Consider the following 57,671-nt stretch of genomic DNA (forward strand, 5'->3'; position numbering starts at 1 on the left):
GTTTGTAGTTTTTAGTTGTTAGTTTTTAATACTAATAACGAGTAACAAATAACGAGCAACGAATTGAAAAAAAAGAAACAGTCTCGTAGCTCAGCTGGTTAGAGCGCTACACTGATAATGTAGAGGTCGGCAGTTCGAGTCTGCCCGAGACTACAAGTCGAAGGGAGATTGCCCGCCTGCCTACCGAAGCGTAAGCGTAGGAAGGAGACTACTAAATGAGTCTGGGGAGGTAACAAGAGTTATCAAACGAGTATAAGTTCATTAGATATTGAAGGAAATTCTAGAAGTTGAAGATTTGAATTATAAATTTTGAATTTTAAATTTTAAATTAATTAATTCAACATTCATAATTCAACATTCAAACAAAAAGAATGGGGGATTAGCTCAGCTGGCTAGAGCGCCTGCCTTGCACGCAGGAGGTCATCGGTTCGACTCCGATATTCTCCACTTGGAAAGCTTTAGGCTGTAAGCATTATGCTATAGGCTGAGTTTTCAAAAAAAAAGTTTAAAGCTTAACGCATATAGCCTAAAGCCTATAGCTTTTTTAAAACGTTCATTGACATATTGAGATAAAGAGATACGAGAAAGTATTACGTAAAGTAATACCTTTTAAGTAGACTATAGAGAAAAGAATCTTATTATATAATTGATTGCACGATTGATTATATAAAAAAAAATAGAATAGAATAAAAGAGCAAAAAGTACAATAAGCTATGTAAGGGCGTATGGGGAATGCCTAGGCTCTCAGAGGCGATGAAGGACGTGATAAGCTGCGAAAAGCTATGGGGAGTGGCACACACACAATGATCCATAGATATCCGAATGGGGCAACCCACTATACTGAAGGTATAGTACTCCGTAAGGAGGGTAAACCCGCTGAACTGAAACATCTAAGTAGGCGGAGGAGAAGAAAACAACAGTGATTCCGATAGTAGCGGCGAGCGAACTCGGATTAGCCCAAACCAAACTTGTTACGGCAATTTTGGGGTTGTAGGACTGCGATATTTGATGCGTTATGAATTAGAATTGTTTGGAAAGACAAACCATAGAGGGTGATAGTCCCGTATAAGTAAAGACCGTTATTGATAGCAGTATCCTGAGTAGTGCGGGGCACGTGAAACCCTGTATGAATCTGGCGGGACCATCCGCCAAGGCTAAATACTCCTGAGAGACCGATAGTGAACCAGTACCGTGAGGGAAAGGTGAAAAGTACCCTGAATAAGGGAGTGAAAAAGATCCTGAAACCATACGCTTACAAGCGGTCGGAGCCCTTTTTGGGTGACGGCGTGCCTTTTGCATAATGAGCCTACGAGTTACTTTTACTAGCGAGGTTAAGTGATTCAGTCACGCAGCCGTAGCGAAAGCGAGTCTGAATAGGGCGTTTTAGTTAGTAGTAGTAGACGCGAAACCGTGTGATCTACCCATGGGCAGGGTGAAGCTGTGGTAACACATAGTGGAGGCCCGAACCCGTTGACGTTGAAAAGTCTTGGGATGACCTGTGGGTAGGGGTGAAAGGCCAATCAAACTCGGAAATAGCTCGTACTCCCCGAAATGCATTTAGGTGCAGCGTTGGTTTATAGTTTTATAGAGGTAGAGCTACTGATTGGATGCGGGGGCTTCACCGCCTACCAATTCCTGACAAACTCCGAATGCTATAAAATGTTTACTGGCAGTGAGGGCATGGGTGCTAAGGTCCATGTCCGAAAGGGAAAGAACCCGGACCATCAGCTAAGGTCCCCAAGTGTATACTAAGTTGAAAAAACGCGGTTTGATTGCTTAGACAGCTAGGATGTTGGCTTGGAAGCAGCCATTCATTTAAAGAGTGCGTAACAGCTCACTAGTCGAGCGATCGAGCATGGATAATAATCGGGCATAAGTATACCACCGAAGCTATGGATTTGTACTTGGTACAAGTGGTAGGGGAGCATTCTAAACTGGGTAGAAGGTGATCTGTGAGGATTGCTGGACTGTTTAGAAAAGAAAATGTAGGCATAAGTAACGATAATGCGGGCGAGAAACCCGCACGCCGAAAAACCAAGGTTTCCTCAGCTATGCTAATCAGCTGAGGGTTAGTCAGGGCCTAACGCGAACCCGAAGGGGGTAGTGGATGGACAACAGGTTAATATTCCTGTACTTGCATATAGATAAAAGTGACGGAGGCGAATAGTTGGTGCGTGCTGACGGAATAGCACGTTGAAGGAGCTGGTAACACTCCGATAGTACACTAAGGCTTCGGCTGCGGTGATAATCCAGCGAATCGACTTCCAAGAAAAGCGATATATGCAACCTGTACCGTAAACCGACACAGGTGGTTGGGATGAGTATTCTAAGGCGCTCGAGAGATTCATGGCTAAGGAACTAGGCAAAATAGACCCGTAACTTCGGGAGAAGGGTCGCCCTTAATTTATTAAGGGCCGCAGTGAAAAGGTCCAGGCGACTGTTTATCAAAAACACAGGGCTCTGCTAAATCGAAAGATGATGTATAGGGCCTGACACCTGCCCGGTGCTGGAAGGTTAAGGGGAGATGTTAGCTTCGGCGACGCATTGAACTGAAGCCCCAGTAAACGGCGGCCGTAACTATAACGGTCCTAAGGTAGCGAAATTCCTTGTCGGGTAAGTTCCGACCTGCACGAATGGTGTAACGATCTGGACACTGTCTCGGCCATGAGCTCGGTGAAATTGTAGTATCGGTGAAGATGCCGATTACCCGCTGTGGGACGAAAAGACCCCGTGCACCTTTACTATAGCTTCGTATTGACTTTGGATAAGTGATGTGTAGGATAGGTGGGAGACTTTGATCATGTATCGCCAGGTATGTGTGAGTCATTGTTGAAATACCACCCTTTACTTATTTGAAGCCTAACTTCTTTCTAAGAAGGACAATGCGTGGTGGGTAGTTTGACTGGGGTGGTCGCCTCCAAAAGAGTAACGGAGGCTTCTAAAGGTTCCCTCAGCACGCTTGGTAACCGTGCGTAGAGTGCAATGGCACAAGGGAGCTTGACTGAGAGACCTACAAGTCGATCAGGTACGAAAGTAGAGCATAGTGATCCGGTGGTTCCGCATGGAAGGGCCATCGCTCAAAGGATAAAAGGTACGCCGGGGATAACAGGCTGATCTCCCCCAAGAGCTCACATCGACGGGGGGGTTTGGCACCTCGATGTCGGCTCGTCACATCCTGGGGCTGGAGAAGGTCCCAAGGGTTGGGCTGTTCGCCCATTAAAGTGGCACGCGAGCTGGGTTCAGAACGTCGTGAGACAGTTCGGTCTCTATCTACAGTGGGCGTTAGAAATTTGAGTGGATCTGACTCTAGTACGAGAGGACCGAGTTGGACTAACCGCTGGTGTAGCTGTTGTTCCGCCAGGAGCACTGCAGCGTAGCTATGTTGGGAAGGGATAAGCGCTGAAAGCATATAAGCGCGAAACCCGCCACAAGATGAGATTTCTTTAAAGGGTCGTGAGAGACGATCACGTTGATAGGCTATAGGTGTAAAGGCAGTAATGTCATAGCCGAGTAGTACTAATAACCCGTAAGCTTATGTACAGTAGTCCTCTTGCTTTTGCAAAGAGCAAGAGGGCGCAAACTCTTTTTACTTCTATCTTTCTTTTTTTTAGAATCTATGATCTAGTATTTTTTTATCTCCATATGTTAACTTATTAAAAGCCCCACCTAACCTCCTCTTTTGGGAGGGACAATGGGCAATATTAACCTAGCCCCCTCTTTGGGAGGGGGTTGGGGGAGGCTTTAAGATTTAAGGTGGTTATAGCGACGGGGCTCACCTCTTCCCATTCCGAACAGAGCAGTTAAGCCCGCCAGCGCCGATGGTACTACGTTTTCGTGGGAGAGTAGGTCGCCGCCTTCTTTAGAATCCTCATCATTTATTTGATGAGGATTTTTTTTGCCTTTTTTTTAAGGAAGTACATTGAAAATTGAAAGATTGAAAGATTGAAGAATTGAAGGATTGAAAGATTGAAGGATTGAAGGATTGAAAGATTGAAGGATTGAAGGATTTTATCACTTTGCCACTTTGAAAAAAACCGTCTACCGTCTACCGCCTAATGCTTACTGCATATAGCTTCTTTGAACCTTTGAACCTTTTGAGTTAAAAAGTTATGCTGTTATGGAGTTACGATGTTACAAAGAAAAAATCGCCTACTGCCTACCGCATAATGCTTACTGCCCTTTGCCACTTTGATGGATTGAAGAATTCGGAAGTCGGAAGACATAATGCAATGTTCAGTAAGCGTACATTTTCAATCAAGAGTCAGGAATCAAGAGTCAAGAATGCAAAAAAAAAAAGTATTCTTATTCTTTTGAAAATCTTGTAAACTACAAACCATAAACCATAAACAATAAACCAAAAACCTACTGCTTATTGAAAGATTGAAGAAAAAAACTGCCTACCGCCTACTGCATAATGCTTACTGCCCTTTGCTTCTTTGCCACTTTGAACCTTTGATGGATTAAAGAAGTCGGAAATTGGAAGACAGAATTCAGTGTTCAATGTTCAGTAAGCGTACATTTTCAATCAAGAGTCAGGAGTCAAGAGTCAAGAATGCAAAAAAAAAGTATTCTTATTCTTTTGAAAATCTTGTAAACTACAAACCATAAACCATAAACCATAAACCAAAAACCTACTGCTTATTGAAAGATTGAAGAATTGAAAGATTGAAGAAAAAAACCGCCTACCGCCTATAGCCTAATGCTTACTGCCCTTTGCCACTTTGCCTCTTTACCTCTTTGTATTAAAAAGTTATGCTGTTATGGAGTTACGATGTTACAAAGAAAAAACCGCCTACCGCCTAATGCTTACTGCATATAGCTTAAAGCATATAGCCGCTCTGACTTCTGACTCTTCTATAAATATTAAAGCACAAACCCTACTGCGTTAGGGATAGCAGTGGCATCCTTTGCAAGGAAACTTCCTTGTAAAGATATAACGGATAGCCCGGCCCGAAAGGGAACGCCATGGTAATGTGGGTGTTAATTAGGTATAGATTGACTTAGAATACTTTTTAGTAATATTTAAATAAAAAGAAATCCTCCACATCGTAAAATGCTTTATGTTGATTGGAAAATATTCCTTCAATGAGGTCGGATGTTTGTGAATTGTTTAAATTTTCTTTTAGTGATTTATTAAGGTATTCATCGTAGTTTTCTATAGAATGATATTTCCTTATGTCTACCTGTTGAATGTTTAAATTTTGATTTTGAAAATCATCATTAATATTCCAAGTATTTAGTTCGTTTGGTAATTCTGGTAAAATTATTTTTTCATTTTTTTGACTATTAAAAATTATTTTCCATTTATATACTTCTTGAGATTGATTATTGTTTTCGATATAAATGTTTCCAACAGCGTGCCCTGCTCCAGTTTTATTAATATTTATTTGATTATTGGTGAAAGTATAATCTAGTGTCCATGCGGGGATGTTGTAGAATTCTTTTGGTTCTCCCACACTTTTAGTGAAGTAATTTCCGATAGACAGATCATAGCGGTATTTATAAAAATTGGAATTAAAATCATAATTAAATCCATTGTAGTTATCGAAATTCCCGCCAAAATTCCATAACATGTTAAATTTATTATTTATAAAGTCATTTTCATCAAGATATCCATTAATTACTAGCGTCATACTATTTTGTTCTCCAGAGGTGTTAGAAACAGCTGCATTTATTGTTCTTCTTTCTATACCTTCTGTTTTAAATTGGTTATAATCTAATTTGAAATCATCAGTAATACTATCCCTATCTAGGAGTAAATATTTATAATTATAGTTATTATGGTTTCTATATGAAAAATAAATTTTTGAGGATACTGGTTGTTGTGTATTTTCATATAGTTCTATCCACATCTCGTTCGTGTTGTTTGAATATTGGCCGTTATAATCACTTCCGTATGCATTTACGTTAATAACTGACCCTAAGGTAGATTCAAAATTTACTCCCGTTGATTGTATTCTTTTTCTCGCTTCTTGAATTTCTCTCTTAGGAGTTTTTATATTTACTTCGGATGGGTTATTAATGGTTAAATCTTGAAAAGTTGTTAAATAGCTTGAGTCAATATAGCCAGAAGATAATGCAGCAAAAGTAAGCATGAAAGACTCTTCTTTGTTTATATTCTTTTCTGTAGTTAATGTAATAGATCTGGTATTATTTAAGACCTCTTTTATGTCAAGAATTTTTCCTTCATAATTTGATGAAAAAATATAAAATCTCGAAAATGTACTGCTTAATGCTTCTTCAGGAATATTTATAGTAATAAGTTTTCTGTGGATTTTAAAGTTTGTTGTGCTAACGGATGTGTTTCCTAGTTTATCTTTTGCAGTAATACGAATCTGTTTTTCTCCTGTGGAATAATCATCTGGGTTGAGTTCAAATGAGATTTCTGATGCAACGCTGTTTAGAAGGATACTATCATTCAATTTTATTTGAACACTGTCTATTTCTGAATATAGGTCTTTTAAAGCAGGCTTTATGACAGTGTTTTCAATGACAATATCTTCTTCTTTTATATCTTCAAAAGTTATTTCGGGCCCTGTGTTGTCGGTTATAAATTTGACTTCATAAATTGTGGTATTCTCCGCTGCGTCTTCAGCAATTATTTTTAAAGTTTTTTCACCATCTTCAAATTTAGTAGAATCAAAGTTAAGACTATAGTTATTGTCTTCCAGCGTTTCAAATTCTACAGTTTCGTTATTAAGGAATACTTCTAAATTTGTAATATCTTGGTCGTCTTCAGCAATAAAAGAGATTGTATTTTCTGTTCCATTTAAAATAGTGCCTTCTTCAAGAGATACTTTAGAGATTGTTGGTAAAGTATTGTCAATATATATTTCTTGCTCAGAAACAGCTGTATTTCCACTATTGTCTTGGGCTACTATTTTTAAAGAGAAGACTTCCCCTTTGTTGGCTGTACTTTTCTTAATGGAATTGAATGAATTTAAGTCGATACTTAATTTAAATGGAGCTGTTTTATCTTCGGCAACTTTTGTATCATTAATATAAGCTTCGACTTTACTGATTCCTTTTTCGTCATCAGCATTTATATTTATTTCCATTTTATTTCCTACAATAGGAATCTCATTAGGAGTTTCAGCTTTTTTTACTCCTTCAATTTCAAAACTAAGAACGGGTGGAATTGTGTCTATTTCTTCTTCAAGATCTTTATCACATGAAAATATAATCAAACAGATTATTAGTAGTAGGTTAACGTTTTTTATTATTAGGTTAGGTTGATTTGATTGCAATATAGAATTTTTATCGAATTGGAGTGATTTTTTTCTTTAATAAGAATCTTTTCTAATTGTAAATTCTTTAAAAATTGACAAAAAAAAGTCCGGTATACTATTAATACCGGACTTTTTTACCACACTTTAAAATTAAATAAATATTTAATCTCTTCGAGGTTTTCTATCGCCTCTATTGTCTTTAGATCTATTATCGCGGTTTCCATCTCTTTCACGAGGTGGTCTTTCTGCGTAGCCTTCTGGTTTTGGAAGAATGGCTTTTCTAGATACTTTTTCTTTTCTTGTTTTTGGATCTACTCCAAAATATTTAACTTCAAAAACATCTCCTAAATTAACAACATCGGTAACATTGTCTGTACGTTCCCAAGCTAATTCGGAAATATGTAAAAGTACTTCGTTTCCTGGAGCTGCTGTATATTCTACTACAGCACCAAAATCTAACATTTTAATTACTTTTACTTCGTATACTTCACCTTTTGTAGGCTTGAATAATAAAGAATCTATTTTTGCATTTACGGCATCAATTCCTTCACTTCCAACGCCTAAAATTTCAACGATACCTTCTTCTGTAACTGGGTCTTCATTGATAACAATAGTAGTATCTGTTTCTTTTTGAAGTTCTTGGATTACTTTTCCTCCTGGACCAATTAAAGCTCCAATGAATTCATTAGGAATACGTCTAGTTACCATTTTCGGAGCATGTCCTTTAACATCTGCATTTGGAGTTGCAATTGTGTCGGTTAGTTTCTCTAAAATATGTAAACGTCCATTACGAGCTTGTTTCAATGCTTTTACTAAAATCTCGTAGCTTAAACCTTTTACTTTAATATCCATTTGGCAAGCAGTAATACCATCTGCAGTACCTGTTACTTTAAAGTCCATATCTCCTAAATGATCTTCATCTCCTAGGATATCCGATAATACAGCATATTTTCCAGATTCAGCATCAGAAATTAATCCCATAGCAATTCCAGAAACAGGTTTTATTAATTGCACTCCAGCATCCATTAATGCCATTGTTCCAGAACAAACGGTAGCCATAGAAGAAGAACCGTTAGATTCTAAAACTTCTGATACTACACGTACTGTGTAAGGGCAATCTTCAGGAACCATTCCTTTTAAAGCACGTTGTGCTAAATTTCCATGACCAACTTCACGACGAGAAGTTCCACGAATAGGGCGTGCTTCTCCAGTTGAAAAAGGAGGGAAGTTATAGTGTAAATAGAAACGCTCTTCTCCTTCATAAGATGGCATATCTATTTGATTTGCTTCTCTACTTGTTCCTAAAGTAACAGTTGCTAATGCTTGTGTTTCTCCACGAGTAAAGATTGCAGAACCATGTGTTGATGGTAAGTAATCTACTTCACACCAAATTGGTCTTATCTCGTCTGTTTTACGTCCATCTAAACGTAAACCTTCGTTTAATGTTAAGTCTCTTACAGCCGCTTTTTCTGCTTTGCTGTAATATTTAGAAATTAAATCTCCAAACTCTTCTTGCTCTTCTTCAGAATAAGATGCTACAATTTCTTCTTTAATTTCAGCAAATGCTGCTCCTCTTTCATGCTTAGAAGATCCTGCTTTTGCTACTGCATAAACTTTTTCGTAAGCTAATTCATGAATTTTTTTAGCCAATTCTTCATCTTCTCTTTCTGGCTCATATTCACGAGTTTCTTTTTTACCAAATGCTTCCGCTAATTTTACTTGAGCTTCACATTGAACTTTAATAGCTTCGTGTGCAAATTTAATTGCGTCTGCCATTTCTTCTTCAGAAATCTCATCCATTTCACCTTCAACCATCATTACAGAGTCTGCAGAAGCTCCAATCATCATATCGATATCAGATTCTAATAACTGTGCTCTTGTTGGGTTGATAACAAATTCACCATTTACACGGCCAACTCTAACTTCAGAAATTGGACATTCGAATGGTAAATCTGACAATTGAATAGCGGCAGAAGCGGCTAAACCTGCCATTGCATCTGGCATAACATCTTCGTCATGCGACATTAATTGTACCATCACCTGAGTTTCAGCGTGGTAATCTTTTGGGAACAAAGGACGTAATACACGGTCTACTAAACGCATTGTTAATACTTCTCCGTCACTTGGTCTTGCTTCTCTTTTGAAGAATCCACCAGGATAACGACCAGCAGCAGCAAATTTTTCTCTGTAATCTACTGTTAATGGTAAAAAGTCTACATCCGATTGTTTGTAATTGGAAACAACTGTACATAATAACATACATTTTCCAGATTGTACTACAACACTTCCGTGTGCTTGTTTTGCTAATTTTCCCGTTTCTAGAGAGATAGTTCTACCATCTCCTAAATCAATAATTTCTCTTTTTACTTCAGGAATCATATAATTTTTAATTTACCTACATATGTAGGAGTTAAACATAGGGTTTCCACAGTTATTGCGGAAGTAGTTGTGTTGTTGTAGTTGTTGTTACCCAATGAAAAACTATTAATTTTAAGCTTTTTTATCCCTTAAAAGGGGATTGTTTTTGGTTTTCACCCAAATAGAATCTATTTAGATACTATTTGCTTATAAATGCTAAAGGTAATAATTATAGTTCGATTATCTGTAAGAAATTATAATTCAGATAATTTACGCTAGTTACCTCGTCTTTTTTTTATTCGTTTAAATAAAAAAAGGGAGCAAATTTGCTCCCTTATATCTTACTTTCTTAATCCTAATTCTTTGATGATAGCACGATATCTTGTAATATCTTTCTTCTTCAAATAATCTAGTAAGCTTCTTCTTTTACCTACTAGCATAACTAATGAACGCTCTGTATTGAAATCTTTACGATTGTTTTTTAAGTGTCCAGTTAAATGATTAATTCTGTGTGTGAACAAAGCAATTTGTCCTTCTGCAGATCCGGTGTTTTTAGCATCACCACCATATTGTTTAAATATGTCTGCTTTTACTTCTTTAGCTAAATACATGCCAATATTATTTAAATGATTCTTATGTATTTGATAGATTTTCTATCAGTGGGCGCAAAGATAACAATAAATTTTATTATCTAGCGTTTTTTATGGTAGATTATTTAACGGCTAAAATATAGCTAATTTATTAATTATAAACATATTATATTATGAAACTAATCTCAAGAAATTTATTAATGATGCTGATCCCTACTACTATCTTAATTGTTTCTTGTAATGATGATGATTCTAATGAATCAATAGATGGTTCTCCAACCGAAGCGTTAACTGTTCAAGAGGTTAAAACAAGTATGGAAGCTACACAAGTTTCTGATGAAGTTGATGATATTGTTGATTATATGGTAGTTTCCGATTTAGGAAGCTCTTCTAACAAACAAACTTCAATAAGTTCTAAAGGATGGCTACCAGATTGTTACACTATTTCTACGGAAGCTAGTGGTGATAATTTTATGATTACACTAGATTTTGGACAAGGTTGTGAAATGCCAGACGGGAGAAATATTGCGGGAATGTTGACCATGACAAAATCCAATGTTTCAGATTCTACTTCTTTTACGCGTAATTCTGAAGTTAAGTTTGAAAGTTTTACTATAGATAGTGTTACTGTAAATGGTAGTAAAACATATCAACATACTTTTGCGGATGATGAAAATCCAAAGACTATGGTGGCTTCAGAAATAACACTTCTTTGGGAAGATGAATCTACTATGCAAGTAAATTCTGAAAAAACAAGAGAGTGGATTGAAGGTTTTGATGATGGCGAATGGGGTAATAGTGCTTTTTTAGTTACAGGAACTACCACTGTTATTAATAAAGATGGAGTTACTTATACAAGTGAAATTACTACGCCTCTAAGAGCAGAACTGTCTTGTAACTATATTGTGAGTGGAGTACTTACACTTTCTAAAGATGAAGCAAGTGCCGAAGTAGATTTTGGAGATGGCACCTGTGATGATAAAGCAATGTATAGCGATCCTGAAGGAAATACAACAGAGATTACATTAAAAAAATAGGAGTATAGAAATTTCTAAAAATAAAAATCCGTAGCATTTAAAATGTTACGGATTTTTTATGCGATATAAATAAGTTTTTACGCTCTCATCGGTTGGTTTAAAATAAGATCGATATATTGATTGATCTTACTTTTTAGATCTCTACGGTGTGTAATAAAATCTAAAAAACCATGTTCTAATAAGAATTCTGAAGTTTGAAAGTTTTCTGGTAAATCTTTTCCAGTAGCTTCTTTAACAACTCGTGGTCCAGCAAAACCAATTAAGGCACCTGGTTCTGCAATGTTAATGTCTCCAAGCATTGCGTATGATGCTGTTGTACCTCCTGTAGTTGGGTCTGTACAAAGCGAAATATATGGAATACCGAGGTCTGAAAGTTGCGCTAATTTAGCCGATGTCTTTGCCAACTGCATTAACGAAAGTGCAGCTTCCATCATACGGGCACCACCAGATTTAGATATCATTACAAAAGGAACTTTCTTTTTGATAGCATCATCTATAGCTCGTGCTATTTTTTCTCCTACTACACTTCCCATAGAACCACCAATAAAGGCAAAATCCATACAAGCAATTACTAATTCTTTTCCTTTAGATTTTCCAACCGCAGTTCGAACGGCATCTTTTAATGCTGTTTTTTCTTGCGCTTGTTTTAATCTATCTGAATATTTTTTGGTGTCAACAAAACTTAAAGGGTCTTTAGATTCTAAATTAGGATCTAATTCTTTAAACTTATTGTCATCAAATAAAATTGAAAAATACTCTTTACTACCAATCCGAACATGGTAATCGTCTTCTGGACTAACGTAGAAGTTCTTAGCAAGCTCATCTGCTTCTACAATTTTTCCTGTTGGCGATTTATACCACAGTCCTTTGGGGGTATCTTTTTTTTCTTGGGTAGTGGTTTGTATACCTTTTTCTTTTCTTTTGAACCAAGCCATATTCTTAGTATAATTTAATCCCTTATCGAGTTTAATTTCTCGATACTTTACATCGGAATGAGTTAAATAGTTTTTCCTATCAGTATCTCGTAAATGCCGAGATATATAAGAAAGCCTCCAGAGAAAAAAAAAATTCGCTGGAGGCAATCAGTTTATTATAACGTATTAACGTTGTTTAAATCTTCAAAAGCTTTTTTAAGTCTGGTAATGAAAGTTTTTTCACCTTCACGAATCCAAACTCTTGGGTCGTAATGCTTTTTATTTGGAGCATCATCACCATCAGGATTACCAATTTGAGCTGCTAAATAATCTGCTTTAGCACCCATGTAATCTCTAATTCCTTCTAAATATGCATATTGAAGGTCGGTGTCAATATTCATTTTAATAACTCCGTAACCTATTGCTTCTCTAATTTCTTCTACAGTAGATCCAGATCCTCCATGGAATACAAAATCAATGGTATTTGCTGGTACGTTGTACTCTTTAGAAATGTATTCTTGAGAATTTTTTAAGATTTTTGGTGTAAGTTTTACGTTTCCTGGTTTGTAAACTCCATGTACATTTCCAAAAGCAGCTGCAATAGTAAATCTAGAAGATACTTTTGATAGTTCTTCATAAGCAAATGCTACTTCTTCTGGTTGTGTATATAATTTAGAATCGTCTACATCTGTATTATCAACACCATCTTCTTCACCACCAGTTATACCTAGTTCAATTTCTAATGTCATTCCCATTTTCTCCATTCTTTGAAGATATCCACAACATGTTTCGATGTTGTCTTTGATGTCTTCTTCAGAAAGGTCAATCATATGTGAGCTAAAAAGAGGTTTTCCAGTTTCAGCAAAGTGTTTTTCACTTGCATCTAGCATTCCATCAACCCATGGCAACAATTTTTTAGCACAATGGTCGGTATGAAGAATTACAGGAACTCCATATTTTACAGCTAGTTCATGTACATGTTTTGCTCCAGCAACAGCTCCGGCAACAGCAGCTTGTTGACCGTCGTTAGAAAGTCCTTTTCCAGCATTAAACTGTGCGCCACCATTTGAAAATTGAATAATAACAGGAGCATTTAAATCTGCTGCTGTTTCTAATACAGCGTTGATAGTGCTACTACCTATTACGTTAACTGCAGGAAGTGCGAATCCTTTTTCTTTGGCATAGTTAAAGATTTTTTGTACTTCATCTCCTGTGGCTACACCTGGTTTAATGTTATGACTCATAAAATTTTAGTTTCAAATTTATATTTAGTTGTTTTATGTAATGCGTTTGCAAAAATAATAAATTTAGCGCTCTTAGAAAGGATAATTAATACCAATATTATATACTGCATTACCAAAGTTGTAATCTGTAAACCATCTCTTACCTTGATTATATGATGGATCGTATGTTTTAAATCCAATATCAAAACGCAAAACAAAGAAATTAAAATCGTACCGAAGTCCAAATCCTGTTCCTAATGCAATTTCTTTTAGAGATTTAAAATCTTCAAAAACAGCTTCTTCTTCATCTACGTTATCTAAAAAGTTCCAAATATTTCCTGCATCGGCAAAAAGAGCTCCTTTAAAATCGCCTATTAAATTAAATCGATATTCTAGATTAAAGGCTATTTTTAAGTTTGCTTCATTAAAATCGTTTACGTTATCTGTGCGCCCTGGCCCTAAAGAATATGGTTGCCAAGCTCTATTGTCGTTAGATCCTCCTGCAAAATAACTTCGGATAAAAGGGATGTTATCTGCATTTCCATATGGAATAGCAATTCCTAAAAAGCTTCTAAAAGCAAGAACATTACTTCTAGATAAACGCCAGTATTTAATATAATCTAATTCTGTTTTTACATATTGTGAATATTGGACTCCAAAAATTAAATTTTTACCATCTTCATTTTGTTCAAAATCTACTATTGGTGCGAGGGCAGAAAGTAGGTTTCCAGCAAATTCTATTTTTCCTCTAAACTGAAAGAAATTATTGTCATTTACATTTCTTCGATTGTTTTTGAAATAGGTATAATTACTAGAAAAAATTAAATTATTTGCGGTAAGTCTATCACGTCTGTCTTCTAATCTAGAAACTTCGTTATAATCACTTTGAGAAGTAGTAATTGATCCATCGAGCACATCGTTTGTAAATCCAGAAGTTCCATCTGGAATTACTAAATTTCCGTTGGAATTGTAATAACTAGTGTCGGCTACTTGTGTGTAATTATCTGCAACATCATTTAGATCTCCATAACTATTATCATACACATCATAATATCTATCTGTATTTAGGTTTTTTACATATTGAATGTTCAATAGTTCAACAATATTTTGACGCTGATTAGTAGGTTTCCACTTGTAACGTAAAATTCCGTTAAAGGTTTGTTTGTCTAAACCGATATTTTTTTGAAGTGTGGTTCCAAGAGAAAATCTAGTTTCAGGAGACATAGATTTCGGAATGATACCATCCGTATTAAAAGGGAAAAATATACGAGGAAAGTTTAGTCCTATGTCGGCTCCAAATTCTGCTAAGTTGAAAAAACTACTACTTGTATTTTTAAAATCTGATGAAGAACCTACAGTTCCCCTTAAAGCAATGTCTAAAGTTTCGGCTCCTCTAAAAATATTTCTACTAATGAGCGAAGTACTAAAAGAGATTCCAATATCTTGAATGTTTGAATGTAATAAATCGGTGCTAAAACCTAAAGAAAATCTAGGTCTAGGCGCAAGGTAAATGTCTGTATTTAGTTTGTTATCGGTACTATCTGCATAAGAGTAATTAATATTTGGGTATTTAAAAACCTTTAAGTTGTTTATCTGTTTGGAGGTTAATGCGCGGTCAGATTCTTTATAAACATTTCCTGGGAGTATTGCAATAACATCGGTTAGTGCATTTGGTCGGTATTTTAATTTGTTTTTGAAATAGATGGTGTATCCATCATTTTCAATAGTTTGTAAAGAATCTTGATTGTCGCCAAAAGTGTAATCGGCATATATATTAACTTTCTTTATATGGTGGATTTTATATTCAAAACCATTTATAGAATCTCCTTCTGTTTTATTATCAATATCAACTTCAACAGGCATTTTATAATCTTGGCCTGTTGTTGTATCTCTTTCAATATCAAAACTAATGGCATTTGGCTGAAACTTATAGATACCGTTATTAGCAAAAATAGATGTTAAACGTTCTTTTTCAGCTTGAAAATTATCAAGGTCAAATCTTTGTCCGGTTCTAATTCTTGAGAAACGTTTGTATCTTTTGTAAAGAGAATCTAAATCTTTAGAAGCTATGGCAGTAGTAATAGTATCTAAATAATAGGTGGGACCTGTAGTAACGTTGTAATTTACCTCTGCTCTTTTTTCTTTTTGACCTGCGGTATCTATTTCAAAACGGACATCGTTATTAAAATAACCTTTTGTTTCGTAATATTTATTAAGACGTTCGGCAGATTTAGCAGTTTTTAGAGGATCTACTATTACGGGTGCTTCTCCAGTTTTTTTTAGCCAGTTATTAAAATTTATTTTATAATCGGCTACCTGTACTAATTGCTTTTTTGAGATAATTTTTTCGAAAAAATTGATGTCGTTTAAATTGCTATCAAGTCTGGCTGTATAAAAAGAGTCGGCATTTTCTCGTGCTAAATTATAAAGCGCTAATCGCCCTAAATTATTTGGTCTTTGGGAGATTAAACCTTGAACTTCGTCATTCTTAATCTTCTCATTATTTACAGAAATACTATTCTTGGTAAGTAATAATTGACCATCTTTTACCCTTTTTATGGCATTACAAGAACTTATAAATAGTATTACAAAGAATAATACTGTTATTTTTACAAAAAAATGTCTCAATCGGGTATTTATTAATTTAACGTCAAAAATACATTATTTGGATGGTTAGCAAAAGCGAAATAAAACTTATAACGAGCTTACATCAAAAAAAGTACAGAAATAAAGAAGGACTTTTTATTGCTGAAGGCGTAAAAGTAATTAATGAATTGTTGAAATCTGATTTTAAACTTCATAAAATTTATGCTTCCGAAGAAAATATAGTAAATATAGCTTCCGAAAAAGTTACTTTGGTTTCTGAAGGAATCTTAAAAAAAATGAGTGCATTAAGAACTCCAAGTCCTGCTTTAGCAACTTTTTATACCAAAAAGACAACTGAGATTATTGAAGATGGCTTAACGCTTGTTTTAGATGATGTCCGCGACCCTGGTAATTTAGGAACAATTATTAGAATGTGCGATTGGTTTGGGATCTCTGCGTTGGTATGCAGTGCTAACACAGTAGATTGTTACAATCCAAAAGTTATTCAAGCAACGATGGGGTCTTTAACCCGAGTAAATGTGGTCTACACCGATTTAGAGAAATATCTTACTAAGGAAACTCGCGCTGTATTTTGCGCCACTATGGAGGGAGCTAATATATATAAAACTGAAGTGCCTCAAAATGCAGTTCTCGTAATGGGGAATGAGGCAAATGGTATTTCTGAGGCTATTTTATCACTGATTAAAAATAGAATTAGTATTCCTCGTTTTGGAGACATTCAAGCTACAGAAAGTTTAAATGTAGCTACAGCTACTGCTATTTTGTTGAGTGAGTTTAAACGACGATTTTAGTGATTGAAGGATTGAGAAATTAAAAGATTGAACAATTTAAGGATTGAAAAATTGAATTGTTTAAGAATAAAAACCTGTTATAAGTATTCGGTTAGCTGTAAGTTTTAAATTTGTGAATGTTCTAATTTGAAAATAAAAAAGAAGACTGAAGTCGGGAGTCCGAAGTTAGAAGAAAATCTTTGTTCTTGATTCTTTAATTCTTGTTTCCTTTAACTTTTTTACTTTTAACTCAAATTGGCAAAGATTTAAAGAGGCAAAGTAATATAAGTAATAATTTTTTTTAATCCTTCAATCTTTCAATCTTTTAATAAAGAAGACAGAAGACAGAAGTCCGAAGTTAGAAGAAAAATCTTTGTTCTTGATTCTTGATTTCTTTAACTTTTTTACTTTTAACTCAAAGAAGCAAAGTAATAAAATTTTTCAATCCTTCAATCCTTCAATAAAGAAGAAGTGTTCAGTAGGCAGAGCTCAGTAAGCAGTTTTTTCTTCTAAAACTCGGTAACAACGTGTAATTTATAATCAAGAGCCAAGAGACAAAAAAAGTCTTGATTCTTTATTCTTGTTTCTTTTAACTCATTAACTTTTTTACTTTACAAACTTTAAACTATTCAAAAGTAAAATTAATAAAAACACCCCTTGAGTACATATGGTTTATGTTTGAAGTCCAATTTGGATCGACAGCATTTGTACTCGGATTGTCTTGAATTAATTCATCAGTTAAAGCAAAAACACCACGAATAGAAGGAGAGAATTTAAAATAACGTAAGTAGAAATCGATACCGAAACCTAGTTCATAATAATACGTAGTCTTTTTCATTCTAAAAGTTCCAGTACTATTGTCTTCAGCGCTATCTTCACTGCTGCTTAAATTTAAAGAAGTAGAAACTCCACCAACCACAAAAGGTTTAAAATTTCCTAATCTTTTAGTACTTGCTTTAATCAATAAAGGCACGTGTATATAAGTAGATTTTACTTCTCGGATGGCGTCATTTTCATCTGCAAACCCTGGAAAAAGCAAATCTCTTTGAGTGTAATAAAGACCAGGTTCTAAACGGATATCGAAATAATCATTAATTCTTAATTCTCCAATAAGTCCTACGTTAAAACCGATGCTTTTACCAACTAAAACGTCTGTTTTGTATTGAGATTCATCATATTCTTTATAATCAAACTTAAAATCGTATTGATTAAAGCCTAAAAAATACCCCCAATTGAGTCGCTTTTTGTCTTCGTTTTCTAAATTAAGAATGGGGTCTTCATTAAATTGAGCGAAGATTGGCTGGTAGCAACACAGTAAAACTGTTATAAAAAATAAGGTGTTTTTCATTTTACAGGTTAAGTTAGTCAAGGTTAAGGTCTCTTATTTATAAGCTTCATAAATGGTTGCAACTCCAAAGGTTTGCGGTTTATCATCTACATTAATAAACCCAATTTTGCGTAAAATATTGTTGAACTTTTCTCCAAAAGGAAAAACAGAGGCCGATTCCGATAAATATGCATAGGCAGAACGGTCTTTAGAAAACAATCTTCCAATAGTAGGTAAGATGGTTCTGGTGTAAATATTGTATCCTTGTTTGTAAGGTGGTTTTGTAGGGTTTGAAGTTTCTAATACAACAAAAATCCCTCCCTTTTTTAATACCCTATAAATCTCTGAAAGTCCTTTTTCAAGGTCTTCAAAATTTCTTACACCAAAAGCAACAGTTATTGCATCAAAAGAATTATCGTCAAAAGGTAAAGACTCGCTATCTCCAATTACCATATCTATTTTATTAGACAGCTTTTTGTTGGCAATTTTTTGTTTGCCTACCTCAAGCATTCCAGGAGAAATATCTAATCCAGTAATTTTTTCAGCAGCTGTTTTTAAAGCCATATTTATGGCAAGATCTCCAGTTCCTGTGGCTATGTCGAGAATATTTTTTGGCTTAGTGTTGTTTACTAAACTCACTACTTTTTCTCTCCATTTTATATCAATACCAAAAGAGATTACTCTATTCAATCCATCATACTTTCCAGAAATGGTATCAAACATTTGGGTAACCTGTTGTTTTTTTCCTAATTCAGAATCCTTATAAGGCGTTACTTTCTTCTCCATCTACAAAATTTTGGTAAATATAATACTTAGATTTTATCTGGTCGATTTAAATTGAATTTACTCGCTAAGCGAGATTTAAAATCCCTTTTTTGCTTTTTGAAAGTAAGGTATTCTTACACAAAAAAGTCTATCAATATTGAGGTATTTATCTGAGGTTAATAATCTTCGTGAGTAATTATATTTAATATATATTTGTATTTTAAGAGTTTGCGTAAATCTATGAAATACTCACTAAAAGTATCTAATCCAGCCATTATTATGAAAAGGGTATTTTATCTGAAGATTGAGAAATTAATAAATATAAACAGATGAAAATAATAATTGCAGGTGCTGGCGAAGTAGGATTTCACTTAGCAAAACTTCTTTCTTATGAATCTCAAGATATAACCTTAATAGATAATGATAAGGAGAGTCTGAATTATGCAGACACGCATTTAGATATTAAGGTATTGAGGGGAGACGCAACTTCTGTTAGTGTTTTAAAAGAAGCAAGAGTAGATTCTTCAGATTTAATGATTGGAGTTACCGCTTCTGAAACTACAAATATTACACTTTGTTTGTTGGCAAAGCAATTGGGATGTAAACGAACAATTGCCAGAATTTCTAACACTGAATTTATCCGCTATAAGGAGGAGATAAAATTTAATACGCTTGGAATTGATGAAGTAATTTCTCCTGAAAAATTGGCTTCCGAAGAGATACAATTATTATTAGACCAATCTGCATTTAACGATAGTTATGAGTTTGAAGATGGCGCGTTAATTATGGTTGGAACTTCTTTGCAGCGTACCGCTCCTTTTGTAGGTAAATCTGTGCAAGAAGCGGCAGGGATTTTTCCAGAATTACATTTTGTTCCAATTGCTATACAGCGTTTTGGAACCCAATACACATTAATTCCTCGTGGAGATACTGTTTTTAAAGAGGGAGATCAAGCATATTTTGTTACCTTAAAAGAGGGGGTGGATGAGCTTTATAAACTTACTGGAAAAACGAGGGAAGAAATAAAGAATGTAATGATTCTTGGGGGAAGTAAAATTGGATTTAAAACTGCTCGAGACCTTTGTAGTAGTAAATTTAGAGTGAAGTTAATAGAGAAAGATAAAAGTAAAGCCTTCGATTTAGCCGATGATCTTCCGAATGCATTAATAATTAACGGAGATGGAAGGAATGTAGATCTTTTGGAGGAAGAAGATATTAGCGAAATGGATGCTTTTATTGCAGTTACAGGAAATTCTGAAACAAATATAATGTCTTGCTTAATGGCAAAATCAAAAAACATTAAGAAGACAATTGCTTTGGTTGAAAACATGGATTATTTCCAGCTTTCTCAATCCATTGGAATAGATACCCTTATTAATAAAAAATTACTAGCAGCAAATAATATATTTCGCCATATTAGAAAAGGAGAAGTAGTAGCTTTAACCAAATTGAATAATCTAAATGCAGAAATGCTAGAGTTTATTGTAAAGCCAACTTCTAATGTAACTGGTAAAGTAATAAAAGATGTCGATTTCCCACGTTCTGCAATTATAGGTGGTGTTATTAGAGATGGGGAAGGTATTATTGCTCTCGGAGACTTTGAAATCAAAGCTGGAGATAGAGTAGTAGTATGTTGCTTGCCAAGATCGATTTCTAGAGTTGAAAAACTTTTTCTTTAAAATTCATGAAAAGACTAAATTCTAAAATAATCTTTCACTTCATGGGGTTGCTATTACTTTGTAATGGTGGTTTTATGATACTTTCAGCTATTGTTAGTGGTCTTTATAATGATGGCGCTACTCTGGAGATTAGTTTTGCAGGAATCACTACAATTTTTGTAGGGATTTTATTGATGTACGGTACTAAAAATCATAAGAAAGAAATAAAAAAACGTGAAGGATACATGATTGTTTCTTTTGGATGGGTTTTTATGACAATTTCTGGAATGTTGCCTTACTTGTTTACAGGCTCAATTCCGTCTGTTACAAATGCTTTTTTTGAAACAATGAGTGGTTACACTACCACAGGAGCCTCCATATTAAATGATATTGAAGTGCTTCCGGAAGGTATTCTTTTTTGGCGAAGTACAACACATTGGATTGGTGGAATGGGAATTATTGTACTTGCCATTGCAATATTACCATTATTAGGAATTGGAGGGATGCAGTTATTCGCAGCCGAAGCTCCTGGGCCTAGTGCCGATAAGTTGCATCCTAGGATTACAGATACAGCCAAACGTTTGTGGTTTATTTATGTAGGATATACATTGGCAGAAACTTTACTTTTAAAACTGGCTGGGATGAGTTTTTTTGATGCTATAAATCATGCTATGGCTACGTTGTCTACAGGAGGTTTTTCAACAAAAAATGCAAGTTTAGCTTATTGGAATGATAATCCGCTTATTCAATATATTGTTATCTTTTTTATGTTTGTGGCAGGTGCAAATTTTGTACTGAGCTATTTTGCGTTTAAAGGAAAGGTTCAAAAAGTAATTAACGATTACGAATTTAGATTTTATGGTCTATTGGTGTTCTGTGTGAGTGTTGTGGCTGCACTTGTAATTTATTTTAAGGCAAATGTGCCAGTAAGCGAATACCATCCAATGGTTTTAGGGGCTGCTGAGAGTTCTTTGAGGCATGCTCTTTTTCAGGTTATTTCTGTAATTACAACTACAGGTTTTGTTACTGCAGACTATACTAGTTGGACTCCATTTCTGACAATCGTTTTTTTCGGATTGATGTTTGTAGGTGGGTCCGCTGGATCAACTGCTGGGGGAGTGAAAGTAGTACGACATTTATTAATGATTAAAAATGGATTGCTGGAGTTTAAACGAACCTTGCACCCTAACGCAATAATTCCTGTTCGATATAATGGGAAAACTGTTTCAGAAAATATCATTTATAATATCCTTGGGTTTTTTATAATCTATATGTTGTTATTTATTACTGGAGCAGTAGTATTAGGAGCTCTAGGGTTGGATTTTGAATCGGCTATTGGAGGTGCAGCTTCTTCTTTAGGAAACATTGGTCCTGCATTAGGTTCATTGCATCCGTTAACAAATTACGATTCCCTACCCATGCTTGGTAAATGGTGGTGTTCTTTTTTAATGCTTTTAGGAAGACTCGAGTTATTTACCGTACTTATTTTATTTTCTCCTTTTTTCTGGAAACGTACTTAAGTAACGGTGTTTTTATATAGTTTCAATAGTGCTATTGAGTTGTATCTGTTTATGAATGCAGTTTTATAGCGCTACTTTTTTGTATATCAAAGATCCTGTTGAAAGTGTCTCATTGTTAATTTCAAAATCTCTTGTAAAAACTCCTAAATTACATAGGTATCCACCTTCTTCTTTTCTGTAAATTTTCCCACTTAGGATTCCCCACTTAAATAAGTAGTAATTGTCTTTTTTATCAATAGAAATGGTTGGCCAATTTTCTGTGTTTTTATAGATTCCTACTATTTTATTTATGGTGTCGTTTTCTGTTAAGAGTTGCGAATTTTTGGGGTATGTAATTTCATTCTCTTTTTTGAAACTTTGATCAAACTTTAGCTTTTCACTTAAAAAAATACTGTCTGCTGGTAATTCATTTAACAAGTTATAAGCGTAATTTGCCATTAGGTGCGGTAATAAGTAGGCTCTGTTGTCATTTGAAAACGCAATAACACCTATTTTTTTCTTTTGCATAAATGACATATGGAAGCTTATTCCTGCCAAATTTCCAAAACGGGTTAGTATTTTTTCTTTCTGATATTCTGCTATATCCCATCCTAGGCTATAGTCAGTTCGATGGTATGTAAAATATTTTTTATTCTGACTGGTAGTCGGATTATGGAGGTCTAGCCAAGAATTTTTATTCAGTATAATAGTGTCTTCTCTAATGTTTGCGCTTAACCATTTTGATAGATCATTTATAGTAGAAATTATGCCCCCTGCAGCATGCATTGTAATGTCTTCTTTATAAAAACCTTTTTTAATGAGACCTCTTTCTTTGGAGACGGTAAGAGATGGATAGATGTTTTTTAAGTGGTAGTTACTTACATAAGCACTTGTATTTTTCATTTTTAAGGGATCGAAAACATAATTTTTCATCTCAGATTTCCATGTTTTCCCAGTTACTTTTTCTAGTACTATCCCTGCTATGATTGGGCCAACATTAGAATATCTAAATTCCCTAGACTTGTCATAAAGAAAGTCGGTGTTTAAATCGTGTATTAATTCTTCGTTCTTTCCGCTGTAGCCTAAAAAAGCTGTTTTCCAAGCCATACTTGTGCTAAATGTGCCGTGTGTGTGATTTAAAAGACTTTTAATGGAGATTTTCTTTGTATCTACACTGTCCTTATAATTTAACTCCGGAAGGTAATTATTAAGAGATTTGTTTAAACTGAGGATCTTTTTCTGTTCTAATATTTTGAGTAGTGTTCCTGTAAAGGCTTTCGTGCTAGAGGCAATATAGATTGGAGAATCGTTGTTAAAAGATGATTTTTTATCGCTTAAAACAGTGTCATTTATAGTGAATGAATATGCCAATCCATTTTCATCAACTATTGCAAAAATAAAATCTCCAAGTAATCTTTTTTCTTTATAAATGTTTTTTACTTGCGCTTCAAGTTTTGATGATAAATCAGGATGTTCTCTGTGGAACTTCCTTAAATTTTTATTTGTAGAATTATTACTTGTCTTGCAAGAAGATAAAAACAGTAAGAATAGGATTATAAAATATGTTTTAATAATTTGATATAGTCTTTCCATAATTAATAAGTTATTTAATGGATGGACGATTAGATATATAAATTGGTTACAGTTTTTTTAGTCCCTCGTAGCTGATTTAATTCCTCAATAGTCTATAATATGTGCTTTTTGAAGAGTTTTACATTAAAATGAGTTGAATTTATGGTATTTGAGGTTTGCTTTGAGATAATTTTAGAGAACTTATATACCCTGTTTTTAGTGTATTAGAAAGGGCTAAATTCCCCTTATTTAGATGTCTTTATTTTGTCATATTTGCTTTAAAATAGTCTTCAAAGCGCAATGATGAAATTTTGAGGGAATTAAGTTAAAAAAGAGGCTGCCTGAAAAGGCAGCCTCTTTTATTTTTTACAAAAACCTCTAATTTCAAAATTTACATTTCGATTTATTGTTGTCCGATAAAGGTTAACGAAATTTATAAAACTCCACTTATATCAAGGTTTAAATGATGTTTCTAAAATAGACGCTTACTATTAATAGAAATGCATAAAAAGAGGGTTTTTGAAATATTGTATTTTTAAGCTACTTATTTTGTGATAGTTAATATTTATTCTTTGTTCTTTTTTCTTATAGCGAAGCGGTCTTGTATTTTTACTCGGACATTATTGATTAAATCTATGGATCAATAAATTTAATTAGTCTTTTATTCAAACTTCATTCGTTTCATAGCCTTAAAAACTCCATAAATTTTTTAATTATAGAATTTTTATTTCCTTTAAAAATTTATTTTCTCATTCTATCAAATAGATTTTATTCTAAAAATAATGATTTTTCAGTTATTCTTAGAATAAATATCATGTAGATGTAAAAAATATTTATTGATTTTAATTCACTATTTGTTTGTTTTTAGTGTATTTTTAATGGTTATATTTAATATAATAATAAAAAAAGCATCTTTTTATGTGAAAAATTTATTAATAGTCAAATATTTTTTTACTTAACTTTTTTTTAAGAAGTTTATGTTTTATAAACTTATAAATATTCAATGGAAACAAATTGTAATAGAATTTTAGTACTGTCACTATTTTTATTTACTCAATTTATGTTTGCTCAAACTCAAAAGGTAAAGGGAGTTGTTACAGATCAAGACAATATGCCATTACCAGGAGCTAGTATTGTTGTAAAGGGAACTGCTGTAGGAACACAAACAGATTTCGATGGAAACTATGATATAGAGGTTTCTATAGGAGATGTTTTAGTTTTTTCTTTTGTTGGTCAACGATCAGAGGAAAGAAAAGTATCAGCTTTTGGAGTTATGAATGTTACTCTTCAAGAAGATGCGCAAGCCTTGGATGAAGTAATTATTACAGCTCAAGGGATTAAAAGAGAGAAGCAAGCTTTAGGGTATTCAGTAGCTGAGGTTGGGAGTGAACAACTGGAGCAGCGAGCAGAAGGCGATATAGGTCGTGTTCTATCAGGAAAAGCATCTGGATTAAATATTACGCAACAAAGTGGTTTGTCTGGTTCTGGAACTAGTGTAGTAATTAGAGGATATAGCTCTTTTAGCGGGAGTAATCAACCTCTTTTTGTGGTGGATGGAGTTCCGTTTGCTAGTGAAACAAATTCTTCTGGAGCTGCTACCGGCAATGCAGATGATGATTTTGTAAATGGGAATACTGGGTCTAGTAGGTTTTTAGATTTAGATCCTAACAATATAGAAAGTGTAAATGTTTTAAAAGGGTTGGCTGCATCTACCTTGTATGGTACAGCAGGACGAAATGGGGTAGTATTAATTACTACTAAAAATGGAGCCACTACAAAAACTGCTAATAAGAATGAAATTACAGTAACATCATCTATATTTTTTAATAAAATAGCTTCTCTGCCAGATTATACCAATAAATTTGGAAATGGTTTTGATCAGGCTTTTGGGTGGTTTTTTAGTAACTGGGGACCTTCTTTTGAAAAAGATGGTATAGCTGGTTGGGCTAATGGAGTTAATGCAAACCCAAATGTAGGGTTTGATGAAAACGGAACTCTAGCGCATCCATATTCTACTGCAAGCTCTTCATCGGGAATTCCGCAGGCTTTTCCAGAATATCAAGGAGCACGATACGAATGGAGACCTTATAATAGTGTTGAAAACTTTTTCAAGACAGGAACAGCAAAAAACAATTCTATTAATTTTAGAGGAAACTCAAGTGATGGAAAGGTTTCTTATAATGCAAATTTTGGACTCTTGGACGACGAAGGATTTACTCCAGGAAATAGCCTGAAAAGATACACTTTAGGGGTTGGGGGAAGAGCCGAATTATCCAATAAATTTACTGTATCTGGAACTATTAATTTTACAAATACTAATTATACAACACCTCCAGTAGCAGCATCAGATGGAAACGGTGCTTTTGGTACAGGGTCATCGGTTTTTGGAGCATTGTTTTTTACGCCTAGAAGTGTTGACTTAATAGGGCTTCCTTATCAAAATCCCTTAGATGGATCGAGTGTTTATTATCGTCAAAATAATAGTATTCAGCATCCGCTATGGACAGTTCACAACGCGCAGGCAAGTCAGATAACAAATAGGGTGTTCGGGCAATCGTCTGTTATTTATAATATTAACGATCGTCTAAATGTACTGTATCGTTTTGGTCTTGATGTGTATAGCGAAAACAACGTGAATCAGCAAAACAAAGGAGGTAGAGGACAGAGTGATGCGGCATTGGCAAGTGGAATTTATCAAACATGGAATAACACCAATACAATTCATAACCACGATGTTATAGTAAACGGAGATTATGACCTTTCAGAAAAAATAGGAATGCAGTTTAACTTGGGAGCAACTTCTAAAAGAGAGGAATTAAATAGAGTTGGTGTAGCAAGCTCTGGACAAGAGGTTTTTGATGTCTATAGACATTCTAATTTTTCTAAACAGGATGAAATAGAATATTATCAAGAACGAAATATAACAGGGGTGTATGGTCAGTTTAGTTTTGATTATGATCGTTGGGCTTATTTAACGCTCGCAGGAAGAAACGATTGGGTGTCTAATCTTTCTTCAGAAAATAGATCTATTTTTTATCCTAGTGTAAGTGTATCGTTTGTTCCTACTACAATTCTTAAAGGGATAAAAAGTGAGAAGGGATTAAATTATTTGAAATTTAGAGCAGGGTATGGTACTTCAGCAAACTTTCCTGTAGGGTATCCTACAGTGTCAACCTTAAATATTAATACGCAATTTTTTAATGATCAAGGATTGGATATTGTAACAAATTCGGTATCAAATAGATTGGGGAATCCCGATTTAAAACCTGAGCTTTTAAGAGAATTAGAGTTTGGTTTGGAATCGAAATTTTTTAATAACCGAGTGTCTTTGGAAGCGTCTTATTATACGAGAACTACTACAGATTTAATTATTGACAGACCTTTAGATCCAACCACTGGATATACCACTCAATTAACTAATGTAGGTGAAATAAGAGGAGATGGTGTTGAAGTGGATTTAGGAGTGTCAATTTTAAGAGGTTATGACGATGGATTTAATTGGGATGTAAATGCCAATTTTACAGTCAATAAATCGGAAGTAGTAGATCTAGGTTCTGATACAGATATTATTGTGTACGCTGGTTTTAGCGATTTAGGAAATGCAGCTATTACAGGGGAGCCTTTAGGGGTAATTGTAGGGAGTCGAATAAAACGTAATGATGCTGGAGAATTTTTAGTAAATAGTGCCGGAGATTATATAGTTGAAAACGGTCAGTTTATTATTGGAGACCCTAATCCAGATTGGGTTTTGAATATTGGAAATAACCTGTCGTTTAAAAACTTTAATTTTTCATTTTTGGTGAATTATACAAAAGGAGGCGACATTTATGCAACAACAGCCTCTACTTTATTAGGAAGAGGATTAACAACAGATACGGACGACAGGTTGAATACTTTTATTTTACCAGGAGTGCAAGAAGTTAGAAACGCTCAAGGTGAAGTAACCGATTATGAAACCAATACGAAGCAGATAAACAACTCTACTTATTATTTTAATAATGTGTTGTTTGGGCCTAATGAGCTAGGAGTTTTTGATGCAACGGTGGTGCGCTTACAGGAAGTTTCTTTTGGGTATTCTTTACCAAAGAGGTTTTTGGAAAAAACACCTTTGGGTTCGTTGAGCTTTAATGTGTCTGGTTACAATCTATATTACAAAGCGCTTAATGTACCAGAAGGAACTAATTACGATCCTAATCAAGCAGGTTTGGGAGTAGGAAACGGTCGTGGATTCGACTTTCTTACAGGGCCTAGTTCCAAAAGATATGGGTTTAGCATAAAAGCATCATTTTAATACTAAAAAAATAGCATAATGAAACGCGTAAGAAAATATATATTTCAGTTGTTTTTAATAGGTCTTCTTCCTTTAAATTCATGTGAGACTACAGAACTGGATTTATCAGATAATCCAAACGAATTAGAACTGTCTCAGTCTAGCACCGATTTCTTTTTAAATAGTGTTCAGGTCGATTTTGCAACCTTTACACATTTAATGGGGGCAAATGGAGCACGATTGGTTAGGATTGAAAGTATGTCGGGAAGAAGTTATCAGAATGTTTCTGAGTTTTCACCAGCATTTCTGGAGACAGAATGGAATACAGCATATCAGGCAGATGGGGGAGAAGAATTACCCACTGGACTAAAAATAAATGGAATTTTGTCGAATATAAGGGCTATGAAGTCAGAAGCTGAAGCGCTTGAGTTGTATCATCATATAGCAATGACGCAGGTAATAGAGGCTAGTACTATGGTAACTTTGGTGGATTATTTTGGTGATGTACCTTATTCTGAAGCTTTACAGGCCAATGCAGAAACACCTATATTAAATCCTAAAGTAGATGAGGGGGCAGCTATTTATGCTGCAGCATTAGAATTGCTAGATAAGGCAATTGCAAATTTCAAAAAAGAAGTGGTTCTTGAGCCAGAAAACGATTTTTATTACAATGGAAATTGGGGAAATTGGATAAAAGCTGCTAATACTCTTAAAATGAAGATATATCTTCAAAAAAGATTGGTAGATGGAGCGGCTCTTCTAAAATTTAATACTATTGTATCTTCAGGAAATTACATAAAAGAAAATGATGAAGATTTTGCTTTTAATTGGGGGGTGAATGACGTTCAGCCAGATTCAAGACATCCTTTTTATGCTAGTAATTACCTCAATACAGGGTCGGGAGCATATATGTCTAATTGGTTTATGAATTTGATGAATTCTTCTCAAGACCCTCGAGTTCGCTACTATTTTTACAGACAAACAAATGCCGTTCCAGGGCAAGAGATTTCACCTAATGAAGAAGCGCTTTCTTGTTCTTTAGAGCCTGTGCCACAGCATTATATAGATGGCGGATTTACCTTTTGTAATTTACCAAATGGCTATTGGGGGAGAGATCATGGTCAGGATGCAGGAGTGCCACCAGATGGCTTTTTAAAAACTACTTACGGAGTTTATCCAGCAGGTGGAAAATTTGACGATAATAGTTTTGAAGGAGTGTTGCCCGGAGATGGGGGTGCAGGCGCAGGAATTACTCCTATTTTATTGGCGTCTTGGGTGGATTTTATGCAGGCGGAAATAGCTATGGTTAATGGAGATGGCAATGGAGCTAAAGCATTTATGCTTTCAGGGATTGATAAATCCATGCAAAAAGTAATGTCTTTTGGGGAGCTAGATCCAAGCGCATCGACAAGCTTTATCCCAACGCTGCCAGATGTTGTTAATTTTGAAGAAAATATTAAATCTAATTTTGAAAATGCTACCACAGAAACTGAAATGTGGAATGTTTTAGCAGAACAATACTGGGTGGCCTTGTTTGGGAATGGAACCGATGCCTATAATTTTTACAGAAGAACGGGCTATCCAACTACTTTACAACCAAACCTTGAAAAGGATCCTGGAGGTTTTATTCTGTCGCTCTATTATCCGTCAAATTTTGTAAATAATAATTCTTCAACAAGTCAAAAAGCGGATGTAAGAACAAGAGTGTTCTGGGATAATCATAAAGATGTAAACTTTCCTATTGCCAATTAAAATATAGCAAAACAATGAAAAAAATAAGATATATAGTAGTAGGTGTTTTAGGACTCATTTTTGGAGTGAGTTCTTGTAGTACCGACGATAAGATTGTAGATGAAGTACTAAGTAATGTTGGTACGGGAGCAATTTTACGTACCATCAGTCAGGATAATAGCTTGCTGTACAACGATGAGGAGAAGATGTTTGAGCCCAATTCTAAATACACTTTAATTTTGGAAGAACAAGACGCTCAAAAAGGAGATTTACTTGAAAGTGTTGAGGTGTATGTTAAATATAAAGCTACAGATGCGGAGCGTTTTCCTCAAGGAGGGCAAGAGTTGTTACTTGAAAAATTATCGGTTTCAGATTTCTCAGAAGGCGATCGAGAACTTCCTGTAACAACAGTTTCTTATTCTTCTAAAACATTAGTAGAAGCTTTAGGAATTGATGAATCCAAAATTCAAGGGGAAGATCGTTTTGAATTTCGTCTAGTTTTAATGCTAACAAATGGAGAGGTATTTACTAATACCGATGTTGGTGGTCCAGTAAGTGGGGGTTCTTATTTCTTGTCTCCTTTTGAATATTTTCCAATTATAAAATGTGCAATTACCGAAAGTTTAGCAGGTACACATACCTATGAGACTATTAATGCCAAGGCTGCACCAGGAGGCGATGGAGTGTGTTCTGGTAATATCTTGACGGGAGAAGTGGTATGGACTGAAAAACAATCGGGTACCTATGCATCTAGTGATATGAGTTTTGGACAATTTGAAGATTGCTATACTAATAGAGGAAAGGCTACTGGAAATGGGATTAGTATTGTTTGGGATTGTACTTCTTTGAATCCAGTTGGAGATGTGTATATAGATGAAGAAGGAATGGTAACTACAAAGGACAAAGCGCAGAGGAGTCTAAGTTATAATTATTCTATTATCAAAGTAGAGGGTTCGGAAATGACTATAAAATTTTCAAATGCCGCAGGAGATGGAGGACAAGTGTTGGTTACCCGTGAGGGAGGAAAAAATTGGCCAGAAATTTTTAGTAGAAATAATTAATCCCTCATAGAGGGTCTAATTCCTTAGAGCCTGTGCTGAGTTTACCGAAGGGCTCTGCGTCGAAATGAATTAAATTTGTTTCCTTTGAATACCTTGTGGGCTTGCCCCGAGGTAGTTGATTAGGATTTCCTATGAATTTTAAATTAAAAACTAATGAGTAAACTATTAATTGTATTATGTATTATCAATTTTAGCTTTTCTTTTGCTCAAGAAACAAAGCAGGGATTATTATTGGAAATTGATGGGAAAAAGGATTCCTATGGAGAAATAGCTCAACAAATTTGGGATTATGCCGAAATGGGTTATCAAGAAGAAAAAAGCACTGCCTTATTACAAAAAACTTTAAAAGCAGCAGGGTTTACTGTAAAAGCAGGAGTGGCAGGGATTCCAACTGCATTTGTGGCTGAATATGGAAGTGGAGGTCCTGTAATTGGGATTTTAGGTGAGTATGATGCATTACCAGGATTGTCTCAACAGAGATTGGCTGAAAAAAAATCTGAGGGAAAAGCAGCAGGGCATGGTTGTGGGCATCATCTTTTTGGTACGGCATCTATGGCAGCAGCTATTGCAGTAAAAAACTGGTTAAAATCTAATAACCGTGAAGGAAGAGTCCGTTTTTATGGTTGTCCAGCCGAAGAAGGAGGTTCTGGAAAGGTATATATGGTAAGAGCAGGATTGTTTAACGATGTGGATGCTGTTCTGCATTGGCATCCTGGTTCTTCCAACAGCGCTAGTGCTGGAGCAGCACTAGCTAATAAATCGGCTAAATTTAGATTTTATGGGGTTTCTGCACATGCAGCAGGATTCCCAGAAAAAGGAAGATCTGCTCTTGATGGGGTTGAAGCTATGAATATGATGGTAAATATGATGCGGGAGCATATTCCTGAGGATGCTAGAATTCATTATGTAATTACCGATGGAGGAAAGGCTCCTAATGTGGTTCCTGATTTTGCAGAGGTGTATTATTATGCTAGACATACACATCGAGATGTGGTGATTGATATTTTTGACCGAATTGTTAAAGCATCAGAAGGAGCTGCAATGGGCACTGGAACTACTGTAGATTATGAAATGATTGGGGGAACCCATGAGTTGTTACCAAATTTAAGTCTTCAAAAAGTAATGTATGATAATTTGGTTGAGGTAGGAGGAGTTGCCTATACAGACGAAGAAACAAAGTTTGCTAATAAGATAGCTCTTACCTTAGGGTATGAAAAGGCAGATATAACTGCAGTAAATAGTGTTGAGCCTTATAAAACAGAATCGGAAGCTAGGGGTTCTACAGACGTAGGAGATGTTAGTTTTACTTTGCCTACTGCAGGGTTACGTGTAGCTACTTGGGTATCGGGAACACCATCTCATAGTTGGCAAGCGGTAGCCTGTGGAGGAACATCCATAGGGAATAAAGGGATGGTTGTTGCTGCTAAAACAATTGCACTGACAGCTGTTGATATATTTGAAGATAAAGAATTACTGGAAAAGGCTAAAGAAGAATTTAATAAGCGTAGAGGTGATGATTTTAAATATATCCCACTATTAGGAGATCGAAACCCAGCTTTAGATTACCGAAATTAAACCTGTGTTTCTGTGTAAAAAAAAATCCCGCTCTTTTGATAGCGGGATTTTTAACTTTTTAAAGAAATTATTTATGAAAGAACTTCTTTGATTCTTTTAATAGCTTCTATCAATTCTTCTTCTGAAGCAGCATATGAAATTCTAATACAATTTGGATTTCCAAAAGCTTCGCCAGTTACGGTAGCTACATTTGCTTCTTCTAAAAGTAATAGTGAAAAATCAGATGCATTTTCAATTTTCTTACCTTTTATTGTTTTTCCGAAGAAATCAGAAATATTAGGGAATACATAGAACGCTCCTTCTGGAACATTTAATTGGAATCCTTCTATTTCTCCTAATAGATTTAAAACAAGATCTCTGCGTTCATGGAACTTATCAATCATGTATTTAATTTTACTTACGGGAGCTTCAAGAGCGGTAATAGTAGCTCTTTGGGCAATACAGTTTGCACCACTAGTTATTTGACCTTGCATTTTATTACAAGCTCTAGCAATCCAATCTGGAGCACCAATGTAACCAATTCTCCATCCTGTCATAGCAAATGCTTTTGACACCCCATTTACAGTAACAGTTCTATCAAACATTCCGTCTATAGAAGCAATGCTTGTGTGTCCGTCTCCAAAGTTAATATGTTCATATATTTCATCAGAAACAATAACAATATTTGGGTGTTTTCTCAAAACAGCGGCTAAAGATTCTAACTCTTCTTTGCTGTATACAGAACCACTAGGATTACATGGAGAGCTATACCAAATCATTTTGGTTTTTGGAGTAATGGCAGCTTCTAATTGTTCTGCTGTCATTTTAAAATCGTTTTCAATAGAGGTTTGAACTTCTACTGGAACTCCTTCAGCAATTTTTACAATATCAGAATAGCTTACCCAATATGGAGCAGGTAAGATAACTTCATCACCTGGATTAATAACCGCAAGTGCAACATTGGCCAACGATTGTTTTGCTCCTGTAGATACTACAATCTGATTTGGCGTATAGGTAAGCTTATTGTCTCTTTGGAATTTATTTATAATGGCAGCTTTTAAGTCAGCATAACCATCAACTGGAGAGTAGCTGTTGTAGTTTTGGTCAATAGCTTCTTTAGCAGCCTCTTTAATAAAATCTGGAGTGTTGAAATCTGGTTCTCCTAGACTTAAGCCGATGATGTCTTTTCCTTCAGCTTTTAATTCTCTTGCTTTTGCTGCCATGGCAAGTGTTGCAGAAGTTGCCATGTTTAAAACTCTTTCAGATAATTCTTGTTTCATAAAATGAAAATGGGTTTAGTTGTAAACATATTTAGGTTTTTGACCTAGTGCTTTTAAATGTTTGAAATGCGAAATTATAGCTTTTCTTGTAGTTTTATACTCGTAGTAAGGTAAATTAAACTCCGTTGCAGTTTCTCTAACAATTTTAGCAATATTTGTGTAATGTATATGACTAATATTTGGAAAAATATGGTGTTCTACTTGATGGTTTAACCCTCCTGTAAACCAATTTACAATTCTATTTTTAGTAGAAAAGTTAGTTGTGGTAAATAATTGGTGTATGGCCCATGTGTTTTTTATAGTACCCATATCATCTGGTAGAATAGTGTCTGCATCTTCTACAATATGTGCTAATTGAAATACCATACTTAAAATTAATCCAGCTGTGTAGTGCATTACAAAAAAGCCTATTAGAACTTTCCACCACGCTAGCTCTACAAAAAATAATGGAATAACTATCCAAACAGTAATATAAATAAGCTTAGTAATAATAAGTACGCTCCACTCTTTTGCAGGATTAGGAAATTTACCGTAAGAAAGTTTTCTTTTGAGGTATCTTCTCATTTGCTTAAAATCGGTCGTAATGGCCCAGTTTATTGTTAGCAAACCATATAAAAAGATAGAGTAGAAGTGCTGAAATTTATGCATTTTGTTCCATTCTGCATGCTCACTAAACCTAATAATTCTCCCTGCGTCTAAGTCTTCATCATGACCAGGAATGTTAGTATAAGTATGATGAAGGACATTGTGTTGCACTTTCCAATTGTATACATTACCAGCTAAAATATAAATGCTAGCACCCATTACTTTATTAATCCATTTTTTAGAAGAATAAGAACCATGGTTTCCATCGTGCATTACATTCATTCCAACACCTGCCATTCCAATTCCTGTTACAATGGTAAGGAGTAATTGCAACCATTGATTCATGTTATCAATAGTTAAGATTAAAAAATAGGGCGTTAAAAAGATAGCAAACATAATTGCTGTCTTAAGATAAAGTTTCCAATTTCCAGTTTTCTTAATTTGATTTTCTTGGAAATAATTATTTACACGACTATTTAAAGTTTTAAAAAACTTTGCAGGATCTTTTCTCGAAAATCTAATATGTTTACTCGTACTCATAGGCTTTAATTCTTTACCTCTCACAGAGGGTTTAATTCCTCAACACTTTTTGTTGAAATGAATTAAGATTATTTCGTTTGTTTACCTTATGGATTTACCTCAAGGTAGTTAACTTTCTTTTATTTTGAAAAAGAAAATATAGATTACAAAAATAGAGATAATTAAAGTGTTTAACGCTGTTAAAAGTTTAAAAGTGCGACATATATTGTCTATTTTTGTTAAAATTTTTGAAAAGAATGCCACTAACTATCATAGAAAAGTATTTTTCTTCTTTAACTGAAGATCAGATTACTAAATTTTCTCAGCTTGAAGATTTGTATACAGATTGGAATAGCAAAATTAATGTTATTAGTCGTAAAGATATTGAAGAGCTATACATACGCCATGTGTTACACTCTTTAGGAATAGCAAAAGTACAAGCTTTTAATCCCGGTGCTTCAATTTTAGATGTTGGTACAGGTGGTGGTTTTCCAGGCATTCCATTAGCAATATTATTTCCGGAAACCAATTTTTATCTAATTGATGCAATTGGAAAAAAAATAAATGTAGTTAATGAAGTTGCTTCAGCATTAAATCTTCAAAATGTAAAAGCTGAACAAATTCGTGCGGAAAAGGTAAAATCACAATTTGATTTTATTGTAAGTAGGGCAGTTACTAATATGCCTGATTTTGTAAAGTGGGTAAAAGGAAAAGTGAAGAAAGAATCTTCTCATGAATTAAAAAATGGAATACTTTATTTAAAAGGAGGCGATTTAAGCGAGGAATTAGCGGTTTATAAAACCGCAAAGACCTACGACTTAAAAGATTATTTTGAGGAAGATTTTTTTGAAACAAAAAAAGTGGTTCATCTTCCTTTAAAATATATTGGTAAGTAATTACATTCTCAGCATTGAATTGTACGTATAACGCCAACTTTGTAAAAAGTGCTGTATATATTGAGATTTTCTCTTTATAAAGTTAGGACGTGGCTTTTTACGAAGTTTATCTTCAAATTCTTGAATCTTTTTAAGAAGTGTGTTTTTGTTTCTCGCAATAAAAACACGTTCAACTTCTGTAGTTTTTGTTTTCTTGTCGTTTGTTGTATCTAATATTGAGTATTTAATACTCAAAATACATCTTTTTTGTTCTTCTATCATCATCTTCGTCTTTTGTGTTATGTAGCAAAGATAATGATAATTTACATTTAAGATACAATTTAGTAACATTAAATTAACATTACGAGGGTTTTTATGTTGATAATGAGTTGTTTAGGTATGTTGCTGAGGGGTCTATTCCCTAGAGCCTGTCCTGAGTTTACCAAAGGCTCTACGTTGAAATGGGTTGTATTATTTTCCTTTAAATACCTCGTAGGAGTTGATTATAAATAAAAAGCCCTTTGAAAGTTGACTTTCAAAGGGCTTTAACGACAGTATTTATAAAATTTTTATTCTCCTAAAAAAGGATATCTATAGTCCTCTGGAGAAACAAAAGTTTCTTTAATTAATCTCGGTGACACCCAACGTAGAAGGTTTTGAGAAGAACCAGCCTTGTCATTTGTACCAGAAGCTCTTGCTCCTCCAAATGGCTGCTGACCTACCACGGCACCTGTTGGTTTATCGTTAATATAGAAGTTTCCAGCACAGTTTTGTAAAGCAGTAGTGGCTTCTTCTATAGTATATCTGCATCCAGAGAAAACGGCTCCAGTAAGTGCATACTCAGAGGTTCCGTCTACCAATTCTAAAGTTTCGCTCCATTTGTCGTCTTCATATACATAAATAGTAACAATAGGACCGAATAGCTCGGTAGTCATTGTTTTGTATTTTGGATCTGTTGTGCGAATAACTGTAGGATGAATAAAATATCCTTTTGATTTATCATAGGTTCCTCCAACAACAATTTCAGCTTCTTTATCTTCTTTTGCTTGGTCAATATAACTAGCAAGCTTGTCAAAAGATCCTTCGTGGATTACTGCAGTAATAAAGTTCTCCATATTATTAGGAGCACCAATTTTAAACGACTCTACATCTGTTTTAACAAAAGCTAGCACTTCATCAGCTAAAGATTTTGGTAAATATACACGAGATGCAGCACTACATTTCTGACCTTGGAATTCAAAAGCACCTCTAGTAATAGCAGTTGCTACTTGTTTAGCATTAGAAGATGGATGAGCGATAATGAAATCTTTTCCTCCAGTTTCTCCAACAATTCTAGGGTATGTTTTATAGATATCAATGTTGTTACCTATTTTTTTCCATATTCCTTTAAATACATTTGTAGAACCAGTAAAATGAATTCCAGCAAAATCTGGACTAGCAAGAACTGTATCGGTAATCATTTCTGGGTCTCCATAAACAACGTTAATTACGCCATCTGGTAGTCCAGCTTCTTTAAAAATATCTACAATTACTTTAGCAGAAAAAATTTGACTATCACTAGGTTTCCAAATAACTACATTCCCCATCATAGCTGCACTTGCAGGTAAATTCCCAGCAATTGCGGTAAAGTTGAAAGGAGTAATGGCATAAACAAAACCTTCTAAAGGTCTGTATTCTACTCGATTCCATAAACCTTTGTCGGATTCTGGTTGATCGTCGTAGATTTTTGACATATACTCTACATTGAATGTAAGGAAATCAATCAACTCACAAGCACTATCAATTTCTGCTTGATGAATATTTTTTGATTGCGCAATCATAGTAGCTGCATTTATTTTATCTCTGTAAGGACCTGCAATTAAATCTGCAGCCTTTAAGAAAATTGCAGCACGTTGTTCCCAATTTAAAGCAGCCCATTTCTTTCTTGCTTCTAAATTGTTTGCAATAGCTTTTTCAACATGTGATTTTTCCGCTAAATGATATTTTCCTACAATATGTTGGTGGTCATGTGGAGGAGATAAAGGTTTTGTATTACCTGTTTTAATTTCCTCGCTACCAATATACAACGGAACGTCTACGGTGCTATTAAAAAATTCATCATACTGCTTCAACACAGCCTCTCTTTCTGTTGAGCCTGGAGCATACGACTTTACGGGTTCGTTAACTGCCGCAGGAACATGAAAAAAGCCTTTTCCCATACTTTCTGGATTTAATACATTAAAATTTTATCAAAGGTAGTAAATGCCAGAGGGTTTAAAAAGTAAAATTGTGTTAAAGAGAAGGCTTAATTTAAAGCGAAGGGAGCATGGAGTTTAAATGTAGGAATAATCACTCGAAACCTTCTTGTTGAGGTAAAGTTGACCATATTGTAATGACCTCTCATAGCTCCAATTGGGGATGTTAATAAACAGCCAGAACTGTATGTGTGAGATTCTCCTGGTTTTAAAACTGGTTTTTTTCCTATAACTCCTTCGCCGTCAATTATTTCAATTTCATTTAAAGCATCAAAAATTTGCCAATGTCGAGAGGTGAGTTGTACGGAATCCTTGCTTTGATTCTCAATAGTAATTTTGTAACCAAAGGCATAGTGAAGCTTGTAGTTTTTGAAGAAAGTGCCTTCAAAACTAGTCTTTACAGAAATCTTTATGCCTTTAGTAATTTGAGTAATCATATATATTAAAACGTAAATGCGCCCACTAAAACTATTATAGTTGTTGATATTGTAGCTAAAATAATGAAAATAGTATTAATGTATATGAATTTAACAATAGTTTTTGTTCTGCTTTCCTTATAAAAACCTCGCATAGATTTATATAGGTATAGAAAGAATATTAAAATTGCCACTCCATGAAGGTTAATATTGAAAAGCCATTTAATAAGCAAAGTAAGGGTTAATAGGATGGTGAAAAGTGTTTGGGTGTGAAAACTAAAAATGATGTGATCTATATAGTGGAATTTTTCTGACGAATATACAAGCCATATAAAAGCAGAAAAAATAGGAAGAAGAATAAAAATAATAAATGGTAATTTAGCTATTAAAGTTGCAAAAAAACTTCCTGGGTGGTGATATGTTTTGTAAAAGCTTTTAGCTAGTTTAAATGTAATCTTGTTTTCAATGCTACTTTCTATTTTTAGGTGTTTTAGCGCTTCATCATATTCATAATATTTTTTTCGCTTAATATCATCATAAAAAAAATCAATCTTATCGTAAGTTCTGTTAATGAAGAGTTTGTTGTTTAACTTTTCAAATTGAATTTTTGGTGCTGTAGTTGTCTCTAGGGCTTCTTTTGGTTGGTATTTTTTTATGAGTTGATCTATTTCTTTTTTGTCTTCATCAGAAATAGAACTTTCTTTTAAGGAGGCAAGAGTGTTTTCAATAAATAAAGAGTCTTTAGTAATAAAATCGTTTACGGTATTATCTATATTATCAAAGTCGCTACTGTAGCTTATCATTAAAAAGTAAACAATGGTAACGCTTAAAAAGAAGCGGAATGGATTTGTGTAAGTGGCTCTTTTTCCGCTAACAAATTCCGTAGTTATTTTTCCAGGTCTTAAAATTAAGGCAGTTAGCGTTTTTCGAAGTTTGGAATCGTAAGAAAAAATGCTTGAAAAAAACTCTTCTACCATGTCTAGTAGGGTAAGTTTTTTTGTACTATTTATTTGTCCGCAATAAGGGCAGTAGGAGTCGCTTTTCTCAAGAGGAAGTTCACAATTTAAACATTTTGTACCCCTATATTTTAAAGATGTTCTGTCGCTTTTGTTCATTGTATAGGGTTTTCTTAATTGGAGATGTTTACAGAAGAGGCACTTCCAACTCCAATTAGGCTGTCGTAATTATCTCCAAAATCTCTATAGTAAACTAAAATAGTGTAATTGTTTTCTGTTTCCCAGAAGCTACCGCTTATAAAATTAAAATCTACAATTCCTTTTTCGTTAACTTTTACAAATTTATAATTGTAAAAACCTTGTTTTAGTAAAATAGCAGTATTAAGGGTGTTTGTTTTATCGTTTAATTTGAGTCGGTTTTCTTCTGTTAATTGGTAGTTATTAAATTTTCCGTATACATAAATATTGTCTAGCCCTATGGCGTTAGTATAGGCTAGGCTAAAGCGAACAAATGAATAATCTGCTTCTCTGTCAACATTCTGTTCAACACCATCAATGGTTCTTATGTAAAAATCTCCATTGATATCTGGATTGTAGGTGTAAGCCTTGTCTTTTCTAGACTCGTTGGTGTACAGGTAATGATTGTATCTATTAGTTAGATCTACTCTTGCAATGGCATTACTAGAAACACGAATTTCCTTAGTGTCGAACCAAAAATATTCATTCCCACCTTCAAAAGAAGTCTCTTTGTCGTATTTGTAAATAAGTTGGTTCCCCGACATAAATTGGGGTTTAATACCAGAAATAATATAGTTGAAGTTGCTGTTTTGAAGAATTGCAATTTTTACTTCTTGTTGCGGATTTATGAGTTCGAAATCTGGATGATTAATTGTGAATTGCAAGCGCTGAAGTTTGTCGATATTTTTCATGTCTCGAGAACGTTTAACAACCGTGCCAACGCCAACAGCATCTTTATAAACCAAGAAGCGCCTAGAGAAAATGAGGTCTCCTTTGTTGTCTTTTACTTTTAGAATGTAATTACCAGTAACGCGTAATTTTGTTTGCTGATTTGGAAGTGTGAGTTGGTAATTAGTATAGGGTTGGATGGTGGCAAGAGAATTTTCATAATTCATAATTCTTTGGTTATCAACACCAGTTAGGAATTGCGATTTCAATAATTTGGAAGGAGTCCAGTTGTAATTGCAATGTTCAATTTCATAATAGTAATCTTTTTCATCAGCATATAAATCGTCAAAAGAGAGCGTCATTTTTTCGCCAATTTTAACAATAGGAAATTGGTCTCCTTCTTTGTCCGATTTAAATACAATCGACTTTATGTTTTCGGGCGGAGGAACTTCGTTTTGAATTTGAGAAAAAGAGAAGTTACTCAGGAGTAATATGGTAACGAAAAGGTTGTAGTTGAGCTTCATCAGCAAAAAATATTTTGGGATAAATATACGCAAAATACATTCTGGATTGATTTCAGGTAAATTCACTTTGAAAAATATAGGTTTTTATTATGCGAACTCTGTTTTAATTATTAAATTTGCACGAATTTTTGAGTTAACTAATTTCATTAGATAGATAGCATGTCAAACGACATTAAGATTAGAAAAGGCTTAGATATTAAGCTAAAGGGTGAAGCAGAAAAATTGGTTTCTGACGCGCCAAGATCTAAAAACTTCGCTATTAAGCCAACTGATTTTCATGGTGTTATGCCTAAAATGATAATCAAGGAAGGTGAGTCTGTAAAAGCCGGAGATATTATTTTTTATTCTAAGTACAAAGAGCAGGTGAAGTTTGTTTCGCCAGTTAGTGGTACATTGAAGGAAATTAAGCGCGGTGCAAAGCGAAGAATTTTAGAGGTTGTCATTGAAGCTGATACAACTGATACGTACAAAGAGTTTGGTCAGAAAGACGTAGAAACTATGTCTGGAGACGAGGTAAAACAGCATTTGCTAGAAAGCGGATGTTGGCCTTTTATCAAGCAGAGGCCTTATGATATTATAGCAGACCCAGAGGATGCGCCTAAAGCAATTTTTATTTCAGGAATGGCAACAGCGCCGTTGGCTGCAGATGTTGAATTTGCATTAGGAAAGCGTAAAGAAGATTTCCAGTTAGGGTTAAATGCAATATCAAAACTTACCTCAGGAAAAACCCATCTTTCCATAGATAAAAGATCGGCTTCGTTTTTTAATGAAGTAAAAGGTGTACAGATTCATAAAGTTTCTGGACCGCATCCAGCAGGAAATGTAGGAGTGCAAATACATCATATAGATCCTGTAAATGCTGGAGAGCGTGTTTGGGTTATAAATCCAGAAGATGTAGCAATTATTGGTTCTTTATTTAGAACTGGTAAGTTTGATGCAACTCGTGTTGTAGCAGTTGCTGGAACTGAGGCACCAAAAGCACAGTATTTTAGATTTAAAATCGGTTCTAATGTAAAAGACATTTTAGGGCAATTGCCAGCAAATGTTAGAATTATTAGTGGAGATGTGCTTACTGGAGATAAAATTGCTAATGATGGTTTTGTTAGCTATTACAGTTCTACAATTTCTTTGATTCCTGAAGGAAATGAATATAGAATGCTAGGATGGTTGCCGTTTAAAGACAACAATATTCCAAGTATGTCTAGAACTTCGTTATCATGGTTGTTCCCTAACAAAAAACACAAAGTAGACACTAATTTGAATGGTGAAGAAAGAGCTTTGGTTGTTACTGGGGAAATGGAAAAAGTATTGCCAATGGATGTATATCCAATGCAACTTCTAAAAGAATGTATGGCGCAGAATATTGAAAAAATGGAAAGCTTAGGGATTTACGAAGTAGCTCCGGAAGATTTTGCATTAATAGACTACGTTAATACTTCTAAGCTTGAAGCTCAAGTTATTCTTAGAGAAGCTTTAGATGTAATGATAAAAGAAGTTGGGTAAATAAAAGAAGATATGAGCGCTTTAAGAAATAAATTAGATCAGCTAAAAAAACCTTTTAATAAAGGAGAGAAGTGGGAGAAATTTGCTCCTGCTTTTAATGCATTCGATACCTTTTTGTATGTGCCTAATCACACCACAAAAAAAGGAGCACATATTCGAGATGCAGTAGATTTAAAGAGAACAATGATTACCGTAGTTATTGCTTTATTACCAGCTTTATTCTACGGAATTTATAATGCAGGTTTTCAACATTACTCTCAGTTAGGAGAAGCATTTACTTTTTGGGATGCTTTTGCACATGGAGCATGGAAAATATTGCCAATGGTTGCAGTTTCCTATATTGTTGGTTTAGGTATTGAATTTGTATTTGCAATATATAGAGGACATGAAGTAAACGAAGGGTATTTAGTTACAGGGTTATTAATTCCAATGATTATGCCAGTAGATATTCCATTATGGATGGTGGCAGTATCTGTAGCTTTTGCCGTTTTAATTGGAAAAGAAGCCTTTGGAGGAACTGGGATGAATATTCTAAATCCTGCGCTTACTGCAAGAGCATTTGCATTTTTTGCATATCCTACTTTTATGTCTGGGAATAAAGTATGGGTTTCTGATGCTACACACATCGATGCCATTTCTGGAGAAACAATTTTAGGAACTCTAGCAGCAGGAAAAGAAGTTACTTATGATGCTTGGACAATGTTTTCAGGAGCAATTCCAGGATCTATAGGAGAAACATCTACTTTATGGATTGTAATTGGTGCTGCTATTTTAATCCTTACTGGTATTGGTAGTTGGAGAATTATGGCAGGAGGTTTAATAGGAGGTGCATTTATGGGCTTTTTATTCAACTTGTGGAGTGCAAACGATTTAATGGCTTTTCCATGGTATCAACAATTATTAGTTGGTGGATTTGCTTTCGGACTCGTATTTATGGCTACAGATCCAGTATCTGCAGCACAAACACAAAAAGGGAAATGGATATATGGAATCTTAATCGGTATTTTCTGTATTATGATACGTGTATTTAACCCAGCTTATCCAGAAGGGGTAATGCTTGCTATTTTATTAATGAATGTATTTGCACCGACAATAGATCATTATGTAATTCAGTCAAGTGTTAAAAGAAGAAAGAAACGTTTATCTACCGCTACGGTTAAATCTGCTTAATTATGAATAGAGATAGTAACGCATATACTTTTATATTCGCTGGAATAATGGTTGTTATTGTGGCATCGGCTTTGGCCTTTGCAGCAACTTCATTGCAACCTATTCAGGCTAAAAATATAAAAATCGAAAAGATGCAAAACATTCTTGCTACTATTGGTATCGAAGCTTCAAAAGAAGAAGCGGAAGAAACATACCATAAGTATATAAAAGAAGAAATTGCTTTAGATAACAATGGAGAGGTAAAAACAGATGTAAAAGCATTTGATGTTGACCTAGCCAAAGAACTTAAAAAGGATGTTGAAAAACAACGTTTTCCTTTGTATGTAGCAGATGTTGAAGGAAAGAAATTCTATGTAATTCCATTACGTGGAGCTGGACTTTGGGATGCTATTTGGGGGTATGTTTCATTAGAAGATGATATCAATACCGTAAAAGGAGCTGTTTTTGATCATAAAGGAGAAACTCCTGGTCTTGGAGCTGAAATTACACAAGTTTGGTTTCAACAACGATTTGAAGAAGAAAAAATATTTGACGAATCAGGGGATTTTGTAGGAATTACAGTTCAGAAAGGATATTCTGGAGGAAGTAATAAGGATGATAATGCTGTAGATGCTATTTCTGGAGCTACCATTACTGGAGACGGTGTTACTAAAATGATACACGACCGATTGGAATTTTATCTTTCTTACTTAAAGAAACAAAATACTAAAGTAGCTTTAAAATAATATATGATGGCCGATACTAAAAACAAAAAAGAGAAATCACCAGTGGTGCTTTTTGTTGCTGAAGAAAAAGAGCCACTTTTCTCTAAGAAAAATAGAAAGTTATTATCTGATCCTTTAAATGATAATAACCCAATTACTGTTCAGGTACTAGGTATATGTTCTGCATTAGCAATTACTGTTCAGTTAAAACCTTCTATCGTAATGGCAATTGCCGTTATGGTTGTAATGGCAGCTAGTAACGTAATAGTTTCTTTAATTAGAAATTTAATTCCTAACCGTATTCGTATTATTGTACAGTTAGTTATTGTTGCAGCTTTAGTAATTTTAGTTAACGAGGTGCTTAAAGCCTATGCTTATGATGTTAGTAAAGAGTTGTCGGTTTTTGTCGGACTTATTATTACTAACTGTATTGTAATGGGGCGTTTAGAAGCTTTTGCACTTGGAAATGGTCCTTGGAAATCTTTCTTAGATGGAATAGGAAATGCTGCGGGTTATGGATTAATCCTTGTTATTGTTGCTTTTTTCCGTGAATTGTTAGGTTCTGGTAAATTATTAGGATTTGAAGTTCTAGGACATAAAGGAGCTACGGTAGCAGAATCTACTGGATTGTATGCTATGGGGTATGAGAATAACGGATTGATGTTATTGTCTCCAGCAGCACTTCTTGTAGTAGGAGTTATTATCTGGATACAGCGTTCAAGAAATAGAGAACTAATCGAAAAAAATTAAGCAATAAGCTAAAAAACATTAAAAAATGGAATACGTAAACCTTTTTGTAAGAAGTATTTTTATAGAGAACATGATTTTTGCCTATTTCTTAGGGATGTGTTCTTACCTAGCGGTTTCTAAAACAGTTAAAACTGCAGTAGGTTTAGGAGCCGCTGTAATTTTTGTTTTAGCAATTACGGTGCCTATTAACTTCTTATTAGATAATTATTTATTAAAACCGGGTGCGTTAACTTGGTTAAGTCCAGAGTACGCAAACATCGATCTAAGCTTTTTGAGTTTTATCATGTTTATAGCCGTAATTGCATCAATGGTGCAATTGGTGGAAATGATAGTAGAAAAATTTGCACCTGCATTATACGGAGCTCTTGGTATTTTCTTACCGCTAATTGCTGTAAACTGTGCTATCCTTGGAGGTTCTTTATTTATGCAACAAAAAGATTTCGGAGGAGTTTCGGAAGCTTTTACTTATGGATTAGGATCTGGAATAGGTTGGTTCTTGGCAATTTTAGCTATTGCTTCAATTAGAGAGAAAATTACTTACTCAAATGTTCCTGCACCATTAAGAGGGTTAGGAATTACTTTTATCATAACAGGACTTATGGCTCTTGGGTTCATGAGTTTTATGGGAATCAAATTATAAATCTTATTAGTTAAATAGCAATATGGATTATTCAGTAATCATAGCAAGTTTAATAGTATTCTTAACACTAATATTTGTGTTGGTAATTATATTATTACTTGCCAAGGCAAAATTGGTGCCTTCTGGTCCTGTAACCTTAAAAATTAATGGTGAGAAAGATGTAGAAGTTTCTTCTGGAGGGACTTTATTGTCTACCTTAGGAAATAATAAAATATTTTTACCATCTGCTTGTGGAGGTGGTGGTACTTGTATTCAGTGTAAATGTATTGTAACCGAAGGTGGAGGACAAATGCTTCCTACAGAAGAGCCTCACTTTACACGTAAAGAAGCTGCTGAAGGGTGGCGTCTTGGATGTCAAGTAAAAGTAAAACAAGACATGGTTATCGAAGTGCCAGAAGAGGTATTCGGTATTAAAAAATGGGAAGCAGAAGTTGTTCGTAACTGGAACGTTGCTTCGTTTATTAAAGAGTTTGTAGTACGTATTCCAGAAGATATGGATTACCAAGCTGGAGGATATATTCAAATTGAAATACCACCAGTTGAAGTAAGTTATTCTGATATAGATATTACTGCACACCCTGAAGAGCATGACGATCCTAAGAAGTTTCAATTGGAATGGGATAAGTTTAATCTTTGGCCATTAACCATGAAAAACACAGAAACTGTAGAAAGAGCATATTCTATGGCTTCTTACCCTGCAGAAGGGAGAGATATTATGCTTAATGTGCGTATTGCAACTCCACCATGGGATCGAAATAAAAACGGATGGATGGATGTAAATCCTGGAATAGCTTCTTCTTATATTTTCTCAAGAAAAGCAGGAGATAAAGTGGTTATTTCTGGACCTTATGGTGAATTCTTTATCAACCATAGTGAAGCCGAAATGCTTTATGTTGGTGGGGGAGCTGGAATGGCACCAATGCGTTCTCACTTATATCACTTATTCAAAACTTTAAAAACAGGAAGAAAAGTTACTTATTGGTACGGAGGACGTTCTAAAAGAGAGCTTTTCTATATGGAGCACTTTAGAGAATTGGAGCGTGAGTTCCCTAACTTTAAGTACTATATTGCACTTTCTGAGCCTTTAGAAGAAGATAATTGGAAAGTAAAAGAAAGTTTAGATGGAGAAGGAGATGGTTTTGTAGGTTTTGTACACCAAGTGGTTATTAATAACTATTTAAACCACCATGAAGCTCCAGAAGATATAGAATTCTATTTCTGTGGACCTCCATTGATGAATAAAGCAGTTGAAAAAATGTGTGACGATTTTGGTGTTCCACCAGAGAATGTACGTTTTGACGACTTCGGAGGATAACCCTCTCATTGTTTATATAGAATAGAACTAATGTTCTTTAAATATACAAACGGCTACTGAAACAGTAGCCGTTTTTGTTTTTCTAATTATTTTGCATCTTGTCTGATAAAAGTTAACGGAATTTATTAGACTCCACTTGTGCCAAGGTTTAAAAGAGTTTTTTTAAAATATATACCTTGCTATTAATAAAAATGAATAAAAATAGGAGTTTAATGATGTTGTTTCTTTAAATTGCTTATTTTGTGATAATTAAGATTTGTTCTTTTCTCTTAGAGCGAAGCGGTCTTGCATTTTTACTCGGACATTAATGATTATTTTGTATAACTCTTCATCAACCTGATAAATTCTGCTCTATACCCTTCTTCATCTCTCCCTTTATTAGCTTCTGCTAATTTTATAATTTCTTCTTTGGTAGCTCCGTTTAAATATTCAGAATCTCTTAAGAACATTCCCCACATAGCTACTGCTGCTGCAAAATTATAGTCAGTATTAGTTTTGGTAAAGGTATTTTTTACAACATGTACAATTTCCTTACTTGTGTCTTTGTCTGGTTCTTTGTATCTAAATCTTACCGTTAGTAATTCGTCATTGTAACCAGTTGAAGCTTTTGTTTTGGTGTATTTCAACGTGTCGATTTCCTTTAGGTACTTACTATCAACGCCTGTAGGGATAATTTCATACAATGCAGTAACTGTATGCCCACTTCCTAATTCTCCAGCGTCTTTCTTATCGTCTTTAAAATCTTCATCATTTAGCAATCTGTTTTCATATCCTATTAATCGATATGCAGCTATTTCATTAGGATTGAATTCAACTTGTATTTTTACATCTTTGGCAATAGTGTATAGAGTTCCTCCAAATTCGGTTCCTAGTACACGTTGCGCTTCTTGCATAGTATCTATGTATGCGTAATTTCCGTTTCCTTTATCGGCTAAAATTTCCATTTTAGAATCCTTGTAATTTCCCATTCCAAATCCTAAACAAGTTAAGAACACCCCGCTTTTACGCTTCTCTTCAATGAGTTTCTCCATTTCTCTATCGCTGGATGCTCCAATATTAAAATCGCCATCGGTGGCTAGAATAATTCTATTATTTCCATTTTTGATAAAATGCTCTTCAGCAGTTTTATACGCCAATTCTAAGCCAGCACCTCCAGCAGTAGAGCCTCCTGCTTCTAATTTGTCTAAGGCTTCTATGATTTTGGTTTTGTCTTTTCCAGAAGTTGGGGGTAATACAAGTCCTGATGCACTTGCGTAAACTACTATAGCTATCTTGTCTTCTTCTCGTAATTGATTTACTAAAAGTTTAAATGCAGATTTTAATAGAGGTAATTTGTTTTGAGAATTCATTGAACCCGATACATCAATTAAGAACACTAAATTTGAAGGAGGAATGTTTTCTGTTGGAATAACTTTTCCTTGGAGTCCTATTTTCACTAATTTATGTTGATTATTCCATGGCGCTTTGTTTAGAGAAGTTTCAATAGAAAATGGCTCTTCTCCTTTAGGTTGTTTATAATCATAAGAAAAATAATTAATCAATTCTTCAATTTTAATAGCATCTGTTGGGATTTCTTCGCCATTATTAATCATTCTACGCATATTGCTGTAAGAAGCCTTATCAACATCTATAGAAAAGGTAGAAAGGGGTTTGTAGTTTACCTGTAAGAAACCGTTCTCATCAATCTTTGCATAACTCTCGGTACTCTTTGGAATATGCATAGGAGGAGAAATCATTCTAGCATAACTTTGTTTCGTCAGCATTTGATTGTCTTCATATTCAGTTATAACAACTTCTTCTAAAAGTTGATTATCTGCTTCTAGTTTTACATTAATAACAGTATCATTTTTTGTCACCTTTATTTCTTTAGTTTTCATTCCTATAAAAGAAAAAACCAACGTATCATTTGTTTTAACTTGAATGCTATAGTCTCCGTTAAAATTTGTTTGAGTTCCTTCCGAAGAATTTTTAATAGTTATAATTACTCCCGGAAGTGCTGCTCCGTCGGTAGCATCTGTTACTTTTCCTGTAATGGATTGTTCTTGTCCCGTTGTTGAGATAGTGGTTAAAAGGAGTATAAAAAAGTATATTGTTTTCATAATTTAAAGAATTACAGTTTTTTAGATGAAAATCAAGTATTGTGCCAAATGTTTTTATTCTTTAAAGGTGCATGCGAATCGTTTTCTAGTCTAGCCTATTTTAGGTGCTATAAATTTTAGCTACAGCTTCCTTCATAAATATGATTACTTTTTGTTGTTAAAGATAGTGGTAGTGTAAGGAAAGAGGGCGGAATATATATTTGTGAATTCTTGGAAAACAGTATTTTAATATGCTAATACTACTACACTTTTAAGTCGAAATTTATTTTTTTTGATATTATTTCAAGGACTGTTAAATGGAACAATACAGAAAGATTTATGTATTTTAGCGAAGTATTATAGAGTTACTAATTTAAATCTCTCAGTGAGGGTTTTATTACTTGATGTTCTACGTGGAAATGAATTAAATTATTCTCTTTTGAATACCTCGTAGGCTTGTCTCGGGATAGCTTATTTTTTCAGAGAGGTTTATTATTCGTTGAAAATGAATTGTATAGTGCTCTTATAATATTCGAGGGTTTATCTTGAAGTAGCTGATTTTATAAAACACAAAAAGTATTTTGATTAGTATGTCGGAAGAATTTACAGAACAAGAGCTTCATAATTTAGCGATGAATGTAGTTGGGAAGGACTTAGAAAAACAAGGATTCGAATTTATGTCGGTAAATAGTCAGTTAAAAAAGGATCCTCAATTTGTATGTTTAAAGAATAAGAAACTTCATTTTATAGTTGTAAAAGCTGTTTTGTACCCCGAAAATCCGCAGAAATATAATGTAACTTACATGGAAACTATGCGAGAGCATGCTTTAAAGTTTAAGGCTCGTACCTATTATGCAGGAGTAGGAATTGCTAATGCAATAAATTATGAAGCCCCAATAGAAAAAGGAGAAAAATATATAATCAACTATAATGGAATCATTGAAATCTAAACATTACTTAATACTGTCTTTTGTAGTAAGTCTAATTTTTGTAAGCTGTTCTAGTACGGATAAAGAGGCTGATTTTAAAGTAGAGCAGGGCTATGCTTTGGGAACCACTTACACTATTAAGTATGAGGCAACAGACGAGGAGCAAAATTTAAAACCTTTGATAGAAGCTGTTTTTGATACTGTAAACATGTCTATGTCTACTTATTTACCAACTTCAGATATTTCAGCAATTAATAGGGGAGATTCTACTATTGCGGTGGATAAATATTTTAAAGAAGTTTATGTAACTGCCAAAGAGGTTTATAAAAAAACAGGAGGCTTTTTTGATCCTACAATTGGGGCTTTAGCAAATGCTTGGGGTTTTGGGCCAGAAATGGCTATAGACCATATGAAAAAGAGCGAAGTAGATAGCTTATTAGAGTTTACAGGTTTTGACAAGGTATATATGTCCGATGATCAAAGAATTATAAAGAAAAATAAAAATATATATCTCGATTTTAATGCGCTTGCTAAGGGGTATACAATTGATTTGATAGGGAGAATGTTTGACCGAAATAAGGTTAAAAATTATTTAATTGAAGTAGGAGGAGAAATATTAACAAGAGGAAATAGTAAAACCACCAATAAAGTTAAGAATTGGGTTGTGGCCATAGACAGTCCAACTCAAGATACCGAACAACGGGTGTTAATTGCAAAAGTGCAGTTAAAAGATAAGGCAATGGCAACTAGTGGGAACTACCGTAAGTTTAGAGTTGATGAAGAAACGGGAGAGCATTATGTACATATTATAAATCCACTTACTGGATATCCTCAAAAAAGTAATGTGTTAAGTGTATCGGTTGTTGCTCAAACATGTATGGTAGCAGATGCTTATGCAACAGCTTTAATGGTAATGCCGTTGGATAAAGCCAAGGAACTTTTAAAATCTACATCAGAAATTGATGCCTATATTATTAGTGCGGATAAAGATGGAGATTTGGTGGAATATAAAACAAAAGGTTTTCAAGAATTACTTCTTGATTAAGAAATAAATAATAAATGTCCGAGTAAAAATACAAGACCTCTTGCTATTAATAAAAATGAATAAAAAGAGGAGTTTAGTAATCTTGTTTATTTAAGCTGCTCATTTTGTATTAGTTAAGATTTAGTCTTTGTTCTTTTCTCTTGCAGCGAAGCGGTCTTTTATTTTTACTCAGAAATTAATGAAATAATTATATTAATTAATAAAAATACTGCCCTGAAACGAGCTGTTTCGGGGCATTTTTATTGAATTGATTTCCTACAAACAGGGAGGATTTCTTTAGGATTTAAGGCGTATTTTTTTACTTCTTCTGAAGTTAAATTAGTTTTGGCGTAATGAATTTCCTCTACTTCAAAACCAATCTTTCTAAGCTTGTCGAAATAATCTAAACCATAAACACGCACATGGTCATATTGACCAAAAATGGCTGCACGCTCTTTCCTGTCAATAATACTATCATCCTCAAAAGTTGTTGCTCTTTGAATGTCTTGAGGGATTTGAAAAATACCCCAGCCGCCTGGTTTCATAACTCTATAAAGCTCTTCCATGGCTTTTTTATCATCCTTAATGTGTTCCAATACATGATTGCAGAGAATAACATCATAAGTGTTATCTTCAAATGGAAGGTTGCAAATGTCGGCTTTTACATCAGCTAAGGGAGATTCTATATCGGTTGTAGTGTATTCAATATTATCAAGTTTTTTAAACCGATTGTAAAAGGCTTGCTCAGGAGCAAAATGTAAGAGTTTAATTGGTTTTGAAAAAAACTGAGTTTCTTTCTTTAAATAAAGCCATAGCAATCTATGTCGTTCTAAAGAGAGCGTTCCAGGTGCCAAAACATTATTGCGTTGCTGCCCATATCCATACGGTAAAAAAGATTTGTAACTTTTAGTATCGATTGGATCTGTATATGTATTTCCCTTGTAAAGCGCTACAATAAATGGACGTACCCAATAACTTATCTTTATTAGTAAAGGTCGGGGAACGGTATTTAAAAAGAATTTGAAAAGTTTTTTCAAAGGAAAATTATTCGGTTACTACGTTTTTAAATTCGTCTTCTTCATTGCTTGTAATTCCAAGCGCATCATACACGTATTTAAAGGTAGATAAGATTTCTGGCTTTCCATTAATTAAAGCAACATCATGCTCAAAGTGTGCACTTGGTTTCCCATCGGCAGTAACTATAGTCCATCCGTCTTTTAATTGTTTAATGCGCTGTGTTCCCATGTTAATCATAGGTTCTATGGCAACTACCATTCCGTCAACAAATTTTTTACCACGCCCTCGTTTTCCGTAGTTTGGCATTTCTGGATCTTCATGCATTTTCTTACCTAAACCATGACCAACAAGTTCTCTAACTACGCCATACCCTTCTTTCTCACAAAAGTTTTGGATGGCAAAACCTACATCTCCTACACGATTTCCTATTTTAAACTCTCTAATTCCAACGTAAAGAGATTCTTTAGTAATAGCTAGTAGTTTTTTAGTTTCTGGAGCTACTTCTCCAATTTCAAAAGTATAGGCATGATCTCCGTAGAAACCATTCTTTAATGCACCACAATCTACCGAAACAATATCGCCTTCTTTTAACGGAACATCTGTTGGGAGTCCGTGAACAACTGCTTCGTTTGTACTTGTAAGTAGGGTAGAAGGGCAGCCGTATAAGCCTAAAAATCCAGGTTCGGCTCCTTGATCTCTAATATATTCTTCCGCTATTTTATCTAAATGCTTTGTTGTAACACCTGGCTTTATTTCCTTTGCTAACATTCCTAATGTTTTAGAAACGATAAGGGCACTTTCTCTCATTAATTCAATCTGCTCGAGTGTTTTTATTTTAATCATGTTTCGTTTATTTAAACTGAAAATTATTTTCTGAATTATTAATCCTTTTTAGAGGATTAATGTTGGTTTGTAAAATACCCGCAGTTTGCCTAGAGGGAGTTGATTCTTACAACCAAGATGCAAAAATAGTTATTATTTTTTGTTTTGATTACTAGTAAGGTTAGAAACCCATATTGTTTTGCTGTAAAGCTGTAAATCTGTGAAGGTGTTAAGCTGTGAAGTGTAGAATTAGCAACTTTTCAAAGTTACCTAATAATGGATACTTTTCCTTTGACTTCTTATTCCTTTAATCATGCTCATCTTACCAGCCTACCATCTTATCAATTTAACGATTCAACAACTTAACTTCTTGTTATTCATACTTTTACGTACAACAAAAAAACCGCCTCACTTTAATAGATGAGGCGGTTTTTTTATTATTGAAGAAAATAATTAATCCTGAACTTTCTTCTTGAATTTATCGAAATCGGAATCGCCAGTTTGTTTTGGCCAAGAATTATTCTCGGTATCAATATCGGCAGTTTCTGCTTTAGGGTCCACTACAATACTTGTAATTTCTTTATCCGTAGCAATAACTTTTTTCACCTCTTTGTCATTTTTTCTCCAAATTTCTACAGGGTATGTAATTGTATTTGTACTACCGTCTTTGTAAGTATATTCAACAATTAAAGGCATTGGAATTCCACCTGGTTTGTTAAAAGTAACTTCGTAAAAATACTTTGGAGCTTCCATATTACTTCTTTCGGCAGGAGAGAAGTTATCCATTAAGTACTCGTTTACAGATTTAAAGTTCTCTTGCTCAGATTTTTTAGAAACTTCATTTTTATAATCATCGCTATCTTCAGCAACAAGGTATACTAAATCTGGAAGTTCAGATTCTGCCATACCTCTCTGTTCTAGTATTTCTCTAACTCGTGCATTTGGTGTTGAAGAAACATAGTATTTTTTAACGTTTTGAACTCCTATATCCACATAGTCGGTTGTATAAAACCATCCTCTCCAGTACCAATCTAAATCTACTGCCGAAGCATCTTCCATAGTTCTGAAGAAATCTTCTGGAGTAGGGTGTTTAAACATCCAACGCTGTGCATATGTTTGGAAAGCGTAATCGAATAATTCTGGTCCCATTACAGTTTCTCTAAGAATATTTAATGCAGTTGCAGGCTTTCCGTAGGCATTTGCTCCTAATTGGAATACATTTTCTGGGTTGGACATAATTGGAGCAATAAAATCTTGATCCCCTTTCATATAGTCTACAATTTTAGAAGGCTCTCCTCTACGAGAAGGGTATTTTCCATCTGGACCAACTGCTTCAGGATAATTTATAGCAAATTGTTGCTCTGTTAAATACTGACAAAAAGTATTAATTCCTTCGTCCATCCATCCCCATTGGCGCTCATCTGAATTTACAATCATAGGGAAGTAGTTATGTCCAACTTCATGAATAATTACACTTATCATTCCAAATTTCACACGGTCGCTATAAGTTCCATCTTCTTCTGGACGTCCATAATTCCAGCAAATCATAGGATATTCCATTCCTTGATTTTTAGCATGAACAGAAATTGCTTTAGGATAAGGATACGCAAAAGTATGCTTAGAATATGTTTTCAATGTTTGAACAACTGCTTTTGTAGAATACTCCTCCCAAAGTGGATTTCCTTCTTTAGAATAAATAGAAACAGCCATTACTGTTTTTCCATTTGTCATTTTTACTGCTTGTTGTTCCCAGATGTATTTTCTTGAAGTAGTAAAAGCAAAGTCACGAACGTTTTCTGCTTTTAAAGTCCATGTTTTTTTGTCTGTAGAATGTCCTTTTTCATTTTCTCTAGCCTCAGCTTCTGTAACGATGAAAACAGGTTTGTTGTAAGATTTTTTTGCCTTTTCATATCGGTCGTACATATCGTCCGTAAGTACTTCCTTAGGATTTTGTAAAACTCCAGTTCCATCTAATATATGATCTGAAGGAATAGTAATGTTTACTTCATAGTTTCCAAAAGGCAATGCAAACTCTCCACTTCCCCAGAATTGGTGATTTTGCCATCCTTCTACGTCATTATAAACCGCCATTCTTGGAAAGAATTGAGCAATTACATAATTTTTATTTCCGTCAGGGAATTCTTCATAACCACTTCTTGCTCTATCTACAAGGTGATTGTTTACGTTGTACCACCATTTGATATTGAAAGAAAATTTATCCCCAGGAGCTAAAGGTTTATCAAGCTCAACACGCATCATAGTTTGGTTGATGGTGTATGGTAAGTTTTTACCTTTAGTATCTTTTACTTCTTGAATATTAAAACCACCGTCAAAAGGAGCTTTGTAGTATTTACTAGCAAAAGAAGCAGTTTCTTCTGCTGGTGGAACTCCACCACCATCTCTTAAAGGCGATTTAGAGTCTTTTGCTCTAACATTTTGGTCTAATTGTACCCATAAAAACTCTAATTTATCTGGAGAGTTGTTTGTGTAGGTAATGGTTTCATGACCAGTTAATTTCTGGGTGTCGTCATTCAGTTCGATATCCATTTTATAATCCGCTTGTTGTTGATAGTAAGCAGGACCTGGAGCTCCCGAACCTGTACGGTACATGTTTGGAGTAGCAAACTCCTCGTACATTTGTCTAAATTTGTTTGTGTTTGTGTGGCCTTGTTCTCTCTCTTTCTTATCGTTTTCTTGTGCGAAAACTACACTAAAAGATAAGAAGCAAAAGCCTGCTAATAGGTACTTGAATTTGTGCATAGTTGTTTAGAAATGAATTAAGGATTGGAAATTAAATAATTTGTCTTTTTTAAGCACTCTAAGTTACAATTTTAACATAGCTTTATCATTTTGTTTTATTAACATAAAGCTTTTTTTACGTTCTCCAGCAGTAATATGTACCACATTTTGTTGTTCTGGATAGATGTCGAATAGAACGCTACTTTGAATCCCTATGGATTCTATTCTTTTTAATTTTACCTTTGGAATCTCTAAATAGCATTTCATTACATCTACATCATATTCTTTACCGATAAAATTCCACTCCACTTCCTCTCCGTCAATAGAAATAATAAATTTATCATGAAGGTATTTCTCAATATAAAAGTCTATTTTTTTAAGTTCCTTTTTAGTTTTTAATGCTGCATTTATTCCATAGCGCTCCTTAAAAAGCTTTTCCATGTCATCTATAAAATAACGAGAAATTACTTGAATGGCTTGGTCTTCTTCAGCATAATTTACATCCGTAACACTGACGTAAAATTTATGATAAATACCAAAACTCATTAAGGGTAAAATTAAAAGAAGGATTATATATTTTTTCATGTAATTAATATGTTTTTTTTATGATGAAGTTTAATCCCTCATTGAGGGTTTAATTCCCCAAAGCCTGTACTGAGTTTACCGAAGTGCTCTGCATCGAAATGGGTTTAATTTGTTTCCTTTGAATACCTCGTAGGCTTGCCTCGAGGTAGTTGATTCTATTAAAGAGGGTTTAATCCTCCAAAGTCAGCCCAGAGTTTACCGAAAGCATTGCCTTGTGGTAGTTTACTCTAAATCATTTAAAACTCTAAAATCGTTACTCTTCGCCTTTAAGTATTCTAAAATGCTAAGAGGATCCTCACTTTCAATAGTTTCAAAAGATGGATCGGTAGCGCAAAAGTACATAAACCGATCTATATAATCTTCAGGGATTTTTAAATCTTTAACATAAAATTCGATTTCAAAAAGTTCTTTAGTAGCTTCTATTTTTACTTCTTTTTTCTGAAGTTTTATCAGTTTTTTTATTTTCTTTATTTTTCCGTTTAAGGTATTGATGAGTAAGCTCAATGGACTACTTGATGCGGTGTAGAGCATTCGGTGCATATGGTCTTTTTTCTTTACAGTAGCATTTGGAAGGCCTAAACTTACAGCATTGATTACATTTTCAGCGGGATTGTTTTGTAGGTCTCGTGCTAAATTTCCAGATAAATTGTAGGGTGTGACCGTTACTGGGGCCAATTCGTTTATTTTTTCATCTAGCGTAACTTCTAAATACTTATTTTTCAGGACTTCCTCGGTAATAACTACAAACTTAATTTCATACTGTAGCGCAGAAAATACCAACGTATCATTAAACATTACGTTAATTTCAAAGTCTCCTTTTTGATTTGTAATTGTTGAAGTATTAGTAGTTTTATTCAGGATATAGATGCCCTCCACTTCAGAATTTATATTAATAATTTTTCCTTGCAAACTTGTTTTAAAAACTTGTCCGTTGGTTATGCTATATGCAAAAATAAAAAATATGTAGAGGTTATTTTTCAGAGGCTTTTAGTGCATTGAAATCTTTGCTTTGATCTACTAAAAAATCGATAAGCTCAAATTCGTGACTCCTTTTCATGAGGGTTTGAGAAGGTAATTTATCATCCACATAAAACAAAAATTCATCTATTTGGTCTTGAGGAATCTTTAAATCTGCTACAAAAAATTCGTCATCATAAACTTGGCGTAACACCTGACTCGGTAAAATTACTTTTTCTTCTCCCTGTTCTTTGTTAGATTTAAATAACGCTTTGTAAATGTTTACAAAATTAAGACCGTTAACCATCCCTCGCTGACTCACAGGAATTGCATAATTGGTAACCGCAGAAGACTTATCTGTAGTGTAATCTACTTGCTTAAATTCTTCGTTTTTTAATTCAATATAAGCTTGTCTATCTTCTGGAGTAATAATTACTTGATCAAGTTCGGTTACTTTTTCATTTACTTCCACTACCAAACGGTTATTATTTAAAATTTCCTTGGTAATTTCTACCGTTTTTAACTCGTAATTCATAGCAGTAAAAGCTAGTTTATCGCCTTCTTTTACCTTGATTTCGAATTCCCCTGCATCATTTGTAATTGTAGCTCTTTCTGTAGTAATGTTGATAACATTCTCATTAGGAACACTAGTGTTTCTGTAAAGTACTTTTCCTCTTAAAAGTACAGACTCTGCATCTTGAGAAAAAATAAAAATAGGACTTAAAATAAGTAGAAGTATAAGTAATTGCTTTTGCATTAGAGTGGTTTTGTTTAGTAAATAAATAATAAGTCGATTAAAAATAAAAGAAAGTCTTGATAATCTTTTGTTAAATCCCTCATTAAGGGTTTTATTCCCCAGAACCTGTCCTGAGTTTACCGAAGGGCTCTACATCGAAATGGTTGATTCGCATTTTAGATTTTCTTCAATTTAAAAGAACAACAAGCTCTATTTTATGATTACATTACTATTACATAAAT

The 57,671-nt window shown here is 34.3% G+C and carries 40 protein-coding genes, 2 tRNA genes and 2 rRNA genes; 21 read left to right on the forward strand and 23 right to left on the reverse strand.

What is annotated here, in order from left to right; genetic code table 11:
- The first annotated feature begins 79 nt into the window (after window positions 1-79).
- The 4 genes from JOOMADRAFT_RS06685 (at window position 80) to rrf (ending at window position 3,859) form a co-directional block, all read left to right on the forward strand.
- Window positions 80-153: transfer RNA gene (locus JOOMADRAFT_RS06685), tRNA-Ile, on the forward strand.
- A gap of 220 nt (window positions 154-373) precedes the next feature.
- Window positions 374-447, forward strand: a tRNA-Ala gene (locus JOOMADRAFT_RS06690).
- 258 nt (window positions 448-705) lie between these two features.
- Window positions 706-3,539 (forward strand): 23S ribosomal RNA (locus JOOMADRAFT_RS06695).
- 210 nt (window positions 3,540-3,749) lie between these two features.
- Window positions 3,750-3,859 (forward strand): 5S ribosomal RNA (rrf, locus tag JOOMADRAFT_RS06700).
- 1,153 nt (window positions 3,860-5,012) lie between these two features.
- Here rrf and JOOMADRAFT_RS06710 read toward each other — a convergent pair.
- From JOOMADRAFT_RS06710 to rpsO, 3 genes are all read right to left on the reverse strand, one after another.
- Window positions 5,013-7,187, reverse strand: a complete 2,175-nt coding sequence (locus JOOMADRAFT_RS06710; protein WP_040879593.1) for an Ig-like domain-containing protein — start codon at window positions 7,185-7,187, stop codon at window positions 5,013-5,015.
- Window positions 7,188-7,391: 204 nt separating this feature from the next.
- A complete protein-coding gene (locus JOOMADRAFT_RS06715) occupies window positions 7,392-9,608 on the reverse strand; it encodes a polyribonucleotide nucleotidyltransferase (RefSeq protein ID WP_008612138.1) in 2,217 nt (738 codons plus the stop codon).
- A 320-nt stretch (window positions 9,609-9,928) separates the two neighbouring features.
- Entirely contained in the window at window positions 9,929-10,198 is a 270-nt protein-coding gene (gene rpsO / locus JOOMADRAFT_RS06720) for a 30S ribosomal protein S15 (RefSeq protein WP_008612139.1), read from the reverse strand.
- Between the two features lie 152 nt (window positions 10,199-10,350).
- Here rpsO and JOOMADRAFT_RS06725 point away from each other — a divergent pair, with 152 nt between their 5' ends.
- On the forward strand, window positions 10,351-11,214 hold the full coding sequence (locus JOOMADRAFT_RS06725; RefSeq protein WP_008612142.1) for a hypothetical protein: 864 nt from the start codon (window positions 10,351-10,353) through the stop codon (window positions 11,212-11,214).
- Window positions 11,215-11,291: 77 nt separating this feature from the next.
- Here JOOMADRAFT_RS06725 and accD read toward each other — a convergent pair whose 3' ends face one another.
- The 3 genes from accD to tamL all read right to left on the reverse strand — a co-directional run bounded on the left by accD (window position 11,292) and on the right by tamL (window position 15,979).
- Window positions 11,292-12,149, reverse strand: a complete 858-nt coding sequence (gene accD / locus JOOMADRAFT_RS06730) for an acetyl-CoA carboxylase, carboxyltransferase subunit beta (protein WP_040879963.1) — start codon at window positions 12,147-12,149, stop codon at window positions 11,292-11,294.
- 155 nt (window positions 12,150-12,304) lie between these two features.
- Entirely contained in the window at window positions 12,305-13,372 is a 1,068-nt protein-coding gene (fbaA, locus tag JOOMADRAFT_RS06735; RefSeq protein WP_008612144.1) for a class II fructose-bisphosphate aldolase, read from the reverse strand.
- Window positions 13,373-13,444: 72 nt separating this feature from the next.
- Window positions 13,445-15,979, reverse strand: coding sequence for a translocation and assembly module lipoprotein TamL (tamL, locus tag JOOMADRAFT_RS06740; protein ID WP_008612148.1), 2,535 nt, complete (start codon window positions 15,977-15,979; stop codon window positions 13,445-13,447).
- A gap of 41 nt (window positions 15,980-16,020) precedes the next feature.
- On the opposite strand from tamL, the gene JOOMADRAFT_RS06745 reads away from it, so the two are divergent.
- Complete coding sequence (locus JOOMADRAFT_RS06745; RefSeq protein WP_008612149.1) at window positions 16,021-16,749, forward strand: TrmH family RNA methyltransferase; 729 nt, start codon at window positions 16,021-16,023, stop codon at window positions 16,747-16,749.
- 604 nt (window positions 16,750-17,353) lie between these two features.
- On the opposite strand, the gene porT is transcribed toward JOOMADRAFT_RS06745, so the two are convergent.
- Window positions 17,354-18,076, reverse strand: a complete 723-nt coding sequence (porT, locus tag JOOMADRAFT_RS06750) for a type IX secretion/gliding motility protein PorT/SprT (RefSeq protein WP_008612151.1) — start codon at window positions 18,074-18,076, stop codon at window positions 17,354-17,356.
- Window positions 18,077-18,109: 33 nt separating this feature from the next.
- Complete coding sequence (gene ubiE / locus JOOMADRAFT_RS06755; RefSeq protein ID WP_008612153.1) at window positions 18,110-18,841, reverse strand: bifunctional demethylmenaquinone methyltransferase/2-methoxy-6-polyprenyl-1,4-benzoquinol methylase UbiE; 732 nt, start codon at window positions 18,839-18,841, stop codon at window positions 18,110-18,112.
- A 308-nt stretch (window positions 18,842-19,149) separates the two neighbouring features.
- Here ubiE and trkA point away from each other — a divergent pair, with 308 nt between their 5' ends.
- Both trkA and JOOMADRAFT_RS06765 read left to right on the forward strand, forming a co-directional pair.
- Window positions 19,150-20,499, forward strand: coding sequence for a Trk system potassium transporter TrkA (gene trkA, locus JOOMADRAFT_RS06760; RefSeq protein ID WP_008612154.1), 1,350 nt, complete (start codon window positions 19,150-19,152; stop codon window positions 20,497-20,499).
- Between the two features lie 5 nt (window positions 20,500-20,504).
- On the forward strand, window positions 20,505-21,998 hold the full coding sequence (locus JOOMADRAFT_RS06765; protein WP_245547658.1) for a TrkH family potassium uptake protein: 1,494 nt from the start codon (window positions 20,505-20,507) through the stop codon (window positions 21,996-21,998).
- A gap of 63 nt (window positions 21,999-22,061) precedes the next feature.
- On the opposite strand, the gene JOOMADRAFT_RS06770 is transcribed toward JOOMADRAFT_RS06765, so the two are convergent.
- A complete protein-coding gene (locus JOOMADRAFT_RS06770; RefSeq protein WP_008612157.1) occupies window positions 22,062-23,570 on the reverse strand; it encodes a serine hydrolase domain-containing protein in 1,509 nt (502 codons plus the stop codon).
- 982 nt (window positions 23,571-24,552) lie between these two features.
- On the opposite strand from JOOMADRAFT_RS06770, the gene JOOMADRAFT_RS06775 reads away from it, so the two are divergent.
- The 4 genes from JOOMADRAFT_RS06775 to JOOMADRAFT_RS06790 all read left to right on the forward strand — a co-directional run bounded on the left by JOOMADRAFT_RS06775 (window position 24,553) and on the right by JOOMADRAFT_RS06790 (window position 32,186).
- Window positions 24,553-27,840, forward strand: a complete 3,288-nt coding sequence (locus tag JOOMADRAFT_RS06775) for a SusC/RagA family TonB-linked outer membrane protein (protein ID WP_008612158.1) — start codon at window positions 24,553-24,555, stop codon at window positions 27,838-27,840.
- Window positions 27,841-27,858: 18 nt separating this feature from the next.
- The gene (locus JOOMADRAFT_RS06780) at window positions 27,859-29,571 is read left to right on the forward strand and encodes a SusD/RagB family nutrient-binding outer membrane lipoprotein (protein ID WP_008612160.1); all 1,713 of its coding nucleotides are present in this window, start codon (window positions 27,859-27,861) and stop codon (window positions 29,569-29,571) included.
- Window positions 29,572-29,585: 14 nt separating this feature from the next.
- The gene (locus JOOMADRAFT_RS06785) at window positions 29,586-30,611 is read left to right on the forward strand and encodes a hypothetical protein (protein ID WP_008612161.1); all 1,026 of its coding nucleotides are present in this window, start codon (window positions 29,586-29,588) and stop codon (window positions 30,609-30,611) included.
- A gap of 153 nt (window positions 30,612-30,764) precedes the next feature.
- Complete coding sequence (locus tag JOOMADRAFT_RS06790) at window positions 30,765-32,186, forward strand: amidohydrolase (RefSeq protein ID WP_008612162.1); 1,422 nt, start codon at window positions 30,765-30,767, stop codon at window positions 32,184-32,186.
- Between the two features lie 71 nt (window positions 32,187-32,257).
- Here JOOMADRAFT_RS06790 and JOOMADRAFT_RS06795 read toward each other — a convergent pair whose 3' ends face one another.
- Both JOOMADRAFT_RS06795 and JOOMADRAFT_RS06800 read right to left on the reverse strand, forming a co-directional pair.
- Window positions 32,258-33,445, reverse strand: a complete 1,188-nt coding sequence (locus JOOMADRAFT_RS06795; protein WP_008612163.1) for a pyridoxal phosphate-dependent aminotransferase — start codon at window positions 33,443-33,445, stop codon at window positions 32,258-32,260.
- Window positions 33,446-33,460: 15 nt separating this feature from the next.
- Entirely contained in the window at window positions 33,461-34,570 is a 1,110-nt protein-coding gene (locus tag JOOMADRAFT_RS06800) for a fatty acid desaturase family protein (protein WP_008612164.1), read from the reverse strand.
- 236 nt (window positions 34,571-34,806) lie between these two features.
- On the opposite strand from JOOMADRAFT_RS06800, the gene rsmG reads away from it, so the two are divergent.
- Window positions 34,807-35,445 carry a 16S rRNA (guanine(527)-N(7))-methyltransferase RsmG gene (rsmG, locus tag JOOMADRAFT_RS06805; protein ID WP_008612165.1) on the forward strand — a complete coding sequence of 213 codons (639 nt, stop codon included), beginning with the start codon at window positions 34,807-34,809 and terminating at the stop codon, window positions 35,443-35,445.
- Here the strand turns inward: rsmG and JOOMADRAFT_RS06810 are convergent, their stop codons facing one another.
- From JOOMADRAFT_RS06810 to JOOMADRAFT_RS06830, 5 genes are all read right to left on the reverse strand, one after another.
- Window positions 35,446-35,709, reverse strand: a complete 264-nt coding sequence (locus JOOMADRAFT_RS06810) for a hypothetical protein (RefSeq protein WP_008612166.1) — start codon at window positions 35,707-35,709, stop codon at window positions 35,446-35,448. It lies immediately after the preceding gene.
- A gap of 284 nt (window positions 35,710-35,993) precedes the next feature.
- On the reverse strand, window positions 35,994-37,622 hold the full coding sequence (gene pruA, locus JOOMADRAFT_RS06815; RefSeq protein ID WP_008612168.1) for an L-glutamate gamma-semialdehyde dehydrogenase: 1,629 nt from the start codon (window positions 37,620-37,622) through the stop codon (window positions 35,994-35,996).
- Window positions 37,623-37,708: 86 nt separating this feature from the next.
- Window positions 37,709-38,095, reverse strand: a complete 387-nt coding sequence (gene apaG, locus JOOMADRAFT_RS06820; RefSeq protein ID WP_008612169.1) for a Co2+/Mg2+ efflux protein ApaG — start codon at window positions 38,093-38,095, stop codon at window positions 37,709-37,711.
- A 5-nt stretch (window positions 38,096-38,100) separates the two neighbouring features.
- Window positions 38,101-39,189 (reverse strand): DUF3667 domain-containing protein, encoded by a 1,089-nt coding sequence (locus JOOMADRAFT_RS06825; RefSeq protein WP_008612175.1) that lies wholly within the window; start codon window positions 39,187-39,189, stop codon window positions 38,101-38,103.
- Between the two features lie 14 nt (window positions 39,190-39,203).
- Window positions 39,204-40,460: a type IX secretion system plug protein gene (locus JOOMADRAFT_RS06830; RefSeq protein ID WP_040879599.1), complete on the reverse strand. Its 1,257-nt coding sequence runs from the start codon at window positions 40,458-40,460 to the stop codon at window positions 39,204-39,206.
- Window positions 40,461-40,619: 159 nt separating this feature from the next.
- Here JOOMADRAFT_RS06830 and JOOMADRAFT_RS06835 point away from each other — a divergent pair, with 159 nt between their 5' ends.
- The 6 genes from JOOMADRAFT_RS06835 to nqrF are packed head-to-tail and all read left to right on the forward strand — an operon-like array spanning window position 40,620 to window position 46,542.
- Window positions 40,620-41,963 carry a Na(+)-translocating NADH-quinone reductase subunit A gene (locus tag JOOMADRAFT_RS06835; protein WP_008612180.1) on the forward strand — a complete coding sequence of 448 codons (1,344 nt, stop codon included), beginning with the start codon at window positions 40,620-40,622 and terminating at the stop codon, window positions 41,961-41,963.
- A 12-nt stretch (window positions 41,964-41,975) separates the two neighbouring features.
- Window positions 41,976-43,133, forward strand: coding sequence for an NADH:ubiquinone reductase (Na(+)-transporting) subunit B (locus JOOMADRAFT_RS06840; protein WP_008612181.1), 1,158 nt, complete (start codon window positions 41,976-41,978; stop codon window positions 43,131-43,133).
- A gap of 2 nt (window positions 43,134-43,135) precedes the next feature.
- Window positions 43,136-43,858, forward strand: coding sequence for a Na(+)-translocating NADH-quinone reductase subunit C (locus tag JOOMADRAFT_RS06845; RefSeq protein WP_008612182.1), 723 nt, complete (start codon window positions 43,136-43,138; stop codon window positions 43,856-43,858).
- A 6-nt stretch (window positions 43,859-43,864) separates the two neighbouring features.
- Window positions 43,865-44,587: an NADH:ubiquinone reductase (Na(+)-transporting) subunit D gene (locus JOOMADRAFT_RS06850; RefSeq protein WP_008612183.1), complete on the forward strand. Its 723-nt coding sequence runs from the start codon at window positions 43,865-43,867 to the stop codon at window positions 44,585-44,587.
- Window positions 44,588-44,612: 25 nt separating this feature from the next.
- Window positions 44,613-45,227, forward strand: coding sequence for an NADH:ubiquinone reductase (Na(+)-transporting) subunit E (nqrE, locus tag JOOMADRAFT_RS06855; RefSeq protein WP_008612184.1), 615 nt, complete (start codon window positions 44,613-44,615; stop codon window positions 45,225-45,227).
- Between the two features lie 22 nt (window positions 45,228-45,249).
- Entirely contained in the window at window positions 45,250-46,542 is a 1,293-nt protein-coding gene (gene nqrF / locus JOOMADRAFT_RS06860; RefSeq protein WP_008612185.1) for an NADH:ubiquinone reductase (Na(+)-transporting) subunit F, read from the forward strand.
- A gap of 311 nt (window positions 46,543-46,853) precedes the next feature.
- Here the strand turns inward: nqrF and JOOMADRAFT_RS06865 are convergent, their stop codons facing one another.
- Window positions 46,854-48,641, reverse strand: coding sequence for a vWA domain-containing protein (locus JOOMADRAFT_RS06865; protein ID WP_008612186.1), 1,788 nt, complete (start codon window positions 48,639-48,641; stop codon window positions 46,854-46,856).
- 569 nt (window positions 48,642-49,210) lie between these two features.
- Here JOOMADRAFT_RS06865 and JOOMADRAFT_RS06870 point away from each other — a divergent pair.
- A complete protein-coding gene (locus JOOMADRAFT_RS06870; RefSeq protein ID WP_008612187.1) occupies window positions 49,211-49,570 on the forward strand; it encodes a hypothetical protein in 360 nt (119 codons plus the stop codon).
- Window positions 49,551-50,594, forward strand: a complete 1,044-nt coding sequence (locus JOOMADRAFT_RS06875; RefSeq protein WP_008612188.1) for an FAD:protein FMN transferase — start codon at window positions 49,551-49,553, stop codon at window positions 50,592-50,594. Before JOOMADRAFT_RS06870 ends, JOOMADRAFT_RS06875 begins: the two co-directional genes overlap by 20 nt.
- Window positions 50,595-50,833: 239 nt before the next feature.
- Here JOOMADRAFT_RS06875 and JOOMADRAFT_RS06880 read toward each other — a convergent pair whose 3' ends face one another.
- The 6 genes from JOOMADRAFT_RS06880 to JOOMADRAFT_RS06905 all read right to left on the reverse strand — a co-directional run bounded on the left by JOOMADRAFT_RS06880 (window position 50,834) and on the right by JOOMADRAFT_RS06905 (window position 57,450).
- Window positions 50,834-51,610: a class I SAM-dependent methyltransferase gene (locus tag JOOMADRAFT_RS06880; protein WP_008612189.1), complete on the reverse strand. Its 777-nt coding sequence runs from the start codon at window positions 51,608-51,610 to the stop codon at window positions 50,834-50,836.
- Window positions 51,611-51,617: 7 nt separating this feature from the next.
- Window positions 51,618-52,433 (reverse strand): type I methionyl aminopeptidase, encoded by an 816-nt coding sequence (gene map / locus JOOMADRAFT_RS06885; RefSeq protein WP_008612190.1) that lies wholly within the window; start codon window positions 52,431-52,433, stop codon window positions 51,618-51,620.
- Between the two features lie 432 nt (window positions 52,434-52,865).
- Entirely contained in the window at window positions 52,866-55,172 is a 2,307-nt protein-coding gene (locus JOOMADRAFT_RS06890; RefSeq protein ID WP_008612191.1) for a M1 family metallopeptidase, read from the reverse strand.
- A gap of 63 nt (window positions 55,173-55,235) precedes the next feature.
- Entirely contained in the window at window positions 55,236-55,736 is a 501-nt protein-coding gene (locus JOOMADRAFT_RS06895; protein WP_008612192.1) for a DUF6702 family protein, read from the reverse strand.
- A gap of 222 nt (window positions 55,737-55,958) precedes the next feature.
- Entirely contained in the window at window positions 55,959-56,645 is a 687-nt protein-coding gene (locus JOOMADRAFT_RS20285) for a carboxypeptidase-like regulatory domain-containing protein (protein ID WP_008612194.1), read from the reverse strand.
- Window positions 56,646-56,706: 61 nt separating this feature from the next.
- The gene (locus JOOMADRAFT_RS06905) at window positions 56,707-57,450 is read right to left on the reverse strand and encodes a carboxypeptidase-like regulatory domain-containing protein (protein WP_008612197.1); all 744 of its coding nucleotides are present in this window, start codon (window positions 57,448-57,450) and stop codon (window positions 56,707-56,709) included.
- Between the last annotated feature and the right edge of the window lie 221 nt (window positions 57,451-57,671).

Origin of the sequence: Galbibacter orientalis DSM 19592 (assembly GCF_000260115.1) — a bacterium.
GTDB classification, from domain to species: Bacteria; Bacteroidota; Bacteroidia; order Flavobacteriales; family Flavobacteriaceae; genus Galbibacter; species Galbibacter orientalis.

Excerpts from the sequence above, each read along its gene's own strand:
- rpsO (WP_008612139.1), bottom strand. The coding sequence starts at position 10,198 with ATGTATTTAGCTAAAGAAGTAAAAGCAGACATATTTAAACAATATGGT.
- rsmG (WP_008612165.1), top strand. The coding sequence starts at position 34,807 with ATGCCACTAACTATCATAGAAAAGTATTTTTCTTCTTTAACTGAAGAT.
- JOOMADRAFT_RS06895 (WP_008612192.1), bottom strand. The coding sequence starts at position 55,736 with ATGAAAAAATATATAATCCTTCTTTTAATTTTACCCTTAATGAGTTTT.
- JOOMADRAFT_RS06795 (WP_008612163.1), bottom strand. The coding sequence starts at position 33,445 with ATGAAACAAGAATTATCTGAAAGAGTTTTAAACATGGCAACTTCTGCA.
- ubiE (WP_008612153.1), bottom strand. The coding sequence starts at position 18,841 with ATGGAGAAGAAAGTAACGCCTTATAAGGATTCTGAATTAGGAAAAAAA.
- JOOMADRAFT_RS06840 (WP_008612181.1), top strand. The coding sequence starts at position 41,976 with ATGAGCGCTTTAAGAAATAAATTAGATCAGCTAAAAAAACCTTTTAAT.
- apaG (WP_008612169.1), bottom strand. The coding sequence starts at position 38,095 with ATGATTACTCAAATTACTAAAGGCATAAAGATTTCTGTAAAGACTAGT.
- JOOMADRAFT_RS06725 (WP_008612142.1), top strand. The coding sequence starts at position 10,351 with ATGAAACTAATCTCAAGAAATTTATTAATGATGCTGATCCCTACTACT.
- map (WP_008612190.1), bottom strand. The coding sequence starts at position 52,433 with ATGATTAAAATAAAAACACTCGAGCAGATTGAATTAATGAGAGAAAGT.
- trkA (WP_008612154.1), top strand. The coding sequence starts at position 19,150 with ATGAAAATAATAATTGCAGGTGCTGGCGAAGTAGGATTTCACTTAGCA.
- nqrE (WP_008612184.1), top strand. The coding sequence starts at position 44,613 with ATGGAATACGTAAACCTTTTTGTAAGAAGTATTTTTATAGAGAACATG.
- JOOMADRAFT_RS06765 (WP_245547658.1), top strand. The coding sequence starts at position 20,505 with ATGAAAAGACTAAATTCTAAAATAATCTTTCACTTCATGGGGTTGCTA.
- JOOMADRAFT_RS06745 (WP_008612149.1), top strand. The coding sequence starts at position 16,021 with ATGGTTAGCAAAAGCGAAATAAAACTTATAACGAGCTTACATCAAAAA.
- JOOMADRAFT_RS06780 (WP_008612160.1), top strand. The coding sequence starts at position 27,859 with ATGAAACGCGTAAGAAAATATATATTTCAGTTGTTTTTAATAGGTCTT.
- accD (WP_040879963.1), bottom strand. The coding sequence starts at position 12,149 with ATGGCTTGGTTCAAAAGAAAAGAAAAAGGTATACAAACCACTACCCAA.
- JOOMADRAFT_RS06790 (WP_008612162.1), top strand. The coding sequence starts at position 30,765 with ATGAGTAAACTATTAATTGTATTATGTATTATCAATTTTAGCTTTTCT.
- JOOMADRAFT_RS06800 (WP_008612164.1), bottom strand. The coding sequence starts at position 34,570 with ATGAGTACGAGTAAACATATTAGATTTTCGAGAAAAGATCCTGCAAAG.
- JOOMADRAFT_RS06870 (WP_008612187.1), top strand. The coding sequence starts at position 49,211 with ATGTCGGAAGAATTTACAGAACAAGAGCTTCATAATTTAGCGATGAAT.
- pruA (WP_008612168.1), bottom strand. The coding sequence starts at position 37,622 with ATGGGAAAAGGCTTTTTTCATGTTCCTGCGGCAGTTAACGAACCCGTA.
- JOOMADRAFT_RS06890 (WP_008612191.1), bottom strand. The coding sequence starts at position 55,172 with ATGCACAAATTCAAGTACCTATTAGCAGGCTTTTGCTTCTTATCTTTT.
- JOOMADRAFT_RS06825 (WP_008612175.1), bottom strand. The coding sequence starts at position 39,189 with ATGAACAAAAGCGACAGAACATCTTTAAAATATAGGGGTACAAAATGT.
- JOOMADRAFT_RS06835 (WP_008612180.1), top strand. The coding sequence starts at position 40,620 with ATGTCAAACGACATTAAGATTAGAAAAGGCTTAGATATTAAGCTAAAG.
- JOOMADRAFT_RS06905 (WP_008612197.1), bottom strand. The coding sequence starts at position 57,450 with ATGCAAAAGCAATTACTTATACTTCTACTTATTTTAAGTCCTATTTTT.
- nqrF (WP_008612185.1), top strand. The coding sequence starts at position 45,250 with ATGGATTATTCAGTAATCATAGCAAGTTTAATAGTATTCTTAACACTA.
- JOOMADRAFT_RS06715 (WP_008612138.1), bottom strand. The coding sequence starts at position 9,608 with ATGATTCCTGAAGTAAAAAGAGAAATTATTGATTTAGGAGATGGTAGA.
- JOOMADRAFT_RS06775 (WP_008612158.1), top strand. The coding sequence starts at position 24,553 with ATGGAAACAAATTGTAATAGAATTTTAGTACTGTCACTATTTTTATTT.
- JOOMADRAFT_RS06865 (WP_008612186.1), bottom strand. The coding sequence starts at position 48,641 with ATGAAAACAATATACTTTTTTATACTCCTTTTAACCACTATCTCAACA.
- JOOMADRAFT_RS06785 (WP_008612161.1), top strand. The coding sequence starts at position 29,586 with ATGAAAAAAATAAGATATATAGTAGTAGGTGTTTTAGGACTCATTTTT.
- porT (WP_008612151.1), bottom strand. The coding sequence starts at position 18,076 with ATGAAAAACACCTTATTTTTTATAACAGTTTTACTGTGTTGCTACCAG.
- fbaA (WP_008612144.1), bottom strand. The coding sequence starts at position 13,372 with ATGAGTCATAACATTAAACCAGGTGTAGCCACAGGAGATGAAGTACAA.
- JOOMADRAFT_RS06850 (WP_008612183.1), top strand. The coding sequence starts at position 43,865 with ATGGCCGATACTAAAAACAAAAAAGAGAAATCACCAGTGGTGCTTTTT.
- JOOMADRAFT_RS06845 (WP_008612182.1), top strand. The coding sequence starts at position 43,136 with ATGAATAGAGATAGTAACGCATATACTTTTATATTCGCTGGAATAATG.
- JOOMADRAFT_RS06770 (WP_008612157.1), bottom strand. The coding sequence starts at position 23,570 with ATGGAAAGACTATATCAAATTATTAAAACATATTTTATAATCCTATTC.
- JOOMADRAFT_RS06810 (WP_008612166.1), bottom strand. The coding sequence starts at position 35,709 with ATGATGATAGAAGAACAAAAAAGATGTATTTTGAGTATTAAATACTCA.
- JOOMADRAFT_RS06875 (WP_008612188.1), top strand. The coding sequence starts at position 49,551 with ATGGAATCATTGAAATCTAAACATTACTTAATACTGTCTTTTGTAGTA.
- JOOMADRAFT_RS06830 (WP_040879599.1), bottom strand. The coding sequence starts at position 40,460 with ATGAAGCTCAACTACAACCTTTTCGTTACCATATTACTCCTGAGTAAC.